The sequence below is a fragment of the Bradyrhizobium sp. LVM 105 genome (assembly GCF_003957705.1).
Lineage (GTDB): Bacteria > Pseudomonadota > Alphaproteobacteria > Rhizobiales > Xanthobacteraceae > Bradyrhizobium > Bradyrhizobium frederickii.
The window spans coordinates 114,421-170,311 of record NZ_QZMV01000002.1 but is presented as its reverse complement, the minus strand read 5'-3'; the positions used below and the strand labels follow the sequence as shown (position 1 = coordinate 170,311).

General features: G+C 65.0%; 55 protein-coding genes (1 of these 55 cut by a window edge). 41 read left to right on the top strand and 14 right to left on the bottom strand.

Annotation, left to right across the window (positions count from 1 at the left end; translation table 11 throughout):
- Positions 1 to 103 precede the first annotated feature (103 nt).
- Positions 104 to 487, top strand: a complete 384-nt coding sequence (locus tag D6B98_RS06155; RefSeq protein WP_126256054.1) for a DUF1236 domain-containing protein — start codon at positions 104 to 106, stop codon at positions 485 to 487.
- A gap of 45 nt (positions 488 to 532) precedes the next feature.
- On the opposite strand, the gene D6B98_RS06150 is transcribed toward D6B98_RS06155, so the two are convergent.
- The 3 genes from D6B98_RS06150 to D6B98_RS06140 all read right to left on the bottom strand — a co-directional run bounded on the left by D6B98_RS06150 (position 533) and on the right by D6B98_RS06140 (position 2,158).
- Entirely contained in the window at positions 533 to 910 is a 378-nt protein-coding gene (locus D6B98_RS06150) for a VanZ family protein (RefSeq protein WP_126256053.1), read from the bottom strand.
- 76 nt (positions 911 to 986) lie between these two features.
- Positions 987 to 1,583: a thiamine pyrophosphate-dependent enzyme gene (locus D6B98_RS06145; RefSeq protein ID WP_164718436.1), complete on the bottom strand. Its 597-nt coding sequence runs from the start codon at positions 1,581 to 1,583 to the stop codon at positions 987 to 989.
- An 8-nt stretch (positions 1,584 to 1,591) separates the two neighbouring features.
- A complete protein-coding gene (locus D6B98_RS06140) occupies positions 1,592 to 2,158 on the bottom strand; it encodes a thiamine pyrophosphate-binding protein (protein ID WP_164718435.1) in 567 nt (188 codons plus the stop codon).
- Between the two features lie 261 nt (positions 2,159 to 2,419).
- Here D6B98_RS06140 and D6B98_RS06135 point away from each other — a divergent pair, with 261 nt between their 5' ends.
- Together D6B98_RS06135 and D6B98_RS06130 are read left to right on the top strand one after the other, a co-directional pair.
- The gene (locus tag D6B98_RS06135) at positions 2,420 to 3,469 is read left to right on the top strand and encodes a hydroxyacid dehydrogenase (RefSeq protein WP_126256050.1); all 1,050 of its coding nucleotides are present in this window, start codon (positions 2,420 to 2,422) and stop codon (positions 3,467 to 3,469) included.
- A gap of 133 nt (positions 3,470 to 3,602) precedes the next feature.
- On the top strand, positions 3,603 to 3,815 hold the full coding sequence (locus D6B98_RS06130) for a hypothetical protein (RefSeq protein ID WP_126256049.1): 213 nt from the start codon (positions 3,603 to 3,605) through the stop codon (positions 3,813 to 3,815).
- Positions 3,816 to 3,922: 107 nt separating this feature from the next.
- Here D6B98_RS06130 and D6B98_RS06125 read toward each other — a convergent pair whose 3' ends face one another.
- The 3 genes from D6B98_RS06125 to D6B98_RS06115 form a co-directional block, all read right to left on the bottom strand.
- Positions 3,923 to 4,501, bottom strand: a complete 579-nt coding sequence (locus D6B98_RS06125) for a GNAT family N-acetyltransferase (RefSeq protein ID WP_164718434.1) — start codon at positions 4,499 to 4,501, stop codon at positions 3,923 to 3,925.
- Between the two features lie 6 nt (positions 4,502 to 4,507).
- Positions 4,508 to 6,865, bottom strand: a complete 2,358-nt coding sequence (locus tag D6B98_RS06120) for an Orn/Lys/Arg family decarboxylase (RefSeq protein ID WP_126256047.1) — start codon at positions 6,863 to 6,865, stop codon at positions 4,508 to 4,510.
- An 85-nt stretch (positions 6,866 to 6,950) separates the two neighbouring features.
- Positions 6,951 to 7,430 carry an Lrp/AsnC family transcriptional regulator gene (locus D6B98_RS06115; RefSeq protein ID WP_164718433.1) on the bottom strand — a complete coding sequence of 160 codons (480 nt, stop codon included), beginning with the start codon at positions 7,428 to 7,430 and terminating at the stop codon, positions 6,951 to 6,953.
- A 143-nt stretch (positions 7,431 to 7,573) separates the two neighbouring features.
- On the opposite strand from D6B98_RS06115, the gene ald reads away from it, so the two are divergent.
- Entirely contained in the window at positions 7,574 to 8,689 is a 1,116-nt protein-coding gene (gene ald / locus D6B98_RS06110; protein ID WP_126256045.1) for an alanine dehydrogenase, read from the top strand.
- A gap of 167 nt (positions 8,690 to 8,856) precedes the next feature.
- Here ald and D6B98_RS06105 read toward each other — a convergent pair whose 3' ends face one another.
- A complete protein-coding gene (locus D6B98_RS06105; protein WP_126256044.1) occupies positions 8,857 to 10,776 on the bottom strand; it encodes a flavin-containing monooxygenase in 1,920 nt (639 codons plus the stop codon).
- A 246-nt stretch (positions 10,777 to 11,022) separates the two neighbouring features.
- Between D6B98_RS06105 and D6B98_RS06100 the strand changes: the two genes are divergently transcribed.
- Together D6B98_RS06100 and D6B98_RS06095 are read left to right on the top strand one after the other, a co-directional pair.
- Positions 11,023 to 11,241, top strand: a complete 219-nt coding sequence (locus D6B98_RS06100; RefSeq protein WP_126256043.1) for a hypothetical protein — start codon at positions 11,023 to 11,025, stop codon at positions 11,239 to 11,241.
- Positions 11,242 to 11,371: 130 nt separating this feature from the next.
- Positions 11,372 to 12,430 (top strand): YeiH family protein, encoded by a 1,059-nt coding sequence (locus D6B98_RS06095; protein WP_126256042.1) that lies wholly within the window; start codon positions 11,372 to 11,374, stop codon positions 12,428 to 12,430.
- 129 nt (positions 12,431 to 12,559) lie between these two features.
- Here the strand turns inward: D6B98_RS06095 and D6B98_RS06090 are convergent, their stop codons facing one another.
- The 5 genes from D6B98_RS06090 to D6B98_RS06070 form a co-directional block, all read right to left on the bottom strand.
- Positions 12,560 to 13,432 carry an ABC transporter ATP-binding protein gene (locus D6B98_RS06090; RefSeq protein WP_164718432.1) on the bottom strand — a complete coding sequence of 291 codons (873 nt, stop codon included), beginning with the start codon at positions 13,430 to 13,432 and terminating at the stop codon, positions 12,560 to 12,562.
- Positions 13,429 to 14,340 (bottom strand): ABC transporter permease, encoded by a 912-nt coding sequence (locus tag D6B98_RS06085; protein WP_126256040.1) that lies wholly within the window; start codon positions 14,338 to 14,340, stop codon positions 13,429 to 13,431. Before D6B98_RS06085 ends, D6B98_RS06090 begins: the two co-directional genes overlap by 4 nt.
- Positions 14,337 to 15,758: an ABC transporter substrate-binding protein gene (locus tag D6B98_RS06080; protein ID WP_164718431.1), complete on the bottom strand. Its 1,422-nt coding sequence runs from the start codon at positions 15,756 to 15,758 to the stop codon at positions 14,337 to 14,339. Before D6B98_RS06080 ends, D6B98_RS06085 begins: the two co-directional genes overlap by 4 nt.
- 182 nt (positions 15,759 to 15,940) lie before the next feature.
- Positions 15,941 to 16,714 (bottom strand): Crp/Fnr family transcriptional regulator, encoded by a 774-nt coding sequence (locus tag D6B98_RS06075; protein ID WP_205680459.1) that lies wholly within the window; start codon positions 16,712 to 16,714, stop codon positions 15,941 to 15,943.
- 265 nt (positions 16,715 to 16,979) lie between these two features.
- Positions 16,980 to 17,285, bottom strand: coding sequence for a gamma-butyrobetaine hydroxylase-like domain-containing protein (locus D6B98_RS06070; RefSeq protein ID WP_126256037.1), 306 nt, complete (start codon positions 17,283 to 17,285; stop codon positions 16,980 to 16,982).
- A 194-nt stretch (positions 17,286 to 17,479) separates the two neighbouring features.
- On the opposite strand from D6B98_RS06070, the gene D6B98_RS06065 reads away from it, so the two are divergent.
- From D6B98_RS06065 to mmsB, 16 genes are all read left to right on the top strand, one after another.
- Positions 17,480 to 18,253, top strand: a complete 774-nt coding sequence (locus tag D6B98_RS06065) for a ferredoxin--NADP reductase (RefSeq protein WP_126256036.1) — start codon at positions 17,480 to 17,482, stop codon at positions 18,251 to 18,253.
- Between the two features lie 101 nt (positions 18,254 to 18,354).
- Positions 18,355 to 20,097: a fumarate reductase/succinate dehydrogenase flavoprotein subunit gene (locus tag D6B98_RS06060; RefSeq protein ID WP_126256035.1), complete on the top strand. Its 1,743-nt coding sequence runs from the start codon at positions 18,355 to 18,357 to the stop codon at positions 20,095 to 20,097.
- Between the two features lie 31 nt (positions 20,098 to 20,128).
- Entirely contained in the window at positions 20,129 to 20,362 is a 234-nt protein-coding gene (locus D6B98_RS06055) for a 4Fe-4S dicluster domain-containing protein (protein ID WP_007593252.1), read from the top strand.
- A 2-nt stretch (positions 20,363 to 20,364) separates the two neighbouring features.
- Positions 20,365 to 21,342: a HEAT repeat domain-containing protein gene (locus D6B98_RS06050; RefSeq protein ID WP_164718430.1), complete on the top strand. Its 978-nt coding sequence runs from the start codon at positions 20,365 to 20,367 to the stop codon at positions 21,340 to 21,342.
- A gap of 110 nt (positions 21,343 to 21,452) precedes the next feature.
- Positions 21,453 to 22,625 carry a fumarylacetoacetate hydrolase family protein gene (locus tag D6B98_RS06045; protein ID WP_126256033.1) on the top strand — a complete coding sequence of 391 codons (1,173 nt, stop codon included), beginning with the start codon at positions 21,453 to 21,455 and terminating at the stop codon, positions 22,623 to 22,625.
- 375 nt (positions 22,626 to 23,000) lie between these two features.
- Positions 23,001 to 23,966, top strand: coding sequence for a galactofuranose ABC transporter, galactofuranose-binding protein YtfQ (ytfQ, locus tag D6B98_RS06040; protein ID WP_126256032.1), 966 nt, complete (start codon positions 23,001 to 23,003; stop codon positions 23,964 to 23,966).
- Positions 23,967 to 24,080: 114 nt separating this feature from the next.
- The gene (locus D6B98_RS06035; RefSeq protein ID WP_164718429.1) at positions 24,081 to 25,625 is read left to right on the top strand and encodes a sugar ABC transporter ATP-binding protein; all 1,545 of its coding nucleotides are present in this window, start codon (positions 24,081 to 24,083) and stop codon (positions 25,623 to 25,625) included.
- Positions 25,622 to 26,614: an ABC transporter permease gene (locus tag D6B98_RS06030; RefSeq protein WP_126256030.1), complete on the top strand. Its 993-nt coding sequence runs from the start codon at positions 25,622 to 25,624 to the stop codon at positions 26,612 to 26,614. The genes D6B98_RS06035 and D6B98_RS06030 overlap by 4 nt, the downstream gene beginning before the upstream one ends.
- Positions 26,611 to 27,591: a galactofuranose ABC transporter, permease protein YjfF gene (gene yjfF, locus D6B98_RS06025; protein WP_126256029.1), complete on the top strand. Its 981-nt coding sequence runs from the start codon at positions 26,611 to 26,613 to the stop codon at positions 27,589 to 27,591. The genes D6B98_RS06030 and yjfF overlap by 4 nt, the downstream gene beginning before the upstream one ends.
- Positions 27,588 to 28,364, top strand: a complete 777-nt coding sequence (locus D6B98_RS06020; protein ID WP_126256028.1) for a FadR/GntR family transcriptional regulator — start codon at positions 27,588 to 27,590, stop codon at positions 28,362 to 28,364. The genes yjfF and D6B98_RS06020 overlap by 4 nt, the downstream gene beginning before the upstream one ends.
- A complete protein-coding gene (locus tag D6B98_RS06015; protein WP_126256027.1) occupies positions 28,361 to 29,287 on the top strand; it encodes a Gfo/Idh/MocA family protein in 927 nt (308 codons plus the stop codon). The genes D6B98_RS06020 and D6B98_RS06015 overlap by 4 nt, the downstream gene beginning before the upstream one ends.
- Before the next feature lie 2 nt (positions 29,288 to 29,289).
- Positions 29,290 to 30,366, top strand: coding sequence for an aldose epimerase family protein (locus tag D6B98_RS06010; RefSeq protein ID WP_126256026.1), 1,077 nt, complete (start codon positions 29,290 to 29,292; stop codon positions 30,364 to 30,366).
- Complete coding sequence (locus tag D6B98_RS06005) at positions 30,366 to 31,244, top strand: SMP-30/gluconolactonase/LRE family protein (RefSeq protein ID WP_164718487.1); 879 nt, start codon at positions 30,366 to 30,368, stop codon at positions 31,242 to 31,244. Before D6B98_RS06010 ends, D6B98_RS06005 begins: the two co-directional genes overlap by 1 nt.
- A gap of 73 nt (positions 31,245 to 31,317) precedes the next feature.
- On the top strand, positions 31,318 to 32,391 hold the full coding sequence (gene chvE, locus D6B98_RS06000; protein ID WP_126256024.1) for a multiple monosaccharide ABC transporter substrate-binding protein: 1,074 nt from the start codon (positions 31,318 to 31,320) through the stop codon (positions 32,389 to 32,391).
- 185 nt (positions 32,392 to 32,576) lie between these two features.
- Entirely contained in the window at positions 32,577 to 34,154 is a 1,578-nt protein-coding gene (mmsA, locus tag D6B98_RS05995; protein WP_126256023.1) for a multiple monosaccharide ABC transporter ATP-binding protein, read from the top strand.
- Positions 34,151 to 35,341: a multiple monosaccharide ABC transporter permease gene (mmsB, locus tag D6B98_RS05990; RefSeq protein WP_126256022.1), complete on the top strand. Its 1,191-nt coding sequence runs from the start codon at positions 34,151 to 34,153 to the stop codon at positions 35,339 to 35,341. The genes mmsA and mmsB overlap by 4 nt, the downstream gene beginning before the upstream one ends.
- 143 nt (positions 35,342 to 35,484) lie before the next feature.
- Here the strand turns inward: mmsB and D6B98_RS05985 are convergent, their stop codons facing one another.
- The gene (locus tag D6B98_RS05985) at positions 35,485 to 35,694 is read right to left on the bottom strand and encodes a hypothetical protein (RefSeq protein WP_126256021.1); all 210 of its coding nucleotides are present in this window, start codon (positions 35,692 to 35,694) and stop codon (positions 35,485 to 35,487) included.
- Between the two features lie 132 nt (positions 35,695 to 35,826).
- Between D6B98_RS05985 and D6B98_RS05980 the strand changes: the two genes are divergently transcribed.
- The 15 genes from D6B98_RS05980 (at position 35,827) to D6B98_RS05910 (ending at position 51,030) form a co-directional block, all read left to right on the top strand.
- Positions 35,827 to 36,402, top strand: a complete 576-nt coding sequence (locus D6B98_RS05980; protein WP_126256020.1) for a cytochrome c oxidase subunit 3 — start codon at positions 35,827 to 35,829, stop codon at positions 36,400 to 36,402.
- Entirely contained in the window at positions 36,402 to 36,665 is a 264-nt protein-coding gene (locus D6B98_RS05975) for a cytochrome C oxidase subunit IV family protein (RefSeq protein WP_126256019.1), read from the top strand. The genes D6B98_RS05980 and D6B98_RS05975 overlap by 1 nt, the downstream gene beginning before the upstream one ends.
- Positions 36,666 to 36,760: 95 nt before the next feature.
- A complete protein-coding gene (locus tag D6B98_RS05970; protein WP_126256018.1) occupies positions 36,761 to 37,213 on the top strand; it encodes a c-type cytochrome in 453 nt (150 codons plus the stop codon).
- A 34-nt stretch (positions 37,214 to 37,247) separates the two neighbouring features.
- A complete protein-coding gene (locus D6B98_RS05965) occupies positions 37,248 to 38,594 on the top strand; it encodes a cbb3-type cytochrome c oxidase subunit I (protein WP_126256017.1) in 1,347 nt (448 codons plus the stop codon).
- Positions 38,595 to 38,656: 62 nt separating this feature from the next.
- On the top strand, positions 38,657 to 39,469 hold the full coding sequence (locus D6B98_RS05960) for a CbbQ/NirQ/NorQ/GpvN family protein (RefSeq protein WP_126256016.1): 813 nt from the start codon (positions 38,657 to 38,659) through the stop codon (positions 39,467 to 39,469).
- A 9-nt stretch (positions 39,470 to 39,478) separates the two neighbouring features.
- Positions 39,479 to 41,398: a nitric oxide reductase activation protein NorD gene (locus tag D6B98_RS05955; protein ID WP_126256015.1), complete on the top strand. Its 1,920-nt coding sequence runs from the start codon at positions 39,479 to 39,481 to the stop codon at positions 41,396 to 41,398.
- Between the two features lie 70 nt (positions 41,399 to 41,468).
- Positions 41,469 to 42,131, top strand: coding sequence for an HAD family hydrolase (locus D6B98_RS05950; protein WP_126256014.1), 663 nt, complete (start codon positions 41,469 to 41,471; stop codon positions 42,129 to 42,131).
- Positions 42,132 to 42,138: 7 nt separating this feature from the next.
- A complete protein-coding gene (locus tag D6B98_RS05945) occupies positions 42,139 to 43,089 on the top strand; it encodes a sugar-binding transcriptional regulator (protein ID WP_126256013.1) in 951 nt (316 codons plus the stop codon).
- 306 nt (positions 43,090 to 43,395) lie between these two features.
- Positions 43,396 to 44,709, top strand: coding sequence for an ABC transporter substrate-binding protein (locus D6B98_RS05940; protein WP_126256012.1), 1,314 nt, complete (start codon positions 43,396 to 43,398; stop codon positions 44,707 to 44,709).
- 158 nt (positions 44,710 to 44,867) lie between these two features.
- Positions 44,868 to 45,740: a carbohydrate ABC transporter permease gene (locus D6B98_RS05935; protein WP_126256011.1), complete on the top strand. Its 873-nt coding sequence runs from the start codon at positions 44,868 to 44,870 to the stop codon at positions 45,738 to 45,740.
- A 3-nt stretch (positions 45,741 to 45,743) separates the two neighbouring features.
- On the top strand, positions 45,744 to 46,574 hold the full coding sequence (locus tag D6B98_RS05930) for a carbohydrate ABC transporter permease (RefSeq protein WP_126256010.1): 831 nt from the start codon (positions 45,744 to 45,746) through the stop codon (positions 46,572 to 46,574).
- 15 nt (positions 46,575 to 46,589) lie between these two features.
- Complete coding sequence (locus tag D6B98_RS05925) at positions 46,590 to 47,597, top strand: ABC transporter ATP-binding protein (RefSeq protein WP_126256009.1); 1,008 nt, start codon at positions 46,590 to 46,592, stop codon at positions 47,595 to 47,597.
- Positions 47,598 to 47,628: 31 nt separating this feature from the next.
- Positions 47,629 to 48,402 (top strand): SDR family NAD(P)-dependent oxidoreductase, encoded by a 774-nt coding sequence (locus D6B98_RS05920; RefSeq protein ID WP_126256008.1) that lies wholly within the window; start codon positions 47,629 to 47,631, stop codon positions 48,400 to 48,402.
- Between the two features lie 40 nt (positions 48,403 to 48,442).
- Positions 48,443 to 50,089 carry an FGGY-family carbohydrate kinase gene (locus D6B98_RS05915; RefSeq protein WP_126256007.1) on the top strand — a complete coding sequence of 549 codons (1,647 nt, stop codon included), beginning with the start codon at positions 48,443 to 48,445 and terminating at the stop codon, positions 50,087 to 50,089.
- 5 nt (positions 50,090 to 50,094) lie between these two features.
- Positions 50,095 to 51,030 carry a carbohydrate kinase family protein gene (locus D6B98_RS05910; RefSeq protein WP_126256006.1) on the top strand — a complete coding sequence of 312 codons (936 nt, stop codon included), beginning with the start codon at positions 50,095 to 50,097 and terminating at the stop codon, positions 51,028 to 51,030.
- Between the two features lie 6 nt (positions 51,031 to 51,036).
- Here D6B98_RS05910 and D6B98_RS05905 read toward each other — a convergent pair whose 3' ends face one another.
- The gene (locus D6B98_RS05905; RefSeq protein WP_126256005.1) at positions 51,037 to 51,924 is read right to left on the bottom strand and encodes a LysR family transcriptional regulator; all 888 of its coding nucleotides are present in this window, start codon (positions 51,922 to 51,924) and stop codon (positions 51,037 to 51,039) included.
- A gap of 124 nt (positions 51,925 to 52,048) precedes the next feature.
- On the opposite strand from D6B98_RS05905, the gene D6B98_RS05900 reads away from it, so the two are divergent.
- The 4 genes from D6B98_RS05900 to D6B98_RS05885 all read left to right on the top strand — a co-directional run.
- Positions 52,049 to 53,470 carry an amidase gene (locus D6B98_RS05900; RefSeq protein WP_164718486.1) on the top strand — a complete coding sequence of 474 codons (1,422 nt, stop codon included), beginning with the start codon at positions 52,049 to 52,051 and terminating at the stop codon, positions 53,468 to 53,470.
- Between the two features lie 99 nt (positions 53,471 to 53,569).
- Positions 53,570 to 54,520: an ABC transporter permease gene (locus D6B98_RS05895; protein WP_126256003.1), complete on the top strand. Its 951-nt coding sequence runs from the start codon at positions 53,570 to 53,572 to the stop codon at positions 54,518 to 54,520.
- Entirely contained in the window at positions 54,517 to 55,404 is an 888-nt protein-coding gene (locus D6B98_RS05890) for an ABC transporter permease (protein WP_126256002.1), read from the top strand. Before D6B98_RS05895 ends, D6B98_RS05890 begins: the two co-directional genes overlap by 4 nt.
- A 2-nt stretch (positions 55,405 to 55,406) precedes the next feature.
- On the top strand, positions 55,407 to 55,891 hold the 5' end (the start) of the coding sequence (locus tag D6B98_RS05885; protein ID WP_164718428.1) for an ABC transporter ATP-binding protein. The gene runs 529 nt beyond the window's last position; 485 of the gene's 1,014 nt are visible here — the first part of the coding sequence; its start codon is at positions 55,407 to 55,409; its stop codon lies off the right edge, out of view.

The window sequence follows — 55,891 nt, the reverse complement described above, 5'->3', positions numbered from 1 at the left end:
TAACAGATCTCCAGATCTGGGCGTGTGTTTCGCCGCGGGGAACCGGAACAACGGTCCCGCCCCGCGGTTGAAGGCGCATGGCAATCACTGGAGGCTAAAGAACATGAAGACCCGTCTTGCGATTACGTTGGCTGCCGCTTCGTTGCTGGCGTCGAGCGCGGCCTTTGCCCAGTCGACAACCGAACAGGGCGCCAGGGACGGCGCGCGTGCAGGTGGCGACATCGGCGGTCCGATCGGCGCAATGGTTGGCGGCACCGTCGGTGCAGCCGTCGGCGCCGGCCTCGAAATTCCGAATGCGGTGCTGGGCGGAATCCCCCGCAGCGATTCCGTGGTGATCCAGGAGCGCGTCGTGGTCGGGGAGCCGCTGCCGCCGACCGTGGTGCTCCGCCCCGTGCCGAACTACACCGAGTATCGCTATGCGGTCGTGAATGACCGCCGCGTGATCGTCGAGCCGCGCACGCGCCGTGTCGTCAAGATCATCGACTGACCGGTGGCAATCCTTATGCGTTGAAAAGATGGGCCCTGCGGAGTGTCACTCCGCGGGGCCTTCGCTTGTCGCGACAGTCCCGGCGCGAAAGCGCGTGAGCAGCCAATCGATCGCGGCCGCAAGCGCGAAGCCGATGCAGGCGGTGAGCGCGTCGACCAGAAAATCCTCCAGCCGGGCGTGGCGCCCGGGTGCCCAAAATTGCATCAGCTCGAGCGCGCCGATCAGGACCACAGCGGCCGCCGCGATCAGCAGGCGCCGTCGCGGATAGGCGAAGCCGAAGGCCAGCCCCACCAGCATGAATGCGAGCGCATGTTCGCCGTCTTGGCCGAGGTCGGAATGAGGCCGCAGTCCGGGGGGACCGAGTGTGGCGAGAGTCACGGCCGCCGCGAGCAGCCAGGCAAATGAACGAACCAAAATGGACATCTGCTCCGCTTAGCACACATTGCCGGGGGCCTGTACAGTCCCTCCATCAGATCGCCGTATAGTTAATGACGAAACCTCAAAGTGGCTCGCGCACGCCGAGCCCGTGCATGAAGCGCTCCCGTATCTGCACGGGGTCACGCCTCGTGGTGCCGATCCCGGGCTTGTCGTCGATCCGGACGGCGATCAGGTGCGGCTCGGCTGCGGACAGGGCCGCGTCGACCAGTCGTTCGAAATCCTCCTCGTCCGCGGCCCAGGCGCTGTTGGAAAGGCCGCAGCCGGTGGCGATGACCACGATGTCGGCGACGCTTGCCGCAGGTGTCGGCTGGGCGCCCGTAATCTGGTAGATGCCATTGTCCATCACGATCATGACGAGGTTCTTCGGCCTCAGGCTCGCAATCGTCGAGAGCGCGCCGAGCTGCATCAACAGCGAGCCGTCGCCTTCGAGCGCGAAGACGCGCCGATCCGGTTGCGCCAGCGCCACGCCCAGCGCGATCGGGAAGGCGAGCCCCATGCTGCCCAGCATGTAGAAATTCTGCGGGCGGTGCCCGGCGGCCCAGAGGTCGAAATTGGTGTTGCCGATGCCGCCGATCACGGCTTCCTCGTGCTTGAGCTTTGCGATCAGCCGCGAGGTCACGTCGAAGCGGTTCATGACCTTGGTGTTGCGCGTATTCATGACGGCGCTCACTTGTCGAAAACCTTGCCGCCGGTGAGCAGCGGGTTGAGGATCAGCGCCACCGGCGCCTGCGTGGTGACGGCCTGCTTGATCGAGCGGTCGGCGATGAATTCGAGCTCGTCGAGCCGGGTGATGGTGTGATGCTCGAGCGCCAATGAGTCCAGCACCGGGCGCATGGTGCGGCAGACCAGCGATTGCCCGTAATTGAACTCGCCGAGCGTGCCGCGCTCGGACACGAACATGATCAGGGGGATCTGGTAGGGCACCGCGAGCGAGGCCAGCACGTTGGCGAGCGTCGCAAAGCCGGAGGTCTGCATCAGCACCGCGCCGCGCCGGCCGCCCATCCAGGCGCCCGAAACGATCCCGACCGCCTCTTCTTCGCGCGCGGTGGCAAAGGTGGTGAAGAACGGATCGGCGTGCAGATTCCTGATCAGCGGGGTCAGCACGCGGTCGGGCACGTAGGGGATGAGGCTGATCTCGTTTCGTTTCAGGGTTTGCAGGACGATGCCGTGCCAGCTCCCGTCGCTGGACCCCTGTGCCGCCTGGGGCGAAGTCCGCTGTTCCGCAATCGCCATTGCGTTCTCCCTCGCGCCGCGCATCCTTCTTGGTCTTCGCCATTGCCATTGCGTTGGCCGTCGCGGCAGTCTGCCGAACTTGACGGAGCGGGCGGGATTGTCAACATGTCCGGGCCGGCACCGTGATCTGCGCCAGACCGTCTGCCGTGGCCGGCACCGCCGTGTCATAAGAGGCGACAATTTGAAAACTGGAGGGAGGCAGTGACGGGCGCGCATCGCCCTGGCCTTGCGGAGCCCTTCAAGAGAGCCGGAAGGGTCCTGATGTCCGTCAACAATAAGCGCGTCTTCTACGTCAAATACCTGGCCAATCCGATCTATGTCGACATCCTTAAGGCGCGGCCCGACGTCCGGCTCGACCGTATCGAGAACGAGAGTCCCGAAGACTTCTACGCGCCGATCCTGCGCGCGGCCCATGCCTACCAGGTCGGCGCCGCCCGCGACGAACTCGCCCCGCATTTTCATGTCGATGCCGCCTTCCTGAAGCGCACCCCGAACCTGCTGCTTGTCTCCAGCAACGGCGCGGGCTTCGATCCGGTCGACGTCGGGGCCTGCACCGATGCGGGGGTGCTGGTCGTCAATCAGTCGGGCGGCAATGCCCATTCGGTTGCCGAGCACGCGCTGGCGATGATGCTGACGCTGTCCAAACGCATCATCCAGTCGGATCGCCGCCTGCGCCGCGAGCGCGACGTCAACCGTAACGAGCTCATCGGCAACGAGGTCGAGCACAAGACCGTCGGCATCATCGGCCTCGGCAATGTCGGCCGCCGCATCGCCGCACTGTGCAAGGGCCTGCTCGGCATGAAGGTGCTGGCCTACGACCCGTATCTCTCGACCGAGGTGATGGCAGAACGGGGCGGAGAGAAAGTCGAGCTCGACGAACTGCTGCGCCGCTCGGATTTTGTCTCGATTTCCTGTCCGCTCGACAAGGGCAGTCGCAACATGATCAGCACGCGCGAGTTTGCGCTGATGCAGCCGCATGCCTACTTCATCACCACGGCGCGCGGCTTCATCCACGACGAGGATGCTCTGCTCCAGGCGCTGCGCGACAAGCGCATCGCCGGTGCCGGTCTCGACGTCTGGTCCAAGGAGCCCCCGCCGCCGGAGCATCCGCTGCTCCAGTTCGACAACGTGCTCGCAAGCCCCCATACCGCGGGGGTGACGATCGAGGCGCGCCGGAACATGGGCCGGATCGCGGCCGAGCAGGTGCTCGACACGCTCGACGGCAAGCGCCCGCCGCGCATCATCAATCCAGAGGTCTGGCCGGTCTATGCGGAGCGCTTCAAGCTGGCTTTCGGCATGACGCCGGGATAGAGGCAGCCGCATTGCCGTTCCGGGACGGAGACGCGGCGAGGAACGCCCTCCCGACCTTGATCCGCGTCAAAATCTCATTTCCCGGCCCGGCCTAAATGGGATTAGAGTGCTGTCGGGGCAGCAGGGAGGTCCCATGTCAACCTATGTCGTCAAGTTCATGAAGAACGTGCTCGGTGAGTACGGCCGGCAGAGCGAGATTTGCCAGGGCACGCTGGAAATCGACGCCGCCGACGAGAACGAGGCCAGGGAGCAGGCGAAAGCGAGATTCTGCAAGGATCAGGCACTGCATCACTGGTCGCTGCATGCCGACCGCATCCACGTGAAACCGGCCGACTTTCCGTCGTGAGGCCCATTGGTTAAGCGTGATCTCCGCGCAAACGCGTTCCGCGTTTGGCGCGAGGAAAGCCGCTACATACTCTGTGCTAACGCGGCCCTCGGGGTTCGGATCACACTCTATCTATCGGCCCGGCGCGTGACCGGCGGTGGCGTCGTCGTCCCGGCGCCGAGCGAGCGTTGCACCATGACGGTGTCGGACCAGCGGCCGTGGCGATAAGCGACGCCGCAGAGCAGGCCGGCGCGCGCGAAGCCAAACTTCTCGTGCAGCGCCAGCGAGGGCTCGTTGTCGGCATCGATATAGCCGATCATCTGGCGGAAGCCCGCCGCCGCACAGGCATCGATCAATTCCTGGAGCAATAGCCGTCCGACCCCGCGGCCGAGCTGCTCATGGTGGACGTAGATCGAATGCTTGGCTGTGTAGCGATAGGCCGGCCGTTTGCGAAACAGCACGGCGTAGGCATAGCCGACCACTTCGCCGCGAAAGGTCGCGACCAGATGGGGAAGGCGGGTCTGCTTCAGGTTCTTGCGCCGGTCGCGCAAATCGTCCGGTTCCGGTGCGCCGGTTCCCTCGACATCGCGCGGCACGCCATTGCGGACATGATGGCGGTAGATCGCCAGCATCGCCTCGACGTCGCTCTCGCGTGACGGGCGGACCAGGACGGGTTCGTCACTCGCGCGTACAGCTGTTTCGATCATGGGCAGCTACTCGGCGACGACGTAAGTGTAGAGCCCGATCCGCCCCTGAGCATCGATCTCCTTGTAGACGCCCTGGATCTCGACGTCGAAGCCCGGGAACGTGTTGAAGCAGGTCTCGAACATCTTGAGATAATCCACCATGGGCTTGGCGCGTTCGGTCAGTCGTTCGCCGGGGACGATGGTGGCGATGCCGGGCGGGTAGACCACGAAGGGCGTGGTGGCGATGCGGCCCGCGATTGCCTCGATCGGGAGGTAGTCGACGTCGTTCTTGAACAGATAGCGCGCGGCATCGCGGGGCGACATCGCGATCTCAGGCATGTGCTCGGGCATGAACTGCCGCGCCTGGAGCGCGCTGACATCGCAGGCGCGGAAGAAGCCGTGCATCTGCCCACAGAGGTCGCGCAGCCGCACGCCGGCATAGCGCGCCTGCCGACGTTGATAGAACTCCGGGATAACCTCCGCCAGCAGCGCATTGTCGTCGTGCAGCTTCTTGAAGGCAACGAGGCCGGAGATCAGCGTGCCGGCCTTGCTGGCCTCGACGCCGGGCGTGAGCAGGAAGAGCAGGGAGTTGAGGTCATTCTTCTCCGGCACGATGCGGTTTTCGCGCAAATATTGCGCGACCACGGGGGCGGGAATGCCGTGCTCGGCATAGGCGCCGGTGGCGCGGTCGAAGCCGGGCGTGAGCAGCGTCAGCTTGTTCGGGTCGGTCATGGCAAAGCCTTCGGTGACGCCGGGGAAGCCATGCCAATTGCTGTCGAGCGAGAGCTGCCATAGCGCAGGATTGGTGGCGAGCTCATCGGTGGAAAGCGTCTCCCAGGCGACATTGTGCGTTGCGCCGGGGCGGCTGACGTCGGGAATGGCGACGCGGTCGGGCACGAAAGGCTCGAAGAACCAGCGGCGGTCCGGATTCTGTTCCTTCTCCTCGAACTCCCTACGCATCGCGCGGATCTTCTTGCGCAGCTCGATGCCAAGCCGGATCGTGTCGTCCCACAGCACTTCACCGGAGCGGCCCTTCATCATCTGTGCGCCCACATCCAGCGACGCGAAGAGTGGGTAGAAGGGAGATGTTGAGGCGTGCTGCATGAAACTTTCGTTGAAGCGGCGGTGCTCGACGCGTCGCTTCTGGCCGCGGATGTGGCGGTCCTTGATGTGGATCTGCGAAGCCTGCGAGAAGCTGGCAAGCTGCTTGTGGGTTGACTGCGTCGCGATGATACCGGGCGCTTCCGGGGGAAGGTTCGAAAGGCCCATGGCGAAGCGGCCGGCATAGAGCGGGTGAAATTTCATGAAGCCGGCCCAGGCCTCGTCGAACAGGATGTAGTCGCAGAGATGGCCGATGCGCTTCAGGATCATTTCGGCGCTGTGGATCGAGCCGTCATAGGTGCACTGCTCGACGACGGCGACGCGAAATGGCCGCTCCTTGCGCCAGGCGTCGCGATCCCGGACCAGGGGATGGTTGCGGATCGCCTCGCGCAAGGTTTTCTCGTCGAGCGCGTCCCAGCGCATCGGACCGATCAGGCCCCAGGCGTTGCGGATGGTCGGGACATAGACCGGGATGCCGCCATTGATCATCAGCGCGCCGTGATGGGCGGCCTTGTGGTTGTTGCGGTCGAACAGCACGAGGTCGCCGTCGGTGACGAGGGCGCCGAGCGCGACCTTGTTCGAGGTCGAGGTGCCGTTGAGAACGAAATAGGTCTTTTCCGCGCCGAAGATCTGGGCTGCTTCCTTCTGCGCCTTTAGCGCCGGCCCCTCATGGGTGAGGAGATCGCCGAGATCGAGCACGGAATTATCGAGGTCGTCTCGGAATACGGATTCGCCGAGATGCTCGACGAAAACGCGGCCGATCGGGCTGCGATTGTAGAACACGCCGCCATTGTGGCCCGGGCAGGTCCAGAGCTGGTTTCCCTCCTCGGCATAGTCGACGAGGGCGCCGAAAAACGGCGTCTTCAGCGTCTCGGCGTATTGCTTGAGCCGGCTGATCAGATTCTTGGCAATGAAGGGCGGAGTTTCCTCGGACAGGAAGACATAACCGTCGATGAAGTCGAGCACCTCGACCGGCAGATCTTCGAAGCGCTTGCGCCGGATCAGGAGGATGATCGGAAAGTCGAGGCCACGGCGCCGCATCAGATTGATCAGGGCAGAGGTCTTGCCTTCGAGGCCCTTCTTGCCCCAGTCCACCACCATGCAGCCGATCGCGGCATCGGTTTGCACCGCCATCTCGGCATCCTCCAGCTTGCGAGCCCGGACCACCTCGAAGCCCGAGCGCTGGATTTCCTCGATGATCTGGTTGAAGCGAATACCCTCAAGGTCGTCGGCGTCGAAGGCCGGTGCGGCGAATAGGAAGTTGAAGCGCTTGAAATAGTCCATGGTCTGTCCCGAATGTGCCAGGAGATACAGCTCTCTGCACATTCGATGACAGCTGGATGACAGAAGGCGGGGAGAGGGAAAAGCGCTACCGCTTCGCCTCGCCGAACACCACCGTCGGCACCGCGCGGTTGACGATTTCGCGCAAGGCAAAGCTCGATTGCACGCGCGCAACGCGCGGCAGCCGGGACAGCTCGGTCCGGTGAATGCGCTCGAAATCCTGGATGTCGCGGGCCAGCACGATGAGGATGTAATCGTCGGTGCCCGACATCAGGAAGCAGCGCACGACGGAGGGGCATTTCACCACCTCGGCCTCGAAGGCCTTCAGCGCATCGTCGCTCTGGCTCTCCAGCGCGATGCGAACCAGCACGGTGGTGGTGAGGCCGAACTGGGCGAGGTCGAGCGTGGCCTGATAGGCCTGGATGTAGCCGTCATCTTCAAGCGTCTTCTGTCGCCGTGCCAGCGCCGTGCTCGACAGCCCGATCTTGTTGGCGAGTTCGGCATGACTGGCGCGCGCATTGGTCGTGAGTTCCGCGAGGATCGCGAGGTCTTTCCGGTCGAGGGCCAAGGTTTCGTTTCCAGCGTGAAAGAGCCTTTCGGCGCCGGAAACCGGCGCGGGCCCCTCCAAACTAGCGGATATTTGCACGAAACCAAACCGGCCCCATCGCTACGATGAAGCGCGGAATCAATGCGTTGGCACAGGAGCTCAAGATGCGCGTCGGTGTTCCCAAGGAGATCAAGGTGCAGGAATATCGCGTCGGGCTCACCCCGGGCGCCGTCCGTGAATATGTCGCGGCCGGTCATCAGGTTGCGGTCGAGACCGGCGCCGGCGCCGGCATCGGCGCATCCGACGATGTGTATCGGCGGGCAGGGGCCACTATCGCCGACAGCGCCCACGACATCTTTGCCAGGTCGGACATGATCGTGAAGGTGAAGGAGCCGCAGAAGAGCGAGTGGGCCCAGCTCCGGGAAGGCCAGATTCTATTTACTTATCTTCATCTTGCGCCGGATCCGGAGCAGGCCATGGGCCTGCTCGCCTCCGGCTGCACCGCGATCGCCTATGAAACCGTCACGGACGCGCGCGGTCACCTCCCGCTGCTCGCGCCGATGAGCGAAGTCGCCGGCCGCCTCGCCATCGAGGCCGCCGGCGCCGCGCTCAAGCGATCGGCCGGCGGCCGCGGCCTGCTGCTGGGCGGCGTGCCCGGCGTGCAGCCGGCGCGCGTCGTCGTGCTCGGCGGCGGCGTGGTTGGCACCCAGGCGGCCCGCATGGCCGCGGGTCTCGGAGCCGAAGTCACCGTGATCGACCGCTCGATCCCGCGCCTGCGCGAACTCGACGATCTCTTTGCCGGACGTCTGCGCACCCGCTTCTCGACTATCGAGTCGGTCGAGGAGGAGGTGTTTGCCGCCGACGTCGTGATCGGCGCGGTGCTGGTGCCGGGCGCCAGCGCGCCGAAGCTGGTCACGCGCGCGATGCTGAAATCGATGCGGCCGGGCGCCGTCCTGGTCGACGTCGCGATCGACCAGGGTGGCTGCTTCGAGACTTCGCATCCGACCACCCATACCGATCCGACCTATGAGGTGGATGGCGTCGTGCACTATTGCGTCGCCAACATGCCGGGCGCGGTGCCGGTGACGTCGAGCCAGGCCCTGAACAACGCGACGTTGCCGTTCGGCCTGATGCTGGCGAACAAGGGTTTTGCGGCGGTGCTGGAAAATCCGCACCTACGCAACGGCCTCAACGTCCATCGGGGCCGCATCACCAACAAGGCCGTGGCGGAAAGCCTCGGGCTGGACTTTGCTCCGGTGGAGAGCGGGTTGGCGGCGTAGCTGCGCGCCCTCTCCCGCTTGCGGGAGAGGGTAGGGGAGAGGGTGTCTCCGGAGTGGGATTGTCGCCGCGATGCCGAGGAAGTCCCTAGAGGAGAAAGCCTCTCCCGGCGCTTCGCGCCGACCTCTCCCGCAAGCGGGAGAGGTTGCAGCGGTGCTGGGGCTTTGTATCACCCCAACTCTGACGCCTTCGTCACCTTGTACTGCCCCAAATCGGGGTCATGCGTCATGCGCCAGTAGTCGACGAAACGCCACGGCATCGCCGAGAACACGCGGCCACTGCTGTTGCGGTAATAGGTGCTCATGCCCGGATGCGTCCAGATCATCGCCTCGTGCTCGGCATCGACCTTGCGGACGTAGTCGTCGAGCACGTCCTGGCGGACGTCGATCGCCGTGACGTCTTGCTCGATCATGTCGACCAGGCACGCCGCGATGTAGCGGCTCTGGCATTCCGACTGGAAGATGACGCTGCCGCCATGGGCCGGGCCGGAGTTGGGGCCGAGCATGCAGAAGAAGTTCGGAAAGCCGGGCACGGTGAGGCCGAGGAAGGCGGTCGGATTGTCGTTGGCCCAGGCCTGCCGCAAATCCTTGCCTTCGCGGCCGCTGATGTTGAGACGGGCCGCCATTTCCGTCAACTTGAAACCGGTCGCCACCACGATGATGTCGGCGGGACGGTGCTTGCCGTCTGCGGCGACGATGCCCGTCTCGTCGAAACGGTCGATCGCATCCGTGACCAGCTCGACATTGTCCCGCCGCAAGGTCTTGAACCAATTGTTGTCGAGCAGGATGCGCTTGCCGTAGGGCGGATAGGTCGGCACGCATTTCTCGATCAGATCGGGCCGGCCCTGTAGCTCCGACAAGATGAAGTCCGTCAGTTCCTGGCGGTGCCGGTCGTTGCCTTTGTTGACGGCGCGCTCGGGATGCGGCCACGCCGGATCCTTGCGCAGGAAAGGCAAGAGGCCGTCGCCATAGCGCCAGAACATGTTGAAGCGATACCACTGCACATAGAACGGCAGATGCGACAGCAGCCAGCGCGCGCCCTCGCTGATCGGATCGGCATAGCCCTTCACCGGCCGCGCCCATTGCGCGCTGCGCTGATAGACCGTGACCGAGGCGACGCGGCCGGCGATCGACGGCACCAGCTGCATCGAGGTCGCACCGGTGCCGATCACGGCGACATGCTTGCGATCGACGTTGATATCGTCTGACCACAGCGCCGAATGCAGGATCGTTCCCTTGAAGTCCTCCTCGCCTTTGAAGCGGGCGCGGGAGGGATCGTTGAGCTGGCCGATCGCGCTGACCAGCGCTGTGGATTCGAACGTCTCTTCGCCGTCCTTGGTTCTCAGCGTCGAGATCCAGCGCCGCCGGCTTTCGTCCCAGCGCGACGAGGTCAGCTCGGTGTTGACGCGCAGATGCTTGCGGATGCCGTACTCGTCCGCGACCTTCTGGAGATAGCCGAGCAATTCCTCGCGCTGGCAGAAGTAGCGGGTCCACGCATTGCCGGAGCCGAACGAATAGGAATAGGAATGGTTCGGCGTGTCGACGCCGCAGCCGGGGTAGCGGTTGATCCACCAGGTGCCGCCAAGCTCGGCGTTCTTCTCGACGATGGTATAGGGGATGCCGAGATGACCGAGTGCGACGCCAAGCGCGATGGCGCAGACGCCGGCACCGACAATCAGCACATGCTGGCCGGCGAGCTTGTCGTCCGGCGGCGGCCTGGTCCAGCGCGCCTCGCGTGAGACAAAGCCCATCTCCTCGCGCATCAGGGGCGCGTATTCCGGCGCGACGTTCTCGCCGAGACAGACGCGCATCATCCTCAGCAGCAGCGCCTCGCCGGGATCGGCGATGACGGGCTTGGGCGTGCCATTGGCGAACAGCTCGACCACCGTGGCACGGATCTCGTCCTGGATGTCCCGGGGCACGCCGGCCTCGGGATCGGGGATGAGGCGGATATCGCGCTTGGGCAGGTACGGCGGCGCGAGCCATTTCTCGTCGCCGGTCATGTGCACCAGCACCATCAGCAGGCACCGGATGTCGCCTTCTGCGATGGTCGAGGCAAGGTCGAGCCTGTGCGGAAGGTCGATGTTCATGGCGTGTCCTGGTCTCCGGACGGACTGCCGGATCTATGAGCCGAAGGGCAACGAGAGATTCGCCGGCGCAATCTGACCCTGTCGCTGGATTCCGGTGTCCAGATGGGCCCGGAGAAGAAAACTATCGCTGCGACTCGGCTGCAAGGAAGGAGTTTCCCCACCGGAACGCAAAAAAGCCAATCGCTTCCATTGCCGTTTGGGGCCGAAACGACGACATTTCCACCAGGAATTGATGGATCGGCAGCTATGGAACGCACCGGATTTGAGCCCTTCGGCGAGCAGCTGGTGTCCGCGACGGACACCCAGCCGCGGTCGCGTGCGTCAAAGCTGCTGTTGCGGGTTGGCACTGGTCTGTTCTGGTCGCTGGTCGCCGGCATCGTGCTGGCGCGCGCGGCCTTCTTCGAGCCGGGCATCTATGACGGCTTCAGCCGGGTCGCCACGCTCGCCAAGAATCTGATCTTCTAAGGCCGCCGGATCTTCCGACGGTCGAATATTCCGGTCCGAGGACAGAACTTCCCTCGGCCCTGATATGTCGAAAACTTATTCCCCATCGAGCTGACGCTGCGTATAAATATTTCTCCTCGGGGAGAGATTTGTGTCGCAGAATCAAGCATCCAGCCCGGCCGATGCCAAGCCGGCCAGCGCCGCAAGCCGCATCGCGGCGCTGATTCCGGGCATCCTCCTTTGCGTTGCCGTCGCTGGTGTCTCGGCCCTGCTGGAGCGGGCGGAATTGGGCGTTTTCGAGCATCCCTATGTCGAAGCGCTGGTGATGGCGATTCTGCTCGGCATGGCGCTTCGCAGCTTCTGGAAACCTGCGCCGCGCTGGCAGGCCGGCATCGCCTTCAGCGCCAAACAGCTGCTTGAAGTCGCGGTGATGTTGCTGGGCGCTTCCATCAGCTTCGCCGCCATCGCTGCCTCTGGCGTCGCGCTGCTGGCCTCGATCGCCGCGGTCGTCGTGGTCGCGCTCTGCGCCTCCTTCGGCCTCAGCCGGCTGCTCGGCCTGTCGACGCGGCTGTCGATCCTGATCGCCTGCGGCAACTCGATCTGCGGCAATTCCGCGATCGCGGCGGTGGCGCCGATCATCGGCGCCAGCAATGACGAGATCGCATCATCGATCTCCTTTACCGCCATCCTCGGCGTGATGATGGTGCTCGGCCTGCCGCTGCTGATCCCGCTGCTGCATTTGTCCGCCACGCAATACGGCATCCTCGCAGGCCTCACCGTCTATGCGGTGCCGCAAGTGCTGGCCGCGACGGTCCCGGCCGGCCTCGTCTCGACGCAGATCGGCACGCTCGTCAAGCTGATGCGCGTCCTGATGCTCGGACCGGTGGTCGTTGGCCTGTCGCTGGTCGCCTCGCGCTGGCAGGGCGACGCCAAGAAGACCAATGTCGGCTTCTTCCGCCTGGTCCCCTGGTTCATCCTCGGCTTCCTCGCGCTCGCGACCCTGCGCTCCCTCGAGATCGTTCCGCCCACGGTGGTCGGCCCGGTGACGAAGATCACGAGCTTTCTCACCGTGGTGTCGATGGCCGCGCTCGGGCTCGGCGTCGACGTCCGCGTGCTCGCCAATGTCGGGGGACGGGTGACCGCCGCGGTGACGCTGTCACTGCTGCTGCTGCTCGGCATCAGCATCGCACTGGTGCATTGGTTCAAGTGATCGGGGCAAAACTGCCGTAGGGTGGGCAAAGGCGCGAAGCGCCGTGCCCACGATCTCTCCAGTATGGCGACAGGTGGTGGGCACGCTCCGCTTTGCCCACCCTACGAGACCGTCATCGCCGTGGCTAAGTCAGATCACATCCGCCAGCGAGTGCCCTTGCAGCTCGATGCCCAGCCCCTGCATGCCCATGTCGTTGATCTCGCCGCCCATCGCCTTCAGGCTTTCCTCGCGGATCAGCGACATCAGCCCGCGGCGTAGCGCCAAGAACTCCGACGACATCATCATCGATTGCTGCCGCGGCCGCTCCAGCGGGATCGGGATTTCCGCCTTGATCGAGCCGGGCCGCGCGGTCATGCAGTAGACGCGATCGGACAGGAAGATCGCCTCGTCGATGTCGTGGGTGACGAACAGCACCGAGATCTTGAGCCGCTGCCACATGTTGGTGAGGATCTGCTGCATGATGACGCGGGTCTGCGCGTCGAGTGCACCGAACGGCTCGTCCAGCAGCAGCACTTTCGGCCCTGTCGCCAGCGCGCGGACGATGCCGACGCGCTGCTTCATGCCGCCGGAGAGCTTTTCGGGATAGTGCTTCTCGAAGGCTTCAAGTCCGGCAAGGCCGAGCAGCGTACGTGCCGCGCGCTCGCGTTGCGATCGCGGCATGCCGCGCATCTTCAGGCCGAACTCGACGTTCTCACGCACCGTCTTCCAGGGAAACAGCGAATATTGCTGGAACACCATGCCGCGCTCGGCGCTGGGACCGTTCACGCGCTCGCCGTCAACGGTGACGATCCCGGTGGTCGGCTTGAGGAAGCCGGCGACCGCGTTGAGCAGCGTCGACTTCCCGCAGCCGGAGGGGCCGACGATCGAGACGAACTCGCCGGGCTTCACGTGGATCTGCGTGTCCGTGACGGCCTGCACCGCTCCCTCGATGGTCTCGTAGGCGAGGGAGAAGTTCTTGACCTCGATATGGCCCTTCGGTGTGCTCGCAATCGTCTCGCTCATGTCGACCTCCACGGCATCACCAATCGTCCGGCGCCTCTGATCAGGACGCTCGATCCGAGCCCGAGCACGCCGATCGCGATCATGCCGAGCGCGATGTCGGCGTACTGGACCAGCGAATAGGCTTCCCAGGTGAAGTAGCCGATGCCGTATTGACCCGAGATCATCTCGGCGGCGATCAGCGACACCCATGCGACGCCCATGCCGACCGTGAGGCCGGTGAAGATGTGCGGCAGCGAGGCCGGAAAATACACCTCGCGGAAGATCGAGCGCTCGCGCGCGCCGAGACATTGCGCGGCGCGCACCAGCACGGGATCGACCAGCGACATGCCGTGCAGGGTGTTGACCAGGATCGGGAAGAACGAGCCGAGGAAGGTGATGAAGACGATGCTCTGCTCGTTGGTCGGCCATAGCATGATCGCCATCGGCACCCAGGCGATCGCCGGGATCGGCCGCAGCACTTCCGCCACCGGGAAGATGATCTCGTGCACCAGCTTGAAGCGGCCCATGATCAGACCGAGCGGCACGCCGACGATGGCGGCGAGCGAGAAGCCGATGAAGATGCGCCGGCAGCTCAGCACGATGTGCATCAGGAATTTGGGATCGTGGATCGCCTTGGTGAAGCTTGCATAAACCGCAAGCGGGGAGGGCACGTTGGTGAAGCGCACGAAGAACACGACGCGATAGGTCGTGAGCAGGTGCCAGACCAGCAGGAAGGCGAGCAGCGAAATCACGCCGATCGCGGTCGCGCGCAGCCCGGCCCGATTGAGCCGGTACCAGCGCAGCGCGAGTGTGCCAAAGGAAGGCGGCGTCGTAGGCTGGGCGATCACGGCGGGCGCAGGTCCCGCCTCTGCGATGGCTGTTGCCGGCATGCTGTCCTCGGGATGTCTGAGGAGGGCGGGGCTGCTCACGTTTTGCCTCCGCCGACGGCGGCCTTCACCGCGTCGTCGAAGCCCAGCACCTTGCCGCTGACCTTGGCGGCGTAGGCTTCGGCGTCCTTCTTGAGAAGGAACGGGGCGACCTCGCCATTGCCGACCGCGAAGAAGGCCTGGTCGGCGAACAGCTTGATGCCGCGCGTCGTGTCGAAGACATAGGCGACGTTGATCTTCTTGCCCTTGGCCTTGTAGTCGGCGTAAGCCCCGAGGGTGCAGGCGGCGGACGAGAAGGGCATGATGCCCGCATCATCCACCCAGACCTCGCCGGCCTTGCGCGGATCGGCGATCGGCTTCTTGCAGAAGGCATCTTCGCCGGAGATCTCGTAATTGTTCGTGCTGGCAAGCTGTGCATCGTAGTCGAGCTTCATCTCGGCATAGGCCTTGCGGATGTAGCTGTCGTCGACCCATTTCTTCGGATCGAACTCCTTCATGCGGCCGAGATTCTGCAGCACCTTGACGTCGGTCGTGGCCGCATCGATCAGCGCCGGCTTGATCGTGGCGTCGGTGGTCATGTTGCCGCTCGGCCCCAGGAAGATGTAGACGACCTCCTTGTTGATGCCGGTCCATTCCTGGATTTTTTCGGCGGCCAGCTTGGGATTGTCGCGCAACCACTGATTGGCGGCGATCAGCGCCTTGAAATAAGCGACGACGACCTCCGGATATTTTTCCGCGAAGTCGGTGCGGACCACGATGCCGTGGAAGGTCGGCAAGTTCGTCTCGACGCCGTCGAAGATTTTTCGCGCGAAGCCGCGGAACGGCAACAGCTCGGCGAAGGGGACGAAGTCGGCATGCGCATCGATCTTCTTCTCCTGGAGATTGGTCGAGCCGACCTCGGGGCTCTGGCTGACGAGCTGGAAGAAGTCCGATGCGTAGCCGCGATCCTGCATCGCCTTCAGCACCATGCCGTGCGCGGCGGAGCCGAAGGGAACGCTGACCAGCTTGCCCTTGAGATCAGCGAGGTCGTAGTAGGGCGAATCCTTGTGGACCACCATGCCATTGCCCGAGCCGGACAGGCTGTAGGCGGCGATGCCCATCAGCCGGCTCTTGCTCTCGGGGTTGCTCTCGAAGGTGAAGCCGTTCACGATCAGGGGATAGTCGCCCATCATGCCGATCTGCAGCTTGTTCGCCATCATCGCATTGGTGACAGGCGGACCTGAAGTGAAGTTCTGCCACTCCAGCGCGAACTTGATGTTGGCGTATTTCCCGTCCTTGGGCAGATATTTTTCCAGAAGATGGAGCTGGCGGATGACGACGCCGGCAGTCACCGTATTGGTCGTGGTGTCCTGCGTTCCGATACCGAGCGTGACGGTTTCCGCCGAGGCCGGCTGCGTGACCAGTAGCGCCAGCGACGTCACCGACATCGCGATCGAGAGCGTGGGAAGATGGCGGACCATTCTCATCCTCATTCGGTTGGATGTGCTGTGGTTGCCATGATTGGGTGAGGGCGGGGGCAGGGCAAATCCGGAATGGTGACCGCAGTCGATTAGTTGCCGGGAATAAGGTGATTGCATACTCCTTGGGCAGTCCTGCACTATAAAGCCGCTTGCCTGTGCACCGGCCTTGGTCGCAAATTCGTCTAGTCGGATGCGAGACCGCGCATCTCCTCCAGCACGTCGGTCCGGCAGACCACGATCTGCGACCGCTTGGTCTGCACGATTCCCTTTTCCTGCATGCGCTTCAGGCTGATGGTGACCCACTGCCTGGTGGCGCCGACCATGTGGGCGATGTCGGCGTGGGTGAAAGCCGCGGCGATCACGGTGCCGTCGGCGTCGTCGACGCCGTAGAGCTCGACGAGATGCAAGAGCAGATGCGCAAGGCGCTGCGTGATCGAGCGCGTCCCCAGCATCTGCGCCAGGGCCGAATAGCATTTGCCCTTGAAGGTCAGGCCCTCGATCAGGCCGATGGCAAGGTTCGGGATCTCGGCGGCAAGGGACCGCAGTTCCTTGCCGGGCAGGTGCACGACGCTGCAATTGCTCGAGGCGACGCCCGACCATTGGTGCACGGTGCCTTCGAACACTTCGGGGCCGCCGACGAAATTGCCAACATGCCAATAGGCGAGCGTAATCTCGCGCCCCTGCGGCGAGGTGTAGAACACGCGGATGCGGCCGCTCTCGATCAGCCAGATGCCGTCATGCTTGCCGCCCTGGTTGAACAGGGTCTGGCCGCGGTTCAGCACTTTTCGCCGTCCCTGTTTCAGCACCAGTTCCCGCTCGCGCGGCGACAGCTTGTCCATCAGCGGCGGCGGTCCGCCGATCCATTGCTGGTTCTCGGTGAGCAGCAGCGAGGAGCTGCCCGCGGGCCGGACTGCCGGGGGAACGGCCCCGCGAACCGCATTCGCCGCCTGCAACATCACCTGCCTCCGGAACGTTCAAATCGTTCTAAAGAAGAGCAATGTCCGTGCCAGATTCACTCCGCCGTCGTCGCCCGGCTTGCCGCCTTCGCTGAAGCTTCGGCGTGCCGAGCGCTCGTGTGGGCCTCGGCGTAGCCTTAGCGGAGCCGGGACCGGGCGACCCAGTATTCCAGAGACGTCAGTGGGATACGGAAGGGCCGCGGCGTACTGGATTCCCCGCTTTCGCGGGGAATGACAGCGGAGCAGGGAGGGGCGTTCGCGCCCCTTATCGCCCCGCCAGGCTCAGCAGATACGGCTTCGGATAGATTCCCCGGTTATGCCCGTCCGAGAACGAGATGTTCAGCCCGTAGCCGAGATCGCCGATCTCGGTGATTGCAATTCCTGGAAACGTTGCCGGGAAGCGGCCGTCGAACCGGGCGCGGGTGCAGTGGGCGCATTTGCAGGAGAGGCGGAGTGTTTCGGCGGACACGCTCAGCGCATCGTCCTGCGTGGTGCGGACGAGAAGCGCGGCCAGATCGGCGCTGGCTTCATAGTCGGCCACGGTCGGCGCCACCAATGCGGTCATGGTCATGACGAACCTCCGCCTTCTATCTATGTCGACGGGGGCGTGCACGAATAGCAACTAATTGCCGGCGCGGGCTCGGCCACCGCGCTCAGTTCGATCACCGCCCCGCGAAATGGGAAACTAATCGACCGGGAAACCCACTTCCGAATTGCCGGACTCTTCTCTTGCCCTGACCTTGGCGTCATCGAGAAGGAGAGATCATGAGTGCCTTTCAGAAGGAAATGGTTCTGTCGGTTCGACACTGGACCGATTCCCTGTTCAGCTTCACCGCGACGCGCGATCCCGGCTTCCGCTTCCAGAACGGCCAGTTCGCGATGATCGGGCTCGAGGTCGAGGGCAAGCCCCTTACGCGCGCCTACAGCATGGCCAGCGCCAACCACGAGGAGGCGCTCGAATTCTTCTCGATCAAGGTGCAGGACGGCCCGCTGACCTCGCGCCTGCAGAAGATCCGGGAAGGCGACATCATCCTGGTCGGCCGCAAGGCGACGGGCACGCTGATCACGGGCAATCTCATTCCGGGAAAGCGCCTGCTGCTGCTCTCGACAGGCACGGGCCTTGCGCCCTTCGCCAGCCTGATCAAGGACCCCGACGTCTACGAGAATTACGAGACGATCGTGCTCGCCCATGGTTGCCGCCAGGTCTCCGAGCTCGCCTATGGCGAAAATGTCGTCGAAAGCCTGCGCGACCACGAATTCTTCGGACCGCTGATCCGCGACAAGCTGGTCTACTACCCGACCGTGACGCGCGAGCCGTTCCGGAACCGCGGCCGCATCACCGATCTGATCGCCTCGAACCAGCTGTTCGAGGACGTCGGGCTATCAGGCCTCGATATCGAGACCGACCGCATCATGCTGTGCGGCAGCCCCGCGATGCTGGAAGAGCTTCACGCGATGTTCTCGGCGCGCGGCTTCGTCGAGGGCAATCACAGCCGGCCCGGCCATTTCGTGATCGAGAAGGCCTTTGTCGAGCGCTGAGGCGCAAATCGCGCTCCGGCGACAACTAATTGCTATCGCCGCGAAGCCCTCTGAACAACTCTGACGCAAAGGCGCCGGGATCGGCGAACCAGGAGCAAGTGATGGCACTAGATCAGATCGTCGACGGACTTTCGGAGGTTTCCTGCGATGTGCTGGTGATCGGCGGCGGCACGGCCGGCCCGATGGCGGCGCTGAAGGCGAAGCTGAAGAACCCGAAGGCCAACGTCGTCCTGCTCGAAAAGGCCAACGTCAAGCGCTCCGGCGCGATCTCGATGGGCATGGACGGGCTGAACAACGCCGTCATCCCCGGCTATGCGACGCCGGAGCAGTACACCAAGGAAATCACCATCGCCAATGACGGCATCGTCGACCAGAAGGCGGTCTATAAATACGCCCAGAATTGCTACAAGATCATCGAGGAGCTCGACAGCTTCGGCATCCGATTCCTGAAGAACGAGAACGGAGACTACGCCGTCAAGAAGGTGCACCACATCGGCACCTATGTGCTGCCGATGCCGAACGGTGAGACCGTGAAAAAGGCGCTCTATCGCCAGCTCCGCCGCGCCCGCATCCTGATCTCCAACCGCTACATGGCGACGCGGCTGCTGAAATCGTCGGACGGCCGCATCGCCGGCGCGGTGAGCGTCAACACCCGTACTGCCGAGATGCTGGTGATCAAGGCCAAGGCCGTAATCCTCTGCATGGGCGCCGCCGGCCGCCTCGGCCTGCCGACCTCGGGCTACATGTTCGGCACTTATGAGAACGCCGCCAATTCCGGCGACGGCTACGCCATGGCCTATCATGCCGGCGCCGCGCTCGCGAACCTCGAATGCTTCCAGATCAATCCGCTGATCAAGGACTATAACGGCCCGGCCTGCGCCTATGTCGCCGGTCCCTTCGGCGCGTATACGGCGAATAACGAGGGATCGCGCTTCATCGAATGCGACTACTGGTCGGGCCAGATGATGCTGGAGTTCTACAACGAGCTCTTGTCCGGCAAGGGCCCGGTGTTCCTTCAGCTCAAGCATCTGCATCCGGACACCATCTCGGAGATCGAATCCACGCTGCACAAGGTGGAGCGGCCGACGCGCGGGCTGTTCCAGCAAGGACGGGGCGTCGACTACCGCAGCGAGTCGATCGAGATGCACATTTCCGAGATCGGCTTCTGCTCGGGCCATAGTGCCTCCGGCGTGTTCGTCGATGACAATGCGCGCACCACCGTGCCCGGTCTCTACGCCGCCGGCGACATGGCGAGCGTGCCGCACAATTACATGCTCGGCGCTTTCACCAACGGCTCGGTCGCGGGCATCGACGCGATGGATTTCGCCGACAGCCATGATTTCGCGGAGTTTGATGCGGCCGATGTCGCGATGGAGCGCGACCGCGTGATGGCGCCGACGAAGCGCGAGGACGGCATTCCGCCCAACCAGGTCGAATACAAGACCCGTCGTCTCGTCAATGATTATCTCCAGCCGCCGAAAGTCACGCGCAAATACGAGCTCGGCATGCGCCGCCTCGCCGAGGCGCGGGAGGATATGCAGGAGCGCATGATCGCGCGCAACGCGCACGAGCTGCTCCGCGCGCTCGAAGTGCAGTCGATCATGGACTGCGCCGACATGGCCGCGCACGCCTCGCTCTACCGCGAGGAAAGCCGCTGGGGCCTCTATCACTGGCGCACCGACTTTCCGGAAAAGGACAACGAGAACTGGTTCTGCCACACCCTTCTGAGCAAGCAGGACGGCAAGATGACCAGCGCGAAGCGCGCGGTCGAGCCCTATGTCGTGCCGATCGCCGACGACGAGAAAGATCTCTACGACAAGCAGCGCATCCGCGCCTCCGCCTGATCCACCGCAAATAAGCAACAGGAGACATCAAATGCCTCTCGCGTCCTATCAGACATCGGTTCCGGTGGTCGTCGACGACGCCAAATGCATTGCGGACAAGGGCTGCACCGTCTGCGTCGACGTCTGCCCGCTCGACGTCTTGCGCATCAGCGACATGACCAACAAGGCCTACATGGCCTATGACGAGTGCTGGTACTGCATGCCCTGCGAGGCCGATTGCCCGACCGGCGCCGTCACCGTCAACATTCCCTATTTGTTGAGGTGATCATGTCGAGCCCGTTCGAATCCTACGACGATTTGGAGGATGCCGACGAGCGCCTCCAGGCGGCCGATCCCGCCGAACGCCGCGTCGCCATCATCGCGCTCGGCCATTCCGGCGATCCCGCAGCCGTCGCGCATCTCGCCAACATGGTGGCCGATCCCGACGCCGGCGTGCGCCAGCAAGTGGCGATGGCGCTCGGCGAGTTCGACGGGCCCGAGGCCGCAAGCGCGCTGGTCAAGCTGCTTGTCGACCCTGAAAGGATCGTCGCGGCGGCCGCGGCCGACAGCATGGCCGAGTTCAAGGATCCTGCCTGCGCGGACGTGATCCTGCCTCTGGTCCGGCACGCCCACGCCTTCGTCCGCATGGGTGCGCTGCGTGCGCTCAAGGAATTGCGGTGCAAGGACACGCTGAAGCCGGCGCTGGAAGCGCTTCAGGACACTGACGCCGCCGTGCGCGTGCAGGCGATCGGCGTGATCGGCTTCCTCAAGCTGGAGGAATCCATCCCCGCGCTGACCGCGCTGATCAACGATCCCGACGCCCATGTCCGCCGTGCCGCCGTGAGCGCGCTGGCGTTCTCGCAGATGAAGCCGGCGGCCGAGACCATCACCCGTGCGCTGAAGGATTCGGACTGGATGGTGCGTGAGATGGCGGCGGAGACGCTGGGTCTCAACGTGAATGGTGCGATCGCGGCTGATCAGCTCGTCGCTTGCCTCGCGGACGAGTTCTGGCAGGTGCGGCTGAAAGCGATCCGCAGTCTCGGGAGGATGAAGATCGAACGTGCGGTGCGGCCGATCGGCAACAGCGTCAATCACGACCAGGCCAACCTGCGCAAGGAAGCGGCCGCCGCGCTCGGCGAGATCGCCCATCCCGACGGCGAGGCGTTCCTCGCCGTGATCGCTGACGATCCCGATCCTGATGTCCGAAAGAATGCGCGTTGGGCGCTGCAGCAGATCGCCGCGCGAAAGGCGCGGGCGGGGACATAGCGGCTTTCGCGGCCGCTCTGGACTTCCCCCGCCAGACGTTTATTGGTCTTCGCCAATGGGATCGGCGGCTGCAAATGCGGCTGGTCCTTAGAAACAGCGAGGGCGCGGCCATGACGACATTGACGGTGAAGGATCTTCTCCCCGAGGATGGAACGAAAGGGACGCTGGTCGGCCGCGTCTGGCTGCCGCAGGTGAACGGTCCTGCCGTCGTTGCCGTGCGCGGTGATGGCGTGTTCGACGTCACGGCAAGTTTTCCGACTGTCAGCGCACTGTGTGAGGAAGACGATCCGGCCAAGGCGCTCAGCTCGACCAAGGGCGAGCGCATCGGCGATCTCGACGCCATCGTGGCCAACACGGCACCCGACGGGCGTGATCCGAAGAAGCCTTGGTTGCTCGCCCCGGTCGATCTCCAGACCCTGAAGGCGGCCGGCGTCACCTTCGCCATCTCGATGCTGGAGCGTGTGATTGAGGAGCGCGCCAAGGGCAATCCGGCATCGGCCGAGGCGATCCGCAAGGAGGTGACGCGGCTGATCGGCGACGATCTGTCGAAGCTCAAGCCGGGCTCCGATCAGGCCATGCACCTCAAGCAGGTGCTGATCGACCAGAATGCCTGGAGCCAGTATCTCGAAGTCGGCATCGGCCCCGATGCCGAGGTCTTCACCAAGGCCCCGACCATGTCCTCCGTCGGCACCGGCATGGATGCGGGCCTGCACCCGAAATCGACCTGGAACAATCCCGAGCCTGAGCTCGTGCTGTTCGTCTCCAGCCGCGGCAAGATCGTCGGCGGTGCACTCGGCAACGATGTCAATCTGCGCGACTTCGAGGGCCGCTCGGCGCTGCTGCTGTCGAAGGCCAAGGACAACAACGCCTCCTGTTCGATCGGCCCTTTGCTGCGCCTGTTCGACGACACCTTCACGCTCGACGATGCGCGCAAGCTCGACATCAGCCTGAACGTGAAGGGCACGGACGGCTTCGTTCTCGACGGCCATTCCTCGATCAGCAAGATCAGCCGCGACCCGACCGACCTCGTCGCGCAGACCATCGGCAAGATCCATCAATACCCCGACGGCTTCGTGCTGTTCCTCGGCACGATGTTCGCGCCCGTGAAGGATCGCGATGCGCCGGGGCAGGGCTTCACCCACAAGCGCGACGACATCGTCACGATCGCCGCGCCCCAGCTCGGCAAGCTCGTCAACCGCATGCGCACCAGCGACGAGTGCGAGCCCTGGACCTTCGGCATCGGCGCGCTGATGAAGAACCTGGCGCAGCGCAAGCTGATCTAGCTCGCTCCAGTCCCAGCTCGCCTAGCGAATTTACGGAAGTTGTCATGCCCGGGCTCGTCCCGGGCATTCACGTTCTTCGTGCCGCGCGGCAAGACGTGGATGGCCGGGACAAGCCCGGCCATGACGGCGGGGGTCCCCACCACCCCACACGACTGCGTTCATCTTCTCGTTGCATCACTGTAACAAAGTCGCGCTTGGCGTGTTATAGAGCCGCGCGCTGCCCCTGACGCGCTTTTCCACCAAATAGTCAAATAATATGACTAGTCGGAACCGATCTTCCATGAAATAGTGCCTTCCGCCGCCTCAAAGGGACGGCCTGCGGGTGCCATGCTACCAATTGGCGCCCCGGATAACATCTTTTGGGAGACACGCCTGATGATCCTCAAAGCCCTCTTTGCGGCCAGCGCCACCGCCGCGCTGCTGCTCGCGTTGCCCGCCAATGCCGGCCAGCTCACCATCGGTTTCTCGCAGATCGGATCGGAATCCGGCTGGCGCGCAGCCGAAACTTCGGTTTCCAAGCAGGAGGCCGCCAAGCGCCAGGTCAATCTCAAGATCGCCGACGCGCAGCAGAAGCAGGAGAACCAGATCAAGGCGATCCGCTCCTTCATCGCGCAGAACGTCGATGCGATCTTCCTCGCGCCGGTCGTCTCGACGGGGTGGGATTCGGTGCTGAAGGAAGCCAAGGAGGCCAAGATCCCGGTCGTGCTGCTCGACCGCGACATCGATCCCTCCGGCAAGGAGCTCTATCTCACCGCCGTCACCTCGGACAGCGTGCATGAAGGCGAAGTGGCAGGCGACTGGCTCGCCAAGACCGTCGGCAGCAAGCCCTGCAACATCGTCGAATTGCAAGGCACCGTCGGCGCCAGTGTCGCGACCAACCGCAAGAAGGGGTTCGATACCGCCATCGCCAAGCACGCGAACCTGAAGGTGGTGCGCAGCCAGACCGGCGACTTCACCCGCGCCAAGGGCAAGGAGGTGATGGAGAGCTTCATCAAGGCCGAAGGCGGCGGCAAGTCGATCTGCGCTGTCTATGCGCACAACGACGACATGATGGTCGGCGCGATCCAGGCGATGAAAGAGGCCGGCCTCAAGCCCGGCAAGGACATCCTCACCGTCTCGATCGACGCGGTGCCCGACATCTTCAAGGCGATGGTCGCCGGCGAAGCCAACGCCACGGTCGAGCTGACGCCGAACATGGCGGGGCCGGCGCTCGATGTCGTCGCGGCCTTCAAGGACAAGGGCACGGTTCCGCCGAAGTGGATCCAGACCGAATCCAAGCTCTATACAGCCGCCGATGATCCGCAGAAGATCTACGACAGCAAGAAGGGTCTGGGTTACTGAAGCGGGCTTCGCCGGACCGCGCCTTGCGGTCCGGCACCCTCTTCGCAACCGCTGCGCGAACGAATAGGCTGGGTGTCCGCAAGGTCGGCGGGCGCCGGTGGGAGTGACGTCGCCATGGAGAACAGCCCCGATTCTGCTCCTCCTCTCCTGGAGGTGCGCGGGATCAGCAAGAGCTTCGGCGCCGTGCGCGCGCTGCAGGAGGTCGACTTCACGCTGCGCGCCGGCGAAATCCACGCGCTGCTCGGCGAGAACGGTGCCGGCAAGTCGACGCTGATCAAGGTCGTCACTGGCGTGTTCCCGCGCGATGCCGGCGTTGTCCGAATCGGTGGTGAAGACATCGCGCCGCGCTCGGCCAAGGCCGCGGTGGCCGCGGGAATCGCCACCGTCTACCAGGAAGTCAATTTGCTGCCGAACCTCTCCGTGGCGCAGAACCTGTTTCTTGACCGCCAGCCGATGCGCTTCGGCATCGTGCGCGAAGGCGAGATGCGGCGTCGCGCCAAGGCGCTGCTCGCGGATTTCGGTCTTGACATCGACGTCGCCGCACCGCTCGGCAGCTATTCGGTGGCCGTGCAGCACGTCACCGCGATCGCCCGCGCGGTGGATCTCTCCGCGCGGGTGCTGATTCTGGACGAGCCGACCGCGAGCCTCGACCGTCACGAGGTCGAGATCCTGTTCGGCATCATGCGGCAACTGACGAAGCGCGGCATCGGCATCGTCTTCGTCAGCCATTTTCTGGACCAGGTCTACGAGATCTCCGACCGCATCACCGTCTTGCGCAATGGCCGCCTGGTCGGCGAGCGCGAGACCGCCTCGCTGCCGCGGCTCGAGCTGATCCGAATGATGCTCGGCCGCGAGTTGGCGGAGACCACCAGCGAACGGGCGGCGGCGAGTGAACATCAAGCGCGCGAGGTCTGCGCGAGCTTCGAGGGTTACGGCAAGGTCGGTTATGTCGCGCCGTTCAATCTCGAGCTGCGCCATGGCGAGGTCGTTGGCCTTGCCGGCCTGCTCGGCTCGGGCCGCACCGAGACGGCGCGGCTCGTGTTCGGCGCCGAGCGCGCCGATCGCGGGCAGGTGAGGGTGGAGGGCGCACCGGTCCGGCTGCAGTCGCCCCGCGACGGCGTTCGTCATGGCTTCGGCTATTGCCCGGAGGAGCGCAAGACCGACGGCATCGTCGCCGAGCTCACCGTGCGCGAGAACATCGTGCTCGCGCTTCAGGCCAAGCGCGGCCTGCATCGGCCGCTGTCGCGCCGCGAGCAGGACGAGATCGCGCGCCGCTATGTCAAGATGCTCGACATCCGTCCGGCTGATCCCGAACGTCCCGTCGGCCTGTTGTCCGGAGGCAATCAGCAGAAAGTGCTGCTGGCGCGGTGGCTTGCGACCTCGCCGCGGCTCCTCGTGCTGGACGAGCCGACCCGCGGCATTGACGTCGGGGCGCATGCCGAGATCATCCGCCTGATCCGCGAGCTCTGCGACGACGGCTTGTCGCTGCTCGTGATCTCCTCCGAGCTCGACGAGATCGTGACCTATTCGGACCGCGTCGTCGTGTTGCGCGACCGCGCCCATGTCGAGGAACTCGCGGGCGAGGCGATCGACGTCGGCAACATTCTCGCAGCCATTGCAGCCGATGGCGCTGCGGTTGCGCATGAGGCCCACGCATGACAGCGCTGCTGCCGCGCCGCGGCCTTGCCCAGATCCTGGCGCTGATCGTCATCCTCGCGGTCGACCGCATGGTGTCGCCGCAATTCTTCGACCTGCGCCTGCAGGACGGCCGTCTCTTCGGTAGCCTGATCGATGTGCTCAACCGCGGCACGCCGGTGGCGCTGCTCTCCCTCGGCATGGTGCTGGTGATCGCAACGCGCGGCATCGATCTGTCGGTCGGCGCGGTGATGGCGATTTCGGGCGCAATCGCGGCGAGCCTTGCCGACACACATGGCCTGCCCGTGGTGCTCTCGGCTGCCCTTGGTGCCGGGCTCGTCTGCGGATTGTGGAACGGATTTCTCGTCGCCGTGCTGGGCATGCAGCCGATCGTGGCGACGCTGATCCTGATGGTGGCAGGGCGCGGCATCGCCCAGCTCATCACCGAAGGGCGCATCGTCACCTTCAGTTCGCCAGACCTGGTCTGGCTCGGGAATGGCTCGGTGCTCGGCCTGCCGGTCCCGGTCGTGATCGCCCTGGGCATGCTGATCCTCACCGGCGCGGTGGTGCGCGGCTCGGCGCTCGGTCTTCTGATCGAGGCGACGGGCGGAAATGCGCGCGCGAGCGAGCTTGCCGGCGTCGGCACCCGTGCGATGATCCTGTCGGTCTATGTCTGGTGCGGCGTCTGCGCCGCCCTCGCGGGCGTGATCGCGGCCGCCGACATCATGGGAGCGGATGCCAACAATGCCGGCCTTTGGCTCGAGCTCGATGCGATCCTGGCCGTGGTGATCGGCGGCACCTCGCTGTTCGGCGGCCGTTTCAGCCTCGTGCTGGCCGTGCTCGGCGCGCTGATCATCCAGACCATGAACACCGGCATTTTGCTGTCCGGTTATCCGCCGGAGTTCAACCTGCTGGTCAAGGCGGTGGTGGTGCTCGCGGTGCTGCTGCTGCAATCGCCGAAGCTGCCAGGCATTGCCGGTGTGGTGACGCGGCTGCGGAGGACGAAAGCATGAGAGGCTTGCCGCCCGCCCTCATTACGGCGATCGTGCTGGTCGCGGGCTTCGCGGCCTGCGCGGTGCAGTTTCCCAACATCGCCTCGACCCGCGTCGTCGGCAATCTCCTCACCGACAACGCCTTCCTCGGCATCGTCGCGATCGGCATGACCTTCGTCATCATCTCCGGCGGCATCGATCTGTCGGTCGGCTCGGTGATAGGCTTCACCACCGTGTTTGTCGCGCTCGCGATCGAGCGCTGGGGCATGCCGCCGCTGGTCGCCTTCGTCGCCATTCTCGTGCTCTCGGCGGCCTTCGGTGCGGCGATGGGCGCCGTGATCCACGTCTTCGATTTGCCACCGTTCATCGTGACGCTTGCCGGCATGTTCCTGGCGCGCGGCGCGAGCTTCCTGCTCTCCACTGAATCGGTGCCGATCACGGCGCCGGTCTATTCCACCGTGTCCGATTTCGCGCTGCGGATGCCCGGCGGGGGACGATTGACGGCGATTGCGATCATCATGCTCGCGATCGTGATCGGCGGCGCCCTGCTGCTGCATCTCACCCGGTTCGGCGCCAACGTCTATGCGCTCGGCGGCAGCCGGGCGACCGCAAGCCTGATGGGCGTTGCCGTCGGCAAGATGACGGTGAAGATCTACATGCTGTCGAGCCTGCTGGCGGGCATCGCCGGCATCGTCTTCTCCTTCTACACCAGCGCCGGCTATTCGCTCTCGGCCGTCGGCGTCGAGCTCGACACCATCGCCGCCGTCGTGATCGGCGGCACCCTGCTCACGGGCGGGCAGGGCTCTGTGATCGGCACCTTCCTCGGCGTGCTGATCCAGGGGCTGATCCAGACCTACATCAATTTCGACGGCACGCTGTCGAGCTGGTGGACCAAGATCGCGACCGGAATCCTGCTGTTCGCCTTCATCGCCTTGCAGCAGGGGCTGGTCGCGCTCGCGCGCCGGCCGGCGACGAAGAGCGCAGGAGCCACCACATGACCTCGCGCATCGTCATCATCCCGACGCGGCGGGCCCACTCCAACCATGCGGAGGTCGCCCGCTCGATCGGCATCGACATCATCGCCGGACGTTACGCGGAGGGGACGCGCCTGCCGGGCGACGCCGAGATGATTGCGATGTTCGGCGTGTCGCGGCCGGTGCTGCGCGAGAGCGTGAAGACCCTCGTCGCCAAGGGGCTGCTCACCACCAAGGCGCGCGTCGGCACCGTCGTGCGCGAGCGCGGCGCCTGGAACATGTTCGACGCCGACGTGCTGGCCTGGCATCTGGACGCCGGCATCGACAAGCGTTTCCTGAACGATCTCGCCGAGATCCGACTTGCGGTCGAGCCGCGCGCGGCGATGCTGGCGGCCACGCGGCGGTCCGAGCGGGATCTTGCCGAACTCCGGCAAAGCATGGCGCGGATGCGACACGAAGCGTCCGACTCGGTCGGCTTTGCCGATGCCGACCTCGCGCTTCACGTCGGAGTGGCGCGCGCCTCCGGGAATTTGTTCATGCGCTCGATCGGCCATGTCATCGAAGCGGCGCTGCGTGCCTCGTTCCTGCTCAGCGCCCCGGTCGAGCCGGAGGACCGCGACACGGTGCTGCTGTGGCACCAGAACATCATCGATGCGATCGCGGCGCGCGATCCCGAGGCCGCCTCGGAGGCGATGGTCTTCGTCATTCACAACGGCATGCACCGCCATGAAGATACGGTCATCGAGACCGCAGCGGCGGAGACGATGCCATCGGCCGAATCTGGAGAGGGATCGTGACGGAACTTCGTATCGCCATCGTCGGCTTCGGCAAGATCGCGCGTGACCAGCACGTCGGCGCGATTGCCGCGGTGCCGGGCGCGACGCTGTCGGCGATTGCCAGCCGCAATGCTTCGCTGCCGGGGCTGCCCCACTTCGCCACCATCGAGGAACTGCTGGAGAAAGGCCCGCCGATCGACGCCGTGTCGCTCTGCACGCCGCCGCAGGTGAGGCGCGCGCAGGCGGCCGCGGCGCTCGCTGCCGGCAAGCATGTCATGCTGGAGAAACCGCCGGGCGCCGGCGTGGTCGAGCTCGATCCGCTGATCGAATTGGCGACGGAGGCAAAGCGAACGCTGTTTGCGACCTGGCATTCGCGCCATGCGCCGGCGGTCGAGCCCGCGCGACAATGGCTCGCCGAGCGACGCATCAAATCGGTGCACATCAGCTGGAAGGAGGATGTCCGCGTCTGGCATCCCGGTCAGAGCTGGATCTGGGAACCAGGCGGACTTGGCGTGTTCGATCCCGGCATCAACGCATTGTCGATCCTGACCAAAATCCTGCCCAGGCCGGTGTTCGTCACCGCGGCCGAGCTTGCCTTTCCCGCCAACTGCCAGGCGCCGATCGCTGCGAACCTGACCCTGACCGACATTGGCGGCCTGCCTGTGACTGCCGAGTTCGACTTTCGCCAGACCGGGCCGCAAAGCTGGGATATCGTCGTCGATACTGATCGCGGCCGGATGACCTTGTCCAGCGGGGGTGCGCGCATGGCCATTGACGACAAGGTTCTTGCCGAAGCCCCCGATGAGGAATATCGCGGGCTCTACCGGCGCTTCGTCGAGCTCGCGGCGACCGGCGCAAGCGACGTCGATCTGACACCGCTACGTCTCGTCGCCGACGCCTTCCTGCTCGGCAAGCGCACAATTGTCGAACCGTTCGTGGATTAGACATGGCTGGCTCAACAATCGAAAAAGACGTCTTCGGAAGACTGCCGGACGGCCGCGATGTCGAGCGCATTGTGCTGCGAGGGGCAGGCGGGTTCGAAGCGCGAATCATCACCCATGGTGCGGTGCTTCAGGCGCTGATCGCGCCCGATGCGAAGGGCGGCCATGACGACGTCGTGCTCGGCCATGACGCGTTCACCGGCTATCTCGCGGAACGAAAGTTCTTCGGCGCCACCGTCGGCCGCTACGCCAACCGCATCGCCAAGGGACAGTTTTCGCTTGACGGCGAGACGGTGCAGCTTGCCGTCAACAACGGGCCGAATGCACTGCACGGCGGTCTCGATGGATTCGACCGCAAGCTCTGGGAGATCGTTGAGCTCGACGAGGGCGCCGCGCCCGCAGTGACGCTCGCCTATACGAGTCCGCACGGGGAGGAGCATTATCCCGGCCAGCTCGATGTCCGCCTGACCTATCGCGTCACCGGCCCGTCCGAGCTGTCGCTGTCCATGGAAGCGCGCACCGACCGGCCGACCATCGTCAACCTGACCAACCACAGCTTCTTCAATCTCGAAGGCGCAACGTCAGGTGCCTCCATCCTCGACCACCGCTTGACGGTCGCCGCCGAGCATTTCCTCGCGATCGATCCCACCGCCATTCCGTTGCCGGAGCCGCCGCGTCGCGTTGCCGGCACGCCGTTCGATTTCCGCGAGCCTCGGCCGGTCGGCGAGCGCATCCGGCAGGGCGACCAGCAATTGCAGAACGGCAGGGGCTACGATCACACCTACTGCCTCGGCCGCGACAGCAAGCTCGCGCTCGCCGCAAGGCTGGAGGCGCCACGCTCGGGGCGGATCATGGATCTGTTCACCGACCAGCCCGGCCTTCAGGTCTATTCCGGCAATTATCTGGACGGCACGGTTTTGGGGAAGGGCGGCAAGCTCATCCGGCAGTCGGATGCCATGTGCCTGGAGCCGCACATTTGGCCTGATGCGCCGAACCGGCCGGATTTTCCGAGTCCGCGCCTCGATCCCGGCCAGGTCTATCGCCATCACACGGTCTATCGCTTTGCCGTGAGGACGCCATGATGGAGCAGGTGCCCACCTCCGTTCTCTCGAACGATCCTTGCCATCTCGGCGAGGGCCCGACCTATGACATGACCACCGATACCGCCTGGTGGTTCGACATCCGCGAGGGACGGCTGTTCGAGGCGCAACTTGGCCGTGGCAGCATCCGCGTCCATGCGCTCGGCCGGATGGCGAGCGCGCTCGGGCGCATCGATGCCGAACGGCAGTTGATCGTCGCCGAGGACGGGCTTTACATCCGCAAGCTCGCCGATGGCGCCATGACGCTGTTCCTTGCGCTCGAGGCGGACAATCCCGCCACGCGCTCCAATGATTGCCGTGTGCACCAGTCCGGCACGTTCTGGATCGGCACCATGGGCAAGAAGGCCGAGCCGAAGGCTGGGGCGATCTACGCGCTCCATCGCGGCAAGATCTCGACGCTGTTTCCCGGCATCAGCATCCCCAATTCGATCTGCTTCTCGCCGGATGGCGCCACCGGCTATTTCACCGACACTTCGCGCGCCGTGCTCTATGCCGTGCCGCTCAATCCCACGACTGGCCTGCCGCGCGGCGAGCCGGAGGTGCTGCTGCGCCATACCGGCATTGGCGGTCTCGACGGCTCGGTGTGCGACGCCGACGGGCAGATCTGGAACGCCTGCTGGGGCGCGAGCCGGATTGACGTCTATTCTCCGCAAGGTGAACGCCTGCGCTCGCTCAGCGTGCCGGCCCGGCAGGCGAGTTGCCCGGCCTTCGTCGGCCCCGGCCTGTCGCGTCTGCTCGTCACTTCCGCCTGGCAGGATATGGACACGGCCGCGCGCGCCGCCGATCCGCAAGCCGGTTACACTTTTCTATTGGAGGCCTCCGCGCGCGGTCGCGCGGAGCCCGACGTCAAGCTCGCATAGGAGACAAGAAAGCAGCCCACGACCACGTTCTCGACGACACGAACAAACAATCTGACACCCAAGGGAGTGAAACATGCTGAAACTGAAGACCGCATTCCTCGCACTGGCGCTGGCGGGCGCTGCGACGATGGCCACAAGCCTTCCCGCTGCCGCCCAGGACAAGGCGACCGTCGGCATCGCCATGCCGACAAAGTCGTCGGCGCGCTGGATCGACGACGGCAACAACATGGTCAAGGTGCTGAAGGAGCGCGGCTACAACACCGACCTGCAATACGCTGAGGACGACATTCCGAACCAGCTCTCGCAAGTCGAGAACATGGTGACCAAAGGCGCGAAGGCGCTCGTGATCGCCGCGATCGACGGCACGACGCTGTCCGACGTGCTCAAGCAGGCGAAAGCAAAAGGCATCACCGTGATTGCCTATGACCGCCTGATCCGCGGCACGCCGAACGTCGACTATTACGCGACCTTCGACAATTTCCAGGTTGGCGTCTTGCAGGCGCAATCGATCGAGCAGGGGCTTGGGCTGAAGGAAGGCAAGGGCCCGTTCAACATCGAGCTGTTCGGCGGCTCGCCGGACGACAACAATGCCTACTTCTTCTACAACGGCGCGATGAGCGTGCTGAAGCCCTACATCGACAGCGGCAAGCTCGTCGTCGCCTCGGGCCAGATGGGCATGGACAAGGTCGCGACCTTGCGTTGGGATGGCGCCACCGCCCAGGCCCGGATGGACAATCTCCTCAGTGCCTACTACGGCAACAAGAAGCTTAATGCCGTGCTGTCGCCCTATGACGGCATCTCGATCGGCATCATTTCGTCACTGAAGGGCGTCGGCTATGGCAGCGCCGGTCAGCCGATGCCGATCATTTCGGGGCAGGACGCCGAGGTGCCCTCGATCAAGGCGATGCTGCGCGGCGACCAATATTCGACCATCTTCAAGGACACCCGCGACCTCGCCAAGGTGACCGCCGACATGGTCGACGCCGCGCTCGCCGGCAAGCAGGTCACGGTCAACGACACCAAGACCTACGAGAACGGCGTCAAGACCGTGCCGTCCTACCTGCTCAAGCCGGTCGTGGTCTACAAGGACAATTGGGAGAAGGTCCTGGTCGACAGCGGCTACTACAAGAAGGCGCAGTTCCAGTAACTTTCTTTCCCTCTCCCCGCGTGCGGGGAGAGGGGGACTCTCGATGAGGGACGAAAAGCACGTCCACAAACTCGTCATGCCCGGGCTTGTCCCGGGCATCCACGCCTTCGTCGCAGGCGGCTGCACGTGGATGGCCGGGACAAGCCCGGCCATGACGACGCGGAGACGTTCAGGAGTATGATCACATGACCGCCATGCTGGAGATGCGTAACGTCAGCAAGAGCTTCGCCGGTGTGCAAGCGCTGCGTGACGTCAACTTCTCGGTTCACGCCGGGCAGATCCACGCGCTCGTCGGTGAGAACGGCGCCGGCAAGTCGACGCTGATGAAGGTGCTGAGCGGGGTCTACCCGCACGGCAGCTACGAGGGCACCATCGTCTTCGAAGGCGAGGAGCGGCGCTTCCGCGACATCAACGATTCCGAGGCGCTCGGCATCATCATTATCCACCAGGAGCTGGCGCTGATCCCGCTGATGTCGATCGCGGAGAACATCTTCCTGTCGCATCCGCCCTCGAAGCTCGGCGTGATCGACCGCGACGAGGTGTATCGGCGCACGCAGGAGTTGCTGGCGCAGGTCGGCCTGAAGGAATCTCCGGATACGCTGATCACCGATCTCGGCGTCGGCAAGCAGCAACTGGTCGAAATCGCGAAGGCGTTGTCCAAGCGGGTCCGGATGCTGATCCTGGACGAGCCGACCGCCAGCCTGAACGAGGCCGACAGCGCCGCGCTGCTTGAACGCCTGATGACCTTCCGCGAGCAGGGCATCGGCTCGATCCTGATCTCGCACAAGCTCAACGAGGTCGCCAAGGTTGCCGACCACATCACCGTGCTGCGCGACGGCCGTACCGTCGACAGCATCGATTGCCATGCCGAGCCGATCCAGGAAGACCGCATCATCCGCAGCATGGTCAATCGCGATATGGCCCACCGTTTCCCGGAGCGTAGCGCCAAGATCGGCGAGCCCGTGCTCGACGTCGCCAACTGGTCGGTCTATCACCCGATCCATCCCGAGCGGCAGGTGATCAAGAACGTCAATTTCGGCGTCAGGCGCGGCGAGGTCGTCGGCATTGCCGGATTGATGGGCGCCGGACGCACCGAATTTGCCATGAGCCTGTTCGGCCGCTCCTGGGGGACCAATATCAGCGGCACCATCCGGCTGGAGGGACGGGAGATCGTGCTGCCGAGCGTCGCGGCGGCGATCGACGCCGGCCTTGCCTATGTCACCGAGGACCGCAAGCAGCTCGGCCTGATCCTGGCCGACGACGTCCGCAAGAACATCACGCTCGCCAGCCTCGACCAGGTCGCGCCCGGCCGGGTGATCGACGACATCGCCGAGCTGAAGGTCGCCAGCGACTATCGCACCCGCATGCGCATCCGCTGCTCCGACGTCTACCAGGAGACCGGCCAGCTCTCCGGCGGCAACCAGCAGAAGGTGGTGCTGTCGAAATGGCTGATGACCGACCCAAAAGTCCTGATCCTGGACGAACCCACGCGGGGCATCGACGTCGGTGCCAAATACGAGATTTACTGTATCATCAACGAGCTGGCGGAAGCCGGCCGCGGCGTCGTGGTGATATCCTCGGAAATGCCCGAGCTGCTCGGCATCTGCGACCGCATCTGCGTCATGAATGAGGGCGCCTTCGTTGGCGAGTTCAAGGGCGCGGATGCGACGCAAGAGAAGATCATGCGCGCCATCATGCGCAACGAACGAAACATTGGGAACGCCGCACCTGCGGCCGCGGAAATGGGAGGAATGCAGCCATGACCGACAAGACGGTATCGCTGCCCGAGGAGCGCCGGCACGGCAGCTTCATCAAGAACAATCTGCGCAACTACGGCATGCTGATGTCGTTGATCGCGATCATGTTGTTTTTCCAGGTGATGACCGGCGGCACGCTGCTGCAGCCGCTCAACCTGACCAATCTGGTGCTTCAGAACAGCTACATCGTCATCATGGCGCTGGGCATGCTTCTGGTGATCGTCACCGGCCATATCGACCTCTCGGTCGGCTCGGTCGCCGGCTTCGTCGGCGCGGTCGCCGCTGTGCTGATGGTGACCTACAAGGTCGACTACACGCTCGCCTTCATCGCCTGCCTGCTGCTGGGGGCGGCGATCGGTGCGGCACAGGGCTACTGGGTGGCCTATTTCGGCATTCCGTCCTTCATCGTCACGCTGGCGGGCATGCTGGTGTTCAAGGGGCTCGCGCTCGCGGTGCTGCAGGGCCAGTCACTCGGCCCGTTCCCGGCAACCTTCCAGAAGCTGTCCTCCGGCTTCATTCCGGAGCTTCTGCCCGAGGCCGGCACGCTGCATCCAACCTCCATGCTGATCGGCGCCGTGCTCGCGCTCGGCCTCGTCTATGCCAGCGCCAAGGGGCGGTCGCGCGAGCAGTTGCATGGCATCGAGGTCGAGCCTTATGCGTTCTTCCTGGGGAAGAGCGTCCTGCTCGCCTGCGCCGTGCTCTATTTCACCTATCTGATCGCTTCGCATCGCGGCCTGCCGAACGTGCTGGTGATCATGACCGCGTTGATCGCGCTCTACGGCTTCGTCACCCGTCGCACCGTGATCGGTCGGCAGGTCTATGCAGTCGGCGGCAATGCGAAGGCGGCGAAGCTGTCTGGCATCAAGACCGAGCGCCTGACCTTCTTCACCTTCGTCAACATGGGCGTGCTTGCCGCACTCGCGGGCCTTGTCTTCGCCGCGCGCCTCAACACCGCGACCCCGAAGGCCGGGCTCGGCTTCGAGCTCGACGTCATCGCCGCCTGCTTCATCGGCGGCGCTTCAGCTTATGGCGGCGTGGGTCGGGTCGGCGGCGCCGTGGTCGGCGCCATGATCATGGGCGTGATGAACAACGGCATGTCCATCCTCGGCATCGGCATCGACTATCAGCAGGTCATCAAGGGCCTGGTGCTGCTCGGGGCGGTGTGTATCGACGTGTATAACCAGCGGCGCTAGCCGCAACGGCACTGTCGGAGGGTGGGTTAGCGGAGCAGATGCGCGAAGCGCGTTTGCTCTGCGTAACCCACCAACTTCGTCCCGCGTGCGCGGAAATAAGGTGGGTTACGCCTTCGGCTAACCCACCCTACGGCCCTACCTTATTACGGCAGCGGTGATTGCGTCGTGAACAGCACCGCCGCGATCGCGACGGAAAGGCTCACCGCCGATACCGTTGCCACGGTCGACAACACCCCCATTCGCCGGAGCGCGAGGGCGAAAACGATGATGATGGGGGTCGCGGTCATCAGCCCGATTTGTGCATCGCTCATCTCATCGCTCGCCGTTTCGCGGAACCGCCGGATGACATCCACCCTATGACGGCAGGGCGGGCGGAACGTTGCGGCAGCGCAAACGCGCCTCTGGCCGGTCGCACTATTTGTCCGGCGACAAAGTCGGAATCGCGCAGGTGAGATATCTGTCCGACGACTTGATGCGGAAGGCAGATGTCGGCTACGGACTTCGAACAACAAGGCACCGGCTGGGGAATCCTGGAAGATCTTCCCGGCGATCCCATGATGTGGGTGCTCATCTTCAGCGAACTCGCCGCCTTCGGCCTGTTCCTCGGTGCGTTCGTCGTCGCTCGTGCGCTTCACCCGGCGGTCTTCGCGGCCGGTCAGGCTACGCTTGATGCGCATCTGGCGGGACTCAACACCATCGTGCTTGTGACCAGTGGCTGGGCTGCCGCACGGGCGACGGCTGCAGCACGGGCGGGCGCAAGGGGATGTGCGCGCGGCTGGCTGTTCGGCGCCATGGCGCTCGGCGCGCTCTTCATCGCGATCAAGCTGCTCGAATATGCCGGCGAGATCGCGTCAGGATACGGCCTGGAGACCAGCCCGTTCTTCACGTTGTACTTCCTCCTCACCGGATTCCATCTTCTGCATGTCGGCCTCGGCATCGTGATCCTGGCCGTCGTTTCCCGGGGTGCCCGGCCGGCAAGCGTCGAGACCGGAACCGCGTTCTGGCACATGGTCGATCTGCTTTGGATCGTCATATTTCCGATTCTATATCTCGTGCGCTGATGATTCCGGATCGTCTCGATATCACCTGGATCGTGCTGATCGGCCTCGCGCTCGCAACCGTTCTGGTTCCATCAATTGTCACGCGATCGCTGCTCGGCAACGCCCTGCTGCTGGCCTTCGCCGCGCTCAAGGGCCGCCGGATCGTGCTCGATTTCCTCGATCTTCGCGCCGCGCCGGCGCTCTGGCGCGGCCTCGTGAGCGCCTGGCTCGTCATCGTCCTGCTGTTTGCCTGGTCCGTGTCAGCCGTGGTCGCCCTGATCTGACGCGCTCATTGCGCCCTGACAAAGAACCGGCCGGTCGGAGCGGCAATAAATCGCAGCATCGCACCTCGACTGGAATCAACCGGAAAGGATTGGCAATGGCTGAACGCCTGACCAAGTCGGCCGCTCGAAATGTCTTCTACGGCGGCTCGGCCTTCTTCTTCGCCATTTTCATAGGGCTGACGGCGCACAGCCACTACTACATGGTCACGACGTCCACGGACGCAACGACGCTGACGTCGTCGGTCGCCCGCGGCAAGCATGTCTGGGAGAAGAACTCCTGCATCAACTGCCACACGCTGCTCGGCGAGGGCGCCTATTTCGCGCCTGAAGTCGGCAACGTCTGGGATCGCTGGGGCGGCAACGAGGACCCGGCCGCAGCGCGCGAGACGCTGAAAGCCTGGATGCAGTCGCAGCCCTCCGGTGCGCCGGGCCGGCGGCAGATGCCGCAGTTCAACCTCACCAACCAGGAGCTCGATGATCTCGCCGACTTCCTGCAATGGACCGGCAAGATCAAGCGGCAGGAATGGCCGCCGAACAAGGCCGGCTGAGCGCATTGCTCTTTCAAGACAGAGAGAACCCGAGATGAAATATCAAACCCAGAAAGTCGCGATGCTGTATTTCTACGGCGCGCTGACCCTGTTCCTGGCCCAGGTCCTGTTCGGCCTGGTCGCAGGAACCATCTACGTCCTGCCCAACACGCTGTCGACGCTCCTGCCGTTCAACATCGTCAGGATGATCCACACCAACGCGCTGATCGTATGGTCGCTGATCGGCTTCATGGGCGCGACCTACTTCCTTCTCCCGGAAGAGACCGAGACCGAGCTCTATAGCCCGCTGCTGGCGAAGATCCAGTTCTGGATGTTCTTCGGTGCCGCCGGCGTCGCCGTGGTCGGCTATCTCTTCCACTATCACGAGGGCCGCGAGTTCCTCGAACAGCCCTTCATCATCAAGGTCGGCATCGTCGTCGTCTGCCTGATGTTCCTGTTCAACGTCACGATGACGGCGCTGAAGGGCCGCAAGACCACGATCACCAACATCCTGCTGTTTGGCCTGTGGGGCGTCGCGATCTTCTTCCTGTTCGCCTTCTACAACCCGGCGAACCTTGCCGTCGACAAGATGTACTGGTGGTACGTCGTCCATCTCTGGGTCGAAGGCGTCTGGGAGCTGATCATGGCCTCCGTGCTCGCTTATCTCATGATCAAGCTCAACGGCATCGATCGTGAGGTCGTCGAGAAATGGCTCTACGTGATCATCGGCCTTGCCCTGTTCTCGGGCATCCTCGGCACCGGCCACCACTTCTACTGGATCGGCGCGCCCGGCTACTGGCAGTGGATCGGTTCGCTGTTCTCCACGCTGGAGGTTGCGCCGTTCTTCACCATGGTGATCTTCACGGTGCAGATGACCTGGAAGGCCGGCCGCAAGCATCCGAACCGTGCCGCGTTGTTGTGGTCGGTCGGATGCTCGGTGATGGCGTTCCTCGGCGCCGGCGTGTGGGGCTTCCTGCACACGCTGTCCTCGGTGAACTACTACACCCACGGTACGCAGGTCACCGCCGCGCACGGCCATCTCGCCTTCTTCGGCGCCTATGTGATGCTGAACCTGTCGGTGATGGCCTATGCGATCCCGCAGCTGAAGGGACGTGCGCCCTATAACCAGTGGCTGTCCATGACGAGCTTCTGGATCATGTGCACGGCCATGATGGTGATGACCTTCGCGCTGACCTTCGCCGGCGTGGTCCAGGTCCATCTCCAGCGCGTGCTCGGCCAGGGCTACATGGACGTGCAGGATCAGCTCGCGATGTTCTACTGGGTCCGTCTCGGCTCCGGTGTGTTCGTTGCGATCTCCGCGCTGATGTTCGTCTGGGCCGTGCTGGTGCCGAGCCGCGAGAAGCAGGCGGTCATTCCCGCCGCGCTGCAGCCGGCTGAGTAAACGCAAAAGGCGGCCGCGGTTCTTCGCGGCCGCCGTCTCTTTGTGAATTCCGGAGGAAGATCATGAACGCAGCACTTCTCGCCGTGGCGGCACCTGGACCCGGGTTGCCGGCCTATGTCGCGAGCGGCAACGAATGCGCGCTGTTCGAACACGCCTGGCGCCATCAACTTCCTGTGCTGCTCAAGGGGCCGACCGGCTGCGGCAAGACCCGCTTCGTCGCGCACATGGCGGCGCGGCTGGGGCTGCCGCTTCACACCGTCGCCTGTCATGACGATCTGACCGCCGCCGATCTCACCGGCCGCCATTTGCTCAGGGGCGGCGACACCGTGTGGACCGATGGTCCACTGACGCGCGCCGTGCGCGAAGGCGGCATCTGCTATCTCGACGAGGTTGTGGAGGCCCGCAAGGACGTCACCGTCGTGCTGCATCCTCTGACCGACGATCGCCGCATCCTGCCGCTGGAACGTACCGGCGAGGAGCTGGTGGCGCCGCGCAGCTTCATGCTCGTCGTCTCCTACAATCCCGGCTACCAGACGCTGCTGAAGGCGCTGAAACCCTCGACGCGGCAGCGCTTCGTGGCCATCGAATTCGATTTCCTGCCGCCGGAGCAGGAGATCGGCGTCGTGTCCGCTGAAAGCGGGCTGTCGCCGGAGCGCGTGCGGCCGCTGGTGGGGCTGGCTGGCCGGCTGCGTGCGCTCAGGGGACACGATCTGGAGGAGGGCGTCTCGACCCGGCTCGTGGTCTATTGTGCGACCCTGATCGCCGCGGGCACCTCGATCGGCGATGCCGTGCTGGCCGGCATGATCGAGCCGCTCACCGACGACGCCGACGTCAAGGCGGCGCTGCTGGACGTCGCACGCGCCGTCATCGGGTGAGGCCGAGTCATGCTCGACTTCCTCGAACTGGAGGAGACGGTCGGCCGCGCCTGGCACAGGATGGTCGGCGGCACCGCGAGCTATCCGGCTCACGACGATCACGCCGTCGCACTGACCGAGGTGAGGGGGCGGCTGGCGGTGATGTTCCGGGCGCTCGGCGGTGAGACGGGGGTGCAGATTGCTAGCGCAGGTGCGCGAAAATCGGGGCACCGTCTCGGCTGGCGGCAGCGCATCGGCCTCGGAGACGAGCGGCTCGAGCAGCCGGGCCGCGACGCCGCGACCATCTTCTTTCCCGATCGCATCTCGATCTTTCCCGACCGCGCGTTGAACGCGGCGCTCTATCGCTGGCTTGCGGCGTGGTTCGCCGCCGCGCCGATCGACACGATCACGGAGGTCGATCCGCTGCGGCGGGATCTGCTGGTGTTGCGCCGGGCAAGCGAGACGGCGGTCTTTGTGCTCACGCAATTTCCCGGCCTTGCCGGCGATTACGCGACGCTCGCCGCAGCAACTGCCGCGGCCCGGCCTCGTCGTCCCCTCCCGCGCATCGAGCAGGAGGTCGAGCAGATCGTGCTGGCCCTGCTCGGAGCCGGCAAGGCGCCTGCCGGCAAGCTGTGGCCGGCGATGATGGGCACCGGCCCGCTGCCGGACAAGGCGCCGCCGGGCTATCGTTCGATCCTGCCGTGCCCGCTGTGGGGGGATTGCTGGACGCGCGAGCTCTCGCCCGCACATGCCGGCGACGACGAGTGCGCACCGGGCGCGGAAGCCGCCGCCGAGAACGATCGCAAACGCTTTGCCGTCCGCGAGCGCGAGGACAATGCCAACCGCCGCGATCCTTTCGTGCTCAACCGCTTCGAGAAGATCCTGGCGATGGCCGAGATGGTCAATGTCGACCGTCCCGCCGACGACAGCGAGGACGAGGATGCGCAGAAAGCCGCCGACGATCTCGAGGAGATCACGCTCAGCCGCCGCACCGGCAAGCCGGCGAGCCGGTTCAAGTTCGATCTCGACCTGCCGCCGGAGGCCCTCGATGCCTCGAAGCTGAATGCGGACCTCGCCTATCCCGAATGGGACTATCGCAGCGGCTCCTATCTGCCGGATCATTGCCGCGTGCTCGCAGGCGCGGCCTCCGAGCAAGGTGAGAGCTGGACGCCTGACGACGCCATGCGCCGGCACATCTGCCAGGTGCGCCGCCGCTTCGAGGTGCTGCGGCCGCGCCACGAATTGATGCGCGCCCAGGCCGACGGACACGACCTCGATCTCGACGCGCTGGTGCGGGCGCGGTGCGACCTGCGCGCCGGCAGCGGTGGCAGCGGTCTCGATCGCATCCATGTCGCCATGCGCCCGCAAGGGCACGATCTCGCCGTCACGCTGCTCGTCGATGTCTCGCTCTCCACGGATGCCTGGGTCGACGGCTACCGCGTGCTCGACGTCGAGAAGGAGGCGCTGCTGGTGCTTGCCCACGGGCTTTCGGCCTGCGGCGATCACCACAGCATCCTGACCTTCACCTCGCGCCGGCGCTCCTGGGTGCGGCTCGAGACGGTCAAGGCCTTCGGCGAGCCGATGAGCGCGACGGTGGAGCGTCGGATCGGCGCGTTGAAGCCGGGCTATTACACGCGGATCGGCACGGCGGTGCGCCACGCCGCGGCCGAGCTCGCCCGCCAGCCGCAGCGCAAGAAGCTGCTGATCGTCCTCACCGACGGCAAGCCGAACGATGTCGATCATTACGAAGGTCGCTTCGCGGTCGAGGACACCCGCAAGTCGGTGCAAGAGGCGCGCCGGCTCGGCATCGCCGCCTTCGGCGTCACGGTGGACGCGACCGCGCAATCCTACTTCCCGACCCTGTTCGGCCGCGGCGGCTACACCATCGTCGGCAACATCAAGCGGCTGCCCGCGGCGCTGCCGGCGATCTACCGGCAGGTCGCGCATTGACAAGGAACCGCCGACGCTTCGCTCCGGTCGAGCTATTGCTCACTTGCTGGGTATATGATCGAATGGCCGGATGGAGCAGGGCCGGCCGAGACCTGAACTGATCATCTTCGATTGCGACGGCGTGCTCGTCGACAGCGAGCTGCTGAGCTGCCGGTGCCTGTCCGAGGTGCTGGCCGAGTTCGACATCGCGCTCAGCCAGCAGCAGGCGCTCGAGCTCTTTCTCGGCCGCAGCACCAAGGCGATCGAGCAGCATTATCGTGGTCTCGGCCGGATCGTGCCGGAGAGTTTTCTGCCGCGCCTGAAGTCGCAAGTGCTGTCGACGTTCGCAGCTTGTCTTCAGCCGATCCCCGACATTGCCGGCGTGATATCCGACTTGTCCGTGCCGTTTTGCGTGGCCTCGTCCAGCGATTTCGATCGCGTCGCGCTCGCTCTCGACGTGACCGGCCTGCGGGCGCATTTCGGCGAGCGGATCTACACCGCGCAAATGGTCCGGCATGGCAAGCCGGCGCCGGACCTCTTTCTGCTCGCGGCGGAGAAGATGGGGGTGCAGCCTGCGCGCACGCTGGTGATCGAGGACAGCGTCAGCGGAGTTGCGGCGGGCAAGGCGGCCGGCATGACGGTCTGGGGATTTGTCGGCGGCAGCCATTACCGCGGCCGTGACGGGCAGGCTATATTGTCCGGCGCGGGGGCCGACCGGGTCTTCGCCCGCATGAGCGATTTCTGGGAGGCGTGAGGCCCGCATGGCCGCCGACAACGACAAGTCGCGACTCGACGATGCCGCGCGCGCCGGCTGGCTCTATTTCATCGCCGGTCACACCCAGGACGAGATCGCAAAAATGCTCCAGGTCTCGCGGGCCTCGGCGCAGCGGCTGGTCTCGCTGTGCCTTGCCGAGCGCCTCATCACCTTCCGGCTCGAACATCCCATCGCCGCCTGCATGGAGCTTGCGGCGCGCCTGAAGCAGCGGTTCGACCTCGTCCATTGCGAGGTGGTGCCGGCCGATCCTGCTGCTCCCCAGGCCACCGCAGGCATCGCGGAGCGCTGCGCCAATCTGCTCGACGCCACGCTGCGTTCGGAGACGCCCGTGATCGTGGCGCTCGGCACCGGCCGTGCCGTGCGCGCCGCGGTCGAGCGCGTCACGCCGATCGACCGGCCCAATCACCAGATCGTCTCGCTGGTCGGCAACATCTCCGCCGACGGTTCGGCGAGCTTTTACGACACCGTCGGCCGGCTCGCCGACCGCACGGGGGCGCGGCACTATCCGATGCCGTTGCCGTTCCTGATGTCGTCCGAGGACGAGCGCAACAAGATGGTTCGCATCGAACCGATCGCCAAGGTGAAGGCGGTCGCGGCCAAGGCGGATTTGCGCCTCGTCGGCATCGGCCAGATGGACCAGAAGGCGCAGGTCCACATCGACGGCTTCGTCACCCGCGACGAATTGTTCGAGATGATGCGGCTGGGCGCCATCGGCGAGATCACCGGCTGGGCCTATGATTCCAGGGGACGTCTGCTCAAGGCCGGCACCAACAAGCGCCTCACCAGCATTCCGCCGGAAGTGCCGGCGAAGGCCACGACGATCGGTGCCGCGGTGGGGGCGGCGAAGGTGACAGCGATCGCCGCGGCGTTGAACGGGGGGCTGATCAACGGCCTGATCACCGACGAGACCACCGCAAGGGCAATATTGGAGCGGTAGGGCGGGCGGTCTCGCCACTTGCTCCGCTGTCATCATCCGCGAAAGCGGATGATCCAGTACGCCGCGGCCCCGCTTGGGGCAAACCAACTGACGACACGGAGTGCTGGGTGCCCCGCTTTCGCGGAGCACGACAGTGTGGGTGAGGCAACACCTGCAAGGCCCGGCAACACCTGCCACCCCTCCCGCACCGCAGCACTCATAAGTTGCGCAAACACCCGTGCGCCTGCTTGACAAGGCTCCTTCCTTGAGTTGAACATACGCCCAACGCGTGGGTATATGCTCAAACGCGCTTGAGGGGAGGTCACCGTGAAACACATCCTGGGCGCCGTCTGCGGCGCATCTGCACTTTTGCTGGCCGTTCCCGCGATGGCCGAAACGACCCTGACGATCGCCACAGTCAACAACGGCGACATGATCCGCATGCAGGGGCTGACGAGTGAGTTCACCAAGAAGAACCCCGACATCACGGTGAAGTGGGTGACGCTGGAGGAGAATGTGCTGCGCCAGCGCGTCACCACCGACATCGCCACCAAGGGCGGTCAATTCGACGTGCTCACCATCGGCACCTATGAGGTGCCGATCTGGGCCAAGAAGGGCTGGCTGGTGCCGCTCGCCAATCTCGGGAGCGATTACGACGTCGCCGACCTCCTGCCCAAGATCAAGGACGCGGTCTCCGTCGACGGCAAGCTCTACGCCGCGCCGTTCTACGGCGAAAGCTCGATGGTGATGTATCGCACCGATCTGTTCGAGAAGGCCGGCCTGAAGATGCCGGAAAAGCCGACCTGGGATTTCGTGGTCGATGCCGCCAAGAAGATCACCGACAAGGGTGCCGGCACCTACGGCATTTGCCTCCGCGGCAAGGCCGGCTGGGGCGAGAACATGGCGTTCCTCTCGGCCATGGCCAATTCCTACGGTGCGCGCTGGTTCGACGAGAAGTGGCAGCCGCAGTTCAACACGCCGGAATGGAAGACGACGCTGACGACCTACGTCAATCTCATGAAGGAAGCCGGCCCGCCCGGCGCGAGCTCCAACGGCTTCAACGAGAATCTGGCGCTGTTCAACGCCGGCAAGTGCGCGATGTGGATCGACGCCACGGTCGCGGCATCCTTCGTCACCAACCCGAAGGAGTCCAAGGTCGCCGACAAGGTCGGTTTCGCGCTGGCGCCCAACACCGGCCTCGGCAAGAACGCCAACTGGCTGTGGGCCTGGAATCTCGCGATCCCCGCCGGCTCCAAGAAGACGGAGGCTGCCGAGAAGTTCATCTCCTGGGCAACCAGCAAGGACTACACCAAGCTCGTCGCCTCGAAGGATGGCTGGGCCAACGTGCCGCCGGGCACGCGCACCTCGCTCTACCAGAACCCCGACTATCTGAAGGTTGCCCCGTTCGCCAAGCTGACGCTGGCCTCGATCGACGCGGCCGATCCGAACAAGCCGACGGTGAAGCCGGTGCCTTACGTCGGGGTGCAATACGCCGCGATTCCCGAATTCCAGGGCATCGGCACCCAGGTCGGCCAGCAATTCTCGGCCGCGCTTGCCGGCTCGATGACGGTCGATGCCGCGCTGACCGCGGCGCAATCGGCAACCGAGCGCGAGATGAAGCGCGCCGGCTACATCAAGTGAACCCGAGCTCGACCTCCTGAGCTCAGACTTGCGGCCATCCGCCGATCCCCGGATGGATGGCCGCCTTCTTCCCGAGGTTTCATTTTGACGCATTTTCTTCTTCTTCCCGTGAACCGGTCTCCACTTCGCTTGAAAACGCTCTGAAGGAGAAGTCAGGGATGGCAACCCGGCAGACGCAGCTTCTTGCGCGCTCGCTCCTGACGCCTGCGGTCGGGCTGCTCTTCATCTGGATGATCGTTCCGCTCGCGCTGACGATCTACTTCTCGACCCTGCATTACAGCCTGCTCGATCCCGGCTCGGAGTCGTTCGTGGGCCTGGAGAACTTCCGCTACTTCCTCACCGATCCCGCGTTCCTGGCCTCGCTTCAGAACACGCTGGTGCTGGTTGGCTCCGTGCTCGCGCTGACGATCCTGCTCGGCATTCCGCTCGCGCTGTTGATGGATCAGCCGGTGATCGGGCGCAATTTCGTGCGGCTGATGGTGATCGCGCCGTTCTTCGTGATGCCGACGGTCAGCGCGCTGGTCTGGAAGAACCTGCTGATGCATCCGGTGTCCGGCCTGTTCGCCTGGCTCGCCCAGTTGTTTCACCTGACGCCGATCGACTGGTTCACCGACGCGCCGCTGCTCGCCGTGATCCTGATCGTGACCTGGCAATGGCTGCCGTTCGCGACGCTGATCCTGCTCACCGCGCTGCAATCGCTCGACGAAGAGCAGAAGGAGGCCGCCGAGATGGACGGCGCCAGCGCGGTATCGACCTTCATTTACATCACGCTGCCGCATCTGGCGCGCCCCATCACGGTGGTGATCCTGATCGAGACGATCTTCCTGCTGACTGTGTTTGCCGAGATCTTCGTCACCACCGGGGGAGGGCCGGGCCTGCAAACCACCAACATCGCCTTCCTGATCTATTCGCAGGCGCTGATCCAGTTCGACGTCGGCAGCGCCTCGGCGGGCGGCCTCGTCGCGGTCGCGATCGCCAACGTCGTCGCCTTCTTCCTCGTCCGCATCGTCGGCCGCAATCTGGAGGCTTGAAGCATGGCGCGGATGGCGACGACAGGGCGGGTGGTGGCCTCGACGATCGGAGCGTGGTTCTTCGGCTTCCTGATCTTCTTCCCGATCCTGTGGATGATGCTGACGAGCTTCAAGACCGAGCTCGAGGCGTTTGCGATACCACCGTCCTTCCTGTTCTTCCACTGGACCACGGAAAACTATGCCACCGTCCAGGAGCGCAGCGACTATTTTCACCACGCGATGAACTCGATCATCATCGCCGGCGGCTCGACGCTCATCGCTCTCTTGATTGCCATTCCCGCGGCCTGGTCGATGGCGTTCTCGCCGACCAAGCGTACCAAGGACATCCTGCTCTGGATGCTCTCGACCAAGATGATGCCGCCGGTCGGCGTCCTGGTGCCGATCTACCTGATCTACAAGTCCTTCGGTTTGCTCGATTCCCGCATCGGCCTCGTCATCATCCTGTGCCTCGGCAATCTGCCGATCGTGATCTGGATGCTCTTCACCTATTTCAAGGAGATCCCGCGCGACATTCTCGAAGCCGCGCGCATGGACGGCGCCACCATCGGCCGCGAGCTGGTCTACGTGCTGACGCCGATGGCGATCCCGGGGCTGGCGTCCACGATGCTGTTGAACCTGATCCTGGCCTGGAACGAGGCGTTCTGGACGCTCAATTTGTCGACCTCGAACGCGGCGCCGCTGACCACGTTCATCGCCTCCTATTCGAGCCCGGAAGGGCTGTTCTGGGCAAAGCTGTCGGCGGCCTCGACGATGGCGATCGCGCCCATTCTCGTCCTCGGTTGGTTCAGCCAGAAGCAGCTCGTGCGCGGGCTCACCTTCGGCGCGGTGAAGTAGAGGGGCTGCCGGATCATGGGTCGGATCACACTTCAAGGCGTGCAGAAATCGTTCGGCCCCGTGCACATCATCAAGGGCGCCGATTTGGACATCGCCGACGGCTCCTTCGTGGTCTTCGTCGGCCCGTCCGGCTGCGGCAAGACGACCTTGCTGCGTCTGATTGCCGGGCTCGAAGACGTCTCTGGCGGAAAGATCCTGATCGACGGCAAGAACGTCGTCGACACGCCGCCCGCCAAGCGCGGACTGTCGATGGTGTTTCAGTCCTACGCGCTCTATCCGCATATGAGCGTGCGCGGCAATATCGGCTTCGGCCTGAAGATGGCCGGCCTTGCCAAGGACGAGATCAACCGCAAGGTCGAGGCGGCCGCCGCCACGCTGAACCTCACGCCTTATCTCGACCGCAAGCCGCGCGAGCTCTCCGGCGGCCAGCGCCAGCGCGTCGCGATCGGCCGCGCCATCGTGCGCGAGCCCAAGGCGTTCCTGTTCGACGAGCCGCTGTCCAATCTCGATGCCGCGCTGCGCGTGCAGATGCGCATCGAGGTGACCAGGCTCCAGAAGCAGCTCGGCACCACCGCGATCTACGTCACCCACGACCAGGTCGAGGCCATGACCATGGCCGACAAGATCGTCGTCCTCAACGGCGGCAAGATCGAGCAATATGGCTCGCCGCTCGAGCTCTACGAGCGACCCGACAATCTCTTCGTCGCCGGCTTCATCGGTTCGCCCAAGATGAATCTGGTGACCGGGGATCCGGCCAAGCAACACGGTGCATCCACCATCGGCGTGCGGCCGGAGCACCTCAAGATCGAACGCGACGGCACCGGCGGCTGGCAGGGCACGATCGCGGTCGCCGAGCATCTCGGCAGCGACACGTTCCTATACGTCGATGCCGGTGCGCTCGGCATGCTGACGGCGCGCTATATCGGGGAATTGAGCCTGCATGCCGGCGACCGCGTCTCGCTGGTGCCGGACCCTGCGCGCATCCACCGCTTCGACGAGGCCGGCAACGCGCTTCGAGGCTGACAAGAAACGTCAAGACAACGGAAACACCACCATGTACCTGGAAAAATTCAAGCTGAACGGCAAGACCGCGTTCATCACCGGCGGCGGCCAAGGCATCGGCCTTGGCTGCGCGGAAGCGCTGGCTGAAGCCGGCGCCAGGGTCGTCATCGGCGACCGCGACGGCAAGGTCGCCGACAGCGCCAAGGCCAGCCTGAAGGCGAAGGGCTTCGACATCGAAACCGCGATCATGGACGTGACCGATACCAGGCGCGTGGCCGAGGTCGCGAACGACCTCGTCGCCCGCCACGGCAAGGTCGACATTCTCGTCAACAATGCCGGCATCGCCCGCAGCGAAACCCCGGCCGAGACCGTCACCGACGAGCACTGGCTCAACGTCATCGACGTCAATCTCAACGGCACCTTCTGGTGCTGCCGCGAATTCGGCAAGCACATGCTGAAGGCGAAAAGCGGCGCCATCGTCAATGTCGGCTCGATGTCCGGCTTCATCGTCAACAAGCCGCAGGAGCAGTGCTTCTACAACGCCTCCAAGGCTGCCGTGCATCACCTGACCAAATCGCTGGCCGCCGAATGGGGCGCGCGCGGCATCCGCGTCAATGCGGTGGCGCCGACATACATCGAGACGCCGCTCAACGCTTTCGTGAAGAGCAATGCCAAGATGTACGACGCCTGGATCGGTGGAACTCCGATGGCGCGGATGGGGCAGGTCGAGGAGATCGCCTCCGTCGTGCTGTTCCTCTCCTCGGAGGCCGCGAGCCTGATGACCGGCAGCATCGTGCTGGTGGATGGCGGCTACACTTGCTGGTAGGCTCACCGTCAAAACTGACGGAAAGCGACCGGGAGCGACAATGCCGCGAGCGTATATCGGCGTCGACGTGGGGACCACCAGCACGCGGGCAGGGGTGTTTGACGAGGCCGGAAACCTGCTTGCGACCGCGCGGCATCCGATCCGAATCTGGCACGAGGCCGGCGACATCGTCGAGCAGTCGTCTCAGGACATCTGGGAGGCCTGCACGACGTCGGTGCGAGCCGCGATGGCGCAAGCGAGCATAGCGCCCGACAGCATCGGCGGCATCGGCTTTGACGCCACGTGTTCGCTGGTTGTCCTCGACAGACAGGGCGAGCCGCTCACCGTCAGCGCGTCCGGCGAGGCGCAGCGCAATGTCATCGTTTGGATGGATCATCGTGCCATTGCCGAGGCGCGGCTGATCAACGAGACCGAGGATGCCGTGCTGCGCTACGTCGGCGGCTCGATCTCGCCGGAGATGGAGATGCCGAAGCTGCTATGGCTGAAGCGGCACCTTCGCGGCAGCTTCGACGCCGCCGGCCACTTCTTCGATCTGGCGGATTATCTGACCTGGCGCGCGACCGGCTCGCTGCAGCGCTCGACCTGCACCGTCACCTGCAAGTGGAATTATCTGGCCCATGACGGCGGCGGCTGGAGCGCGCAGTTCTTCAAGCGCATCGGCCTGTCGGACTTCGTGAACGAGGCATACGCCCGCATCGGCACCGAGATCGTCGCCCCCGGCACGCGGCTCGGCAGCGGTCTCACCGGCACGGCCGCGGCCGAGCTCGGCCTGTCGCCGGGCACGCCGGTCGGTGCCTCGCTGATCGACGCCCATGCCGGCGGCATCGGCGCGATCGGCGGCCGCGACGGCTCGGGCGGGGCCAGCGATGTCTGCGACCGGCTCGCCTACATCATGGGGACGTCGGCCTGCATCATGGCGACGACCAAGGAGCCGTGCTTCGTCCCCGGCGTGTGGGGGCCTTATTACTCCGGCATGGTCCCGGACTTCTGGCTCAACGAGGGCGGCCAGTCTGCCGCGGGCGCGGCGATCGACCATCTCCTCAAGTCGCATCCGGCCCATGCCGAGGCCAGCGCGCGGGCGCGCAACGAGGGGCTCGACCTCATCGACTTCCTCGAGCGCCGCATCATCGCGCGGGCCGGCGACGCCAGCCGCGCCGCGCTGCTCGCGCGCGACGTTCATGTCCTGCCTGAATTCATCGGCAACCGCTCGCCCCACGCTGATCCTGATACGCGCGCGGTGATCGCGGGCCTCGATCTCGACACCGACATCGCCGCGATGGAGCGGCTGTTCGTCGCCGGCCTGTGCGGGCTCGCCTATGGGCTCGCCGAGGTGATCGAAGCCTTTGCCGCGCATGGCGTGCGCTCCAGCATGATGATCATGGGCGGCGGCGCCAGCCGCAGCCCGCTGGTACGGCAGATCATGGCCGACACGACGGGGCTCGCCGTCGCGCTGCCGCAGACCAAGGAGCCGGTGCTGCTCGGTGCCGCGATGTTGGGTGCGGTGGCCGGCGGTGCCTATGCGTCGATCGGCGAGACCATGGCCAAGATGTCGGCGCTGGGACGGAAGAGCGAGCCGACCGCGCCTGACATGGCGGCGTTTCACACCCGCAAGCGCGAGGTCTATAAGCTGCTGCGCGAGCTCGATCGCGGCAGCCGCGCGGCGATGGGCGGCATCGCGAGAGGTTGAATGACATGCTGATTGCCTGCGGCGATGCGCTGATCGATTTCGTGCCGACGCGAACCGGCGAGGGACGCGAGGCGGTGATGCCGGCCGTCGGCGGTTCCTGCCTCAATGTCGCGATCGGCATGGCGCGGCTGGGCGCGCCGACCGGCTTTGTCGGCGGCATCTCGACCGATTTGTTCGGGCGGATGATCGCAGATCATGCCGCGGCCTCTCACGTCGAACTCAATCTCGCGACCCGCAGCGATCGTCAGACCACGCTCGCTTTCGTCCGCATCGTCGCGGGCGAGTCGCACTATGCCTTCTACGATGCCGAGACCGCGACGCGGAACTGGACCTATCGGCGCGGGTCCATTCCCTTCGACACGGTTGAGGCCGTCCACATCGGCTCGACCACCCTGGTCAACGACCGGGGCGCGGCCGAGACCAGGGCCTTGATCGCGGACGCACGGCCGACTTCGACGATCTCCTTCGATCCAAATTGCCGGCCCAATCTGGTCAAGGACAAGCCGGCCTATCTCGCGCGCATGGCCGAGTTCGCGAACCAGGCCGATCTCATCAAGATGTCCGACGTCGACTTCGGCTATCTCTTCGGCGACGAGCCGTATCAGCAGCGCGCGCGCGTGCTGCTCGGGCAGGGCACCAGCCTCGTCGTCATCACCCGCGGCAATCATGGCGCGATCGCGTGGCACGCGGGGGCGGGGCAGATCGAGGTCGCAGCGCCCGAGGTCGAGGTCGCCGACACGATCGGCGCGGGCGACAGCTTTCAGGCGGCGCTACTGTTTGCCCTGTACAAGCAGGGCCGCATTGCCCGGGAAGCCTTGAAGGACATCAGTGCCGACGAGCTCCGCCGCGCGCTGTCCTTTGCCGCCAGTTGCGCCGGCCTCACCTGCACGCGCCCGGGCGCCGATCCGCCCTGGAGCCATGAGATGAGTGGGAACTGGTAGCGCGCCTCATATCCGCGCGACAACCTTCTCGGCGCATTTGAGAAATCTGGAGATCAGCGGGCTCTGGGAATCTCTTCGCCAGCACACCGCGATGTCGATGGAATCGGCTGCATCGCGCAGCGGCCTGAACACGATGCCGCGTGGCGCGCCGAGCTTGGCGCAGGCCGGCACGATCGCAAAGCCTTCGCCGGCGAGAACCAGGCTCATCGCCGAATGCACTGTCTCCACGCGGCTCGCAATCGGCATCACGATCTGATGTCGACGCAGCATGGCTGCGACTGCGGAGGAGGCCGGATCCTGCTCCGGCGGCGGCAACGCGATCAGCGGGCGGCCCTGCAACCGCTCCATCGGCACCGCGCCGAGCCGTGCGAGCGGAGAGTGGATCGGCATTGCCAGCATGAAGGGCTGTGCGCCGATCCGAGCCACCTGGATCTCGGGATGGTTGATGGCCGGCATGCACAGCGCGACCGTGACGCTGCGATCGAGCAGCCGGGCCTCGCGTGTCGATGCGCTGAGCTCGGCGAATTCGAGGTCGACGCCGGGAACCGAGCGCCGTAGCTCGGGGATGAGCCGCGGCAGCATCGCATTCGCCAGCACGAACATGTAGCCGACCGAGAGCCGCCCGCGCTTGCCGGCGGCGACCGCGCGCGCGGCTTCGGCGCCGTCGACGGCTAGCGCCAGCGCCTCGCTCGCGCGGGCCAGCAGCGCCTGGCCGGCCTCGGTCAGGTCCATGCCACGGGTGCCGCGGCGGAACAGCGGCGCCCCGATCTCGGCCTCGAGCTTGCGGATCTGGACGGACAGCGGAGGCTGCGCCATCCGCAGCCGCTCGGCGGCCTTGCCGATGCTGCGCGCCTCGGCGACGGCGACGAAATAGCGGAGCCGGCGAAGATCCATTGGCATACCGAAAACGTATGGGTTGGCGATCAAAATCGTATTGGACGGCGAGTTAACAAAACTGTCATTCTCGCTGTCAATGTCCTCGGGCCAACGGCGGCCCGCTCCGGAGCGTGACGTGGCGATGAACGGCGACCCCTGTCTCTTGTCCGCAACCGAACTGCGTGGCCTCGTCGCCGCAAAGCGGATTTCGCCGGTCGAGATCGTCCGTGCCGTGCTTGCGCGCGCCGAGGCGCTCCAACCCGAGTTGAACTGTTTCATCACGCTCTGTGGCGACGAGGCGATGGCGCAGGCGCGCGCGGCCGAGCGCAAGCTGATGGCCGGTGAGCCGCTCGGCCTGCTGCACGGCATCCCGGTCACCGTCAAGGACATCGTCAACACCAGGGGCGTCAAGACCACCTTCGGCGCCGTTCCCTACAAGGACAACGTGCCGACCGAGGACGCCGTCGCGGTGGCGCGGCTGCGCAGCGAAGGCGCCATCCTGATCGGCAAGACCACGACGCCGGAATTCGGCAGTAAATGCCTGACGGATTCGCCCTTGTTCGGCCGCACCCGCAACGCCTGGGACGCCTGCCGCTCCTCCGGCGGCTCCAGCGGCGGCGCGGCGGTTGCGGTCGCCAGCGGCATCGCGCCGCTTGCGATTGCGACCGACGGCGGTGGCTCGACGCGGATTCCCGCCGCCTGCAATGGCGTGGTGGGTTTGAAGCAGAGCAACGGAATCATCCCGCACAGCCAGGCGCTGGACGTATTCGGTAACCAGACCTATGTCACGCCGACCACGCGCACCGTCGCCGACACCGCGCTGATGATGCAGGCCATGGCGGGCGAGGACGCCTGTGATCCCTGGTCGATCGGCGTGCCCGTGCCGGATTTCATCGGCACCGCCGCCCCGCGCGGCGACCTGCGCGGGCAGCGGATCCTGTACTGCCTGACGCCCCCGGGCCGTCCGGTGTCCGCGGAGGTCGCCGCCAATTTCAAGGCGAGCCTCGACCGGCTGGCCGGGTTAGGGGCCGAGCTCGAGGAATTCTCGGGCGACGGTTTCGACATCGAGCCGATTTGGCGCGCCATCAACCACACGGTCTGGCGCACGCGCTTTGCCAAGCTCGCCGCCGAGCACAAGGACGAGCTGAGCGAGGCTTTCCTCAAGCAGCTTGCACTTGCGACCGAGGTCAGCGGCGTCGACTATCAGGAAGCGATGTTCGCGCGCACCGCGCTGTTCCGCCGCGTGCAATCGCTGCTTGCGCGCGGGCACCTGCTGGCGATGCCGACCCTCACGCGGACCGCGCTGCCGATCGGCCAGGACCTGTTCGGCACCATCGAGATCGATGGACGGCATTTCGACAGCGTCCGGCCGCACTGGTTCCCCTGGACCATGCCGTTCAACATGACCGGCCATCCCGCCATCAGCGTCCCTTGCGGCTTCGGCCGCGACGGCCTGCCGATCGGCCTGCAGCTCGTCGGCCGCTTCCGCGGTGATGCGGAGCTGCTGCGCGTCAGCGCGCTGTTCGAGGCGTCGAGCGACCTTCTGTCCCGCTGGCCGGCTTGAGGGGACGGGCATGAAGCACAGGGCTCGTGCGCAAGGGACTTGCCTCCGGCGTCCGGACATGTTGATCGTGCCGCAGCTGAGCCCTGAAGCCGAGCGCGCATGAGCGTATTTGTCCTCCGACGTCTGGTGACCCTGCTGGCGACGCTGGTCGGCGCCTCGCTGATCATCTTCCTGGTGCTCGACGCGCTTCCCGGCAATGCCGCGCAGATGTTGATGGGCGCCGATGCCTCGCCGGACGCGGTGCGCGCGCTCGCCATCAAGCTCGGGCTCGACCAGCCCCTGGCGGTTCGCTATCTGCAGTGGATCAAGGGACTTCTCTCCGGCGATCTCGGCAATTCCTATGTCTACGGCACCCCGGTCGCCAGCCTGATCGGGGAGCGGCTGCTGCTGACCGTTCCGCTCGCGATCATGGCCATGGCGATCACGGTGACGCTGGCGCTGTCCGCCGGCATCTACACCGCCGCCAACCACAACAAGCTCGGCGACGTCGGCGTGATGTCGCTGACGCAGATCGGCATCGCGCTGCCCAATTTCTGGTTTGCGATCCTGCTGGTGCTCTTGTTCTCCGTGCGGCTGCAATGGCTCTCGGCGGGCGGCTTTGCCGGCTGGGAGGACGGCATCTGGCTCGGCTTCAAGTCGCTGCTGCTGCCGGCGATCTCGCTCGCGGTGGTGCAGGCCGCGATCCTCGCGCGCGTCACGCGCTCCGCCGTGCTGGAAGTGCTGCGCGAGGATTTCGTCCGCACCGCACGTGCCAAAGGGCTCGGCAGGCGCGAGGTGCTGTGGAGTCACGTGCTGCGCAACGCCATGATCCCGGTGATGACGGTGATGGGGCTGCAATTCGCCAATCTGCTGGCCGGCACCATCGTGATCGAGAACGTGTTCTACCTGCCGGGGCTCGGCCGCCTGATCTTCCAGTCGATCGCCAACCGCGACCTGATCGTGGTGCGCAATTGCGTGATGCTGCTCGCGACCATGGTCGTCATCGTCAATTTCGTGGTCGACGTGCTCTACGCCTTCATCGATCCCCGCATCAAGGTCCACGACCTGTGAGCGCGCCCATGACCATCGACGCGCCGCTTGCGACGCGGCCGCTGCCGGCCCGGACCTTCTGGCGCCGCGCACTGCGCCACCGCAGCTTCGTCCTCGGCGGCGCGTTGAGCCTTCTCGTGTTGGCTTCGGCACTCCTGTCGCTGGTGTGGACGCCGTGGTCGCCTTACGAGATCGACATCGCCTCGAAGCTGCGGCCGCCGTCGGCGGCGCATTGGCTCGGCACCGATTCCTTCGGCCGCGACATCGTCTCGCTGCTGCTCGCCGGCGCCCGCTCCACCATCATGGTTGGAATCATCGCCGTCAGCATCGGTCTCACCTTCGGCGTCACGCTCGGTCTGATCGCCTCGGCGCGGCGCGGCTGGACCGAAGAGATCATCATGCGCTTCTCCGACTTCACCTTCGCGTTTCCGGCGGTGCTGTCCGCGATCATGCTCGCCGCGGTGGCGGGGCCGGGCATGGTCACCTCGATCATCGCGATCGGCATCTTCCAGATCCCGACGTTGACGCGGCTGACGCGGGGCTCGGCCAACGCGATCTGGGCGCGCGAATTCGTGCTGGCCGCGCGCGCCGCGGGCAAGGGGCGCTTCCGCATCACCATCGAGCACGTGTTGCCGAACATCCTGTCGATCCTGATCGTGCAGGTCACCATCCAGTTCGCGCTCGCCATTCTCGCCGAAGCGGCGCTGTCCTATCTCGGCCTCGGCACGCAGCCGCCGCAGCCGTCCTGGGGGCGGATGCTGAACGATGCGCAGAGCCTGCTGTTCCAGTCGCCGATGCTCGCGGTCTATCCGGGCGCGGCGATCGCGGTCGCGGTGCTGGGCCTCAATCTACTCGGCGACGGATTGCGCGACCTGCTCGATCCCAGACTGGCGCGGGAGCGATGACGATGGCCGAGCGCTCCGACATGCCGCTGATCGAAGTTGAAAACCTCGGCGTCCGCCTCAACACCAGCCGCGGGCCGGCGCAGGCCGTACGCGGCCTCAGCTTCTCGCTGAAGCGTGGCGAGACGCTCGGGCTCGTCGGCGAGTCCGGTTGCGGCAAGTCGGTCACCGCGATGTCCCTGATGGGATTGCTGCCTGATAGCGCTGTGGTCTCCGGCAGTATCAAGCTCGACGGCCACGAGCTCGCCGGGCTGCCGGATGCGGAGTATTGCCGCCTGCGCGGCAACCGCATCAGCATGATCTTTCAGGAGCCGATGACCGCGCTCAACCCGATGCACACGATCGGCGATCAGGTTGCCGAGCCGCTGCGGCGGCACAAGACATACTCGGCGGCGCAGGCACGCAGGGAGACGATCGCCTTGCTCGACCGCGTCGGACTGCCCGATCCCGCACGGCGTGTCGATGCCTATCCGCACCAGTTCTCCGGCGG

What these genes read in the sequence shown, in the direction of transcription:
- D6B98_RS05905 (WP_126256005.1), bottom strand. Translation starts at nt 51,924, where the DNA reads ATGGATCTTCGCCGGCTCCGCTATTTCGTCGCCGTCGCCGAGGCGCGC.
- D6B98_RS06035 (WP_164718429.1), top strand. Translation starts at nt 24,081, where the DNA reads ATGGAGAACAGCCCCGATTCTGCTCCTCCTCTCCTGGAGGTGCGCGGG.
- D6B98_RS06130 (WP_126256049.1), top strand. Translation starts at nt 3,603, where the DNA reads ATGTCAACCTATGTCGTCAAGTTCATGAAGAACGTGCTCGGTGAGTAC.
- D6B98_RS05900 (WP_164718486.1), top strand. Translation starts at nt 52,049, where the DNA reads ATGAACGGCGACCCCTGTCTCTTGTCCGCAACCGAACTGCGTGGCCTC.
- D6B98_RS06065 (WP_126256036.1), top strand. Translation starts at nt 17,480, where the DNA reads ATGAGTGCCTTTCAGAAGGAAATGGTTCTGTCGGTTCGACACTGGACC.
- D6B98_RS05945 (WP_126256013.1), top strand. Translation starts at nt 42,139, where the DNA reads ATGGCCGCCGACAACGACAAGTCGCGACTCGACGATGCCGCGCGCGCC.
- D6B98_RS06075 (WP_205680459.1), bottom strand. Translation starts at nt 16,714, where the DNA reads ATGTTGCAGGCGGCGAATGCGGTTCGCGGGGCCGTTCCCCCGGCAGTC.
- D6B98_RS05925 (WP_126256009.1), top strand. Translation starts at nt 46,590, where the DNA reads ATGGGTCGGATCACACTTCAAGGCGTGCAGAAATCGTTCGGCCCCGTG.
- D6B98_RS06125 (WP_164718434.1), bottom strand. Translation starts at nt 4,501, where the DNA reads ATGATCGAAACAGCTGTACGCGCGAGTGACGAACCCGTCCTGGTCCGC.
- yjfF (WP_126256029.1), top strand. Translation starts at nt 26,611, where the DNA reads ATGAGAGGCTTGCCGCCCGCCCTCATTACGGCGATCGTGCTGGTCGCG.
- D6B98_RS06005 (WP_164718487.1), top strand. Translation starts at nt 30,366, where the DNA reads ATGGAGCAGGTGCCCACCTCCGTTCTCTCGAACGATCCTTGCCATCTC.
- D6B98_RS05980 (WP_126256020.1), top strand. Translation starts at nt 35,827, where the DNA reads ATGTCGGCTACGGACTTCGAACAACAAGGCACCGGCTGGGGAATCCTG.
- D6B98_RS05920 (WP_126256008.1), top strand. Translation starts at nt 47,629, where the DNA reads ATGTACCTGGAAAAATTCAAGCTGAACGGCAAGACCGCGTTCATCACC.
- ytfQ (WP_126256032.1), top strand. Translation starts at nt 23,001, where the DNA reads ATGATCCTCAAAGCCCTCTTTGCGGCCAGCGCCACCGCCGCGCTGCTG.
- D6B98_RS05910 (WP_126256006.1), top strand. Translation starts at nt 50,095, where the DNA reads ATGCTGATTGCCTGCGGCGATGCGCTGATCGATTTCGTGCCGACGCGA.
- D6B98_RS06120 (WP_126256047.1), bottom strand. Translation starts at nt 6,865, where the DNA reads ATGGACTATTTCAAGCGCTTCAACTTCCTATTCGCCGCACCGGCCTTC.
- D6B98_RS05935 (WP_126256011.1), top strand. Translation starts at nt 44,868, where the DNA reads ATGGCAACCCGGCAGACGCAGCTTCTTGCGCGCTCGCTCCTGACGCCT.
- D6B98_RS05970 (WP_126256018.1), top strand. Translation starts at nt 36,761, where the DNA reads ATGGCTGAACGCCTGACCAAGTCGGCCGCTCGAAATGTCTTCTACGGC.
- D6B98_RS06090 (WP_164718432.1), bottom strand. Translation starts at nt 13,432, where the DNA reads ATGAGCGAGACGATTGCGAGCACACCGAAGGGCCATATCGAGGTCAAG.
- D6B98_RS05915 (WP_126256007.1), top strand. Translation starts at nt 48,443, where the DNA reads ATGCCGCGAGCGTATATCGGCGTCGACGTGGGGACCACCAGCACGCGG.
- D6B98_RS06155 (WP_126256054.1), top strand. Translation starts at nt 104, where the DNA reads ATGAAGACCCGTCTTGCGATTACGTTGGCTGCCGCTTCGTTGCTGGCG.
- D6B98_RS06030 (WP_126256030.1), top strand. Translation starts at nt 25,622, where the DNA reads ATGACAGCGCTGCTGCCGCGCCGCGGCCTTGCCCAGATCCTGGCGCTG.
- D6B98_RS06105 (WP_126256044.1), bottom strand. Translation starts at nt 10,776, where the DNA reads ATGAACATCGACCTTCCGCACAGGCTCGACCTTGCCTCGACCATCGCA.
- D6B98_RS05960 (WP_126256016.1), top strand. Translation starts at nt 38,657, where the DNA reads ATGAACGCAGCACTTCTCGCCGTGGCGGCACCTGGACCCGGGTTGCCG.
- D6B98_RS06070 (WP_126256037.1), bottom strand. Translation starts at nt 17,285, where the DNA reads ATGACCATGACCGCATTGGTGGCGCCGACCGTGGCCGACTATGAAGCC.
- D6B98_RS05930 (WP_126256010.1), top strand. Translation starts at nt 45,744, where the DNA reads ATGGCGCGGATGGCGACGACAGGGCGGGTGGTGGCCTCGACGATCGGA.
- D6B98_RS06080 (WP_164718431.1), bottom strand. Translation starts at nt 15,758, where the DNA reads ATGGTCCGCCATCTTCCCACGCTCTCGATCGCGATGTCGGTGACGTCG.
- D6B98_RS06135 (WP_126256050.1), top strand. Translation starts at nt 2,420, where the DNA reads ATGTCCGTCAACAATAAGCGCGTCTTCTACGTCAAATACCTGGCCAAT.
- D6B98_RS05955 (WP_126256015.1), top strand. Translation starts at nt 39,479, where the DNA reads ATGCTCGACTTCCTCGAACTGGAGGAGACGGTCGGCCGCGCCTGGCAC.
- D6B98_RS05965 (WP_126256017.1), top strand. Translation starts at nt 37,248, where the DNA reads ATGAAATATCAAACCCAGAAAGTCGCGATGCTGTATTTCTACGGCGCG.
- D6B98_RS06150 (WP_126256053.1), bottom strand. Translation starts at nt 910, where the DNA reads ATGTCCATTTTGGTTCGTTCATTTGCCTGGCTGCTCGCGGCGGCCGTG.
- D6B98_RS06055 (WP_007593252.1), top strand. Translation starts at nt 20,129, where the DNA reads ATGCCTCTCGCGTCCTATCAGACATCGGTTCCGGTGGTCGTCGACGAC.
- D6B98_RS06020 (WP_126256028.1), top strand. Translation starts at nt 27,588, where the DNA reads ATGACCTCGCGCATCGTCATCATCCCGACGCGGCGGGCCCACTCCAAC.
- D6B98_RS05895 (WP_126256003.1), top strand. Translation starts at nt 53,570, where the DNA reads ATGAGCGTATTTGTCCTCCGACGTCTGGTGACCCTGCTGGCGACGCTG.
- D6B98_RS06140 (WP_164718435.1), bottom strand. Translation starts at nt 2,158, where the DNA reads ATGGCGATTGCGGAACAGCGGACTTCGCCCCAGGCGGCACAGGGGTCC.
- D6B98_RS06100 (WP_126256043.1), top strand. Translation starts at nt 11,023, where the DNA reads ATGGAACGCACCGGATTTGAGCCCTTCGGCGAGCAGCTGGTGTCCGCG.
- chvE (WP_126256024.1), top strand. Translation starts at nt 31,318, where the DNA reads ATGCTGAAACTGAAGACCGCATTCCTCGCACTGGCGCTGGCGGGCGCT.
- D6B98_RS06060 (WP_126256035.1), top strand. Translation starts at nt 18,355, where the DNA reads ATGGCACTAGATCAGATCGTCGACGGACTTTCGGAGGTTTCCTGCGAT.
- D6B98_RS06045 (WP_126256033.1), top strand. Translation starts at nt 21,453, where the DNA reads ATGACGACATTGACGGTGAAGGATCTTCTCCCCGAGGATGGAACGAAA.
- D6B98_RS06010 (WP_126256026.1), top strand. Translation starts at nt 29,290, where the DNA reads ATGGCTGGCTCAACAATCGAAAAAGACGTCTTCGGAAGACTGCCGGAC.
- D6B98_RS06050 (WP_164718430.1), top strand. Translation starts at nt 20,365, where the DNA reads ATGTCGAGCCCGTTCGAATCCTACGACGATTTGGAGGATGCCGACGAG.
- mmsA (WP_126256023.1), top strand. Translation starts at nt 32,577, where the DNA reads ATGACCGCCATGCTGGAGATGCGTAACGTCAGCAAGAGCTTCGCCGGT.
- ald (WP_126256045.1), top strand. Translation starts at nt 7,574, where the DNA reads ATGCGCGTCGGTGTTCCCAAGGAGATCAAGGTGCAGGAATATCGCGTC.
- D6B98_RS06145 (WP_164718436.1), bottom strand. Translation starts at nt 1,583, where the DNA reads ATGAATACGCGCAACACCAAGGTCATGAACCGCTTCGACGTGACCTCG.
- D6B98_RS05975 (WP_126256019.1), top strand. Translation starts at nt 36,402, where the DNA reads ATGATTCCGGATCGTCTCGATATCACCTGGATCGTGCTGATCGGCCTC.
- D6B98_RS05950 (WP_126256014.1), top strand. Translation starts at nt 41,469, where the DNA reads ATGGAGCAGGGCCGGCCGAGACCTGAACTGATCATCTTCGATTGCGAC.
- mmsB (WP_126256022.1), top strand. Translation starts at nt 34,151, where the DNA reads ATGACCGACAAGACGGTATCGCTGCCCGAGGAGCGCCGGCACGGCAGC.